Source organism: uncultured Clostridium sp., from assembly GCF_963527835.1.
In the GTDB taxonomy this organism is placed as follows: domain Bacteria; phylum Bacillota; class Clostridia; order Clostridiales; family Clostridiaceae; genus Clostridium.
This window is the reverse complement of record NZ_CAURTC010000005.1, coordinates 1-57,671: the sequence shown is the minus strand read 5'-3', so window position 1 is coordinate 57,671 and position 57,671 is coordinate 1. Positions and strand designations below refer to the sequence as shown.

Here is a 57,671-nt window from a genome sequence, read left to right as displayed (position 1 = left end):
ATTACTCATCTTACTCTCTCTCCTCACTTAAAACTTTTATTGTATCCTCTGCTGTAAATGGTACATGATTAACTTTTGCTCCATGTCCAAGTGCCTGCTCAATAGCTTCTGCATAAGCTCCTGGTGCTCCAACTAAAGGTAACTCTCCTGCCCCCTTAGCCCCATAAGGTCCATAAGGATATTTTTCATCTACATACATATCTACTTTAAGATTAGGTACATCAACTGCTGTTGGTATAATATAATCTGAGAAAGAGTTGTTTCTGATACGACCTTCAGAATCTGCTACCATATATTCTATTGAAGCATATCCTATACCTTGTAAAAATCCACCTTCCATTTGACCAACAGCAATGTTGTAATCCATAGGTGTTCCTATATCAAAGCATCCATATGCTCCTAGTATCTTTGTAAGTCCTGTATAAGTATCAACTTCAACTTCTATTGCATTAACTGCCCATGAATAAGTTGGATAAGCATCTCCTTGGAATTTATCAATATAAAATGGAATCATAAAATCTGGTTCCTTATAATGCTCTTCTATAATTTGTTCTTCTCCTTCTACCCACTGATCACGAAGTTTTATAGCTGCACGACGTAAAAGTTCTCCAACAGTCATTAAACTACGAGAGGCAACTGTAGGACCTGAATCTGGCACTACATCAGTATCTGGATATTCATAAAATACATTTTCTAGAGGAAGGTTTAGCTCTTTTGCTACTATCTTAGGAAAAGTTGTACGAAGTCCTTGTCCTATATCTGTATTTGAAGCAAGTATTTGAATTCTTCCATCAGAGTATTTATGCAATTTAGCAACGGCCTTAATAATATCTCTTTCACCTGAACCTGTAAAACCAGCTCCATGAAAATACATAGATATTCCTATACCTTTTCGATATCTTCCATTTTGATCATTAGAATATTCTCTATGCTTTCTTCTAAAGTCACAAGTTTTATCAATACGTTCAATCATATTTGGAATTGGCACTGGGAAATGATATTTACCAGAAGTTGAAGTGCTATCTCCTTGTTTTACTAAATGCATTTCTTTAAATTCTAAAGAATCTTTCCCTAAATCCTTTGCAATATGATTCATCATCACTTCAGCAGAGAAAAAGGTTTGTGGTGCTCCAAATCCTCTATACGCTCCACTAGGAGTTGTATTAGTTTTTACAGCTCTTCCACGTACTTTAAGATTTGGAATATCATAAATTCCATTTGAACATATGATTCCCCTTTGAAGAACAACAGCTGATAAAGTTGTATAAGCTCCTCCGTTGAATTTTAAATCTATATCCATAGCTGTAACTTTTCCATCCTTTACAGCTACTTTATAGGTATTTAATGAAGGATGTCGCTTTGATGTAAACTCTAAATCTTCTCTTCTATCAAATATACAACGAACTTTTTTCCCAGCCTTTTTTGCAGCTACAGCAACTTGGCATGCTAAGATAGACGGAAATGCCTCTTTTCCTCCAAATCCTCCACCTGTAGCATCTTGTGCTATTCTAACTTTATCTGGACCAAGGTTCATAGCTCTCATCACTGAACCTTTAACATAATATGGACATTGCATAGAACCATGTACGTAAACCTTTCCATTTTCTAGTACTTCAGCCATAAGTCCTTGAGTTTCTAAATAGGTTTGATCTTGATAACCTGTTTCAAATTCTTCATCATATATTTTATCTGCTTCCGAAAATGCTTTTTCAACATCTCCTTTTCCGAAGCTATAATCAAAAAAAACTGTATCAAAGTCTCTTATATTAGTAATAGGTTTTAATTCTTCATAGATAACTTCAATTTCAGATAATATCTTATTTACAGTGTCTTCATTAGGTCCACAAACCATGCCTATAGGTTCCCCAATATATTCTACGGTCTCTTTAGCATAAACAGGTGTATCATCTTTAACTATATTAACATTGTTATCCCCTGGTACATCTGTTTTATCCACATAGTAATATCCATCTAATAGTTCAGGTAACTTTACATCAATAATTTTTGCTTTCGCTTTTGTAGATCTTAGCATCTTACCTATCAAAATGTCATCGTTTTCATAATCTCCCACATAAATAGCTTTCCCTGAAATTTTTGAATTATGGTCTCTTTTAACCACTGACTTACTAATCTTCTCCATATCTCCCTCTCCTTTAACCTTTAATTCCTAACACCCTTGTTAATATATATTAATTATATTGCAATAAAAAAATAGCATCAAATTCTTCTTCAAAAGAACTTGGTACTATTTCACAAAATGTTTATTTAAATTTTCCAAAAATATCATAGAAATGCTTAGAGGCATATTGTCTAATATCATCCTCATACCTTTGATATTTTTTCAAAAAATCTTCTCCCTCTGGAGTTAAATTTGTCTTTCCGCCTCTGCTTCCGCCATGTCGTCTCTCCACAACATTATATCCTAGTGATTTCTCCATTTCATTTAACATATTCCATGCCTTTCCATAAGAAAGTGCCATATGTTTGCATGCTCTTTTTACAGAATGTGTTTCTTGAATTAAAAGTAACAACAGCTTTGCTCTAGCATTGAAAAACAATGACTCTTTTTCAATGCTAATACGTATAAAAGGATGCAATAATTTATCATTGTAATATTGTAAATTTGCATCTAATTTTTCTATTTGATCTGCTTCCAAAATGATACCTTTATCTTCTACTTCTAAATATTCTTTTTTAATTCCTATGCTTTTAATAGCTCCGCGCATTCCCTCTATCCCATTGTATTCAAGAATCTTAGGGATTAAATCACTATTTATAAGTAATGGATGCCCAGCTCTTCCTTTGTAGGATGGAACTATTAGTTGTTTGTCTGCTTTTATAAGTTCACTCAAAGTGCTTGAAGTATACATAGGAATTGTCGCTGATGTAAAAATAACTTGTTCACATTTATCTTTTAAAAAATTTAGTCCTATTTTAGCAGAATCAAATTTCTCAGTAGAGTCATAGTTCTCATTCTTTAAAAATATAACTTCATAATCTGCTAAATGCTGCTCAACCTCTAGTGACTGATATCCTGTAATTACAACAATAGGTGATATTTTTGCTTGTTGAAATGTTAAAATAATTCGTTTTATAATTGATATTGAACCTATTTGAAAAAGTGGGGATATTCGGCCAGTATCATTTATTTTCCCTACTGACACAATGATTCCACCTGTATTATTCATATTCCACCATCTCTTCTTTATATTTTATCTTTTTCAGTGAATAAATTATCTTTCAATTAACCAACCCTAAATTCACTTCATTTTTTTACCATTTTAACATAAAGAAAATGATTTTTTCAAACTTTTATTTAACAAATCTTATTGATAATCTAATTTAATATTTATATAAATTATTATAACACCACTTTACAACTTCTCTTTCATTTATAATTTAATATATATAAAATTATAAATAAGTAAAACCATTAGCTTATTTATAACTAATGGTTTATTTTAAATGAGCATATTACTACCATACATTAGAGAATTTGGACTTAGCTTCCTCATCTTCATTAAGTGTTCAATCCCTATTTTCTAATTAGTTTTACTACATTTTCAATATGTATCGTAGCTAATATCAGAACACAATTTCTCAACCTCGTTATTATAATGTAAACACAATTCATCAGTTCTACGTCTACCTTTAGCATTTTTTCTTTGAGATCTAAATTTATCACTATCTATATTGCTCTTAAACCTTGTTTTATATACAAATGTGATTTGTGCAGTATCTTTGTTTCTGTCTTCATCAATCCCCCTATAATAACTTTTCTACTACACTTTCAAAAACATATCTGTCAAATTCATCTAATACCTCATTTTATTCTAATGTCTTCTTAAGTTCTTTTAATCGGCGTTTTATGTCTTTTTCATTTTCAGAGACTTCAACAAGCTTCTTTCTATCTTCAATAAGGTTTTCTTGAGTTACTACCAAATCAGTATATTTGGCTTCATATGTAGCTTTATCAATTTAATTCTCTAACCTCATGTCAACTAACTTATTTTTCTTTCCCTCTAGTGCATTTATTTCCTTATCTATTTTTGATATTTGTTTGTTAACACTACTACTATTTAAGTTTTCCTCCATTCTCTGCAAAAATTCTTCAAGCAGAATATGTAGACATCCTAAAACTCGAGAAAAAACTTCATAGTCAAGGTATAAAAATCGCCTATTTTAGCCATCCCTTTCTCTAATATATATAAATTATAAAGTATCCAATTATGTTAGAATTAATCTTTTATCGAATGCTTTTAATGATCTCAAGATACCACATAAATTTCAATGTAAATAAATCTAATTACACAAACATCTTTAGTCTTGCATAAAAATTCACCCATCTTGACCAAAAAGTCCCTCAAATCTAAAGTCTGAGGGACATACAACACTCTTCAATATTTAATTAAAAATCTTCGAGATTTTTAAAATAAGACTATCTCTTTACTCAAATGGATATTTTTGAACTAACATCATAATTCATTTTCATAACACAATTGTCCGCAAGCAGCACTAATTTCAGAACCAAATTGTGTTCTAACAGTTACACTAATACCAGCTTTCTTTAGTGTACTGCAAAATTGCTTGATATCACTTGAAGATTGAAATTTTAAAATTGTTTTATCCGTAGAATTATAAGGTATCAAATCAATGTGATATAAATGCTCCCATGAACCACGATTTTTCAATAAACCTACAACTGCCTCTGCATGTTCTTTCGAATCATTAATTCCTTCAAGCATAATATAAGCAATAAACACTCGTCGTCCCGTATGAATGATATGTTCATCTAATGTCTTCATTACCTCATTCAATGGAAATCTTTTATTTATAGGCATTAAATCGCTTCGTTGACTTTCAAATGGTGAATGAAGTGAAAAAGCGAGATTCACTTGTGGAAATTCTTTGGTCAATCTTTGAATTCCTGGTATAATGCCAATTGTTGAAATAGTAATTCTTCGTTGACTTAACCCAAATAAATTTTGATCAGTTAAAATTTTTACTGCATCAAATAACTCCGGATTTGCAAAAGCCTCACCCATTCCCATAAATGAAATACTATTCAATCTATGGTTATTAAAATAGAAATAAAGTAATTGGTCAGTTATCTCATCAGCAGTAAGATTGCGTTTAAATCCAGCACTTCCCGTTGCACAAAAACGACATCCAAAACCACAACCACATTGGGAAGAAATACAAAACGATTCCCACCCCTGTTTATACTTTAGTCCAACAGCTTCTATTCTTTCTCCATCAGTCAATTCGAATAACAATTTTTGAGCTTGTTTAGAATCTTGTGAAAAAACAGGTATTACACTAGATACATTATTTCCAAACTCATTTACTAAAGCCATCCTTAACGCTTTTGGTAGTATATGCATATCATCAAAATTATCTATTCTTTGATGAAAAATAGCTTTTGTAAGCTGTTCGTATCTATAATCAGGTAATTTTAAATCCGATACTATTTGTTTTATTTTTCCATATTTTGTTTTTGTCTGTTTCATGTAGGCTTCCTCCTTACTATTAATAGTTAAGAAGCAAAGCCAGTATAATTAGCAACTTATACTACTCCATGCAAACGTCGCCCAAAACATCTGGCTTTGCATGGAGCCTATTGTGTGTTACTTTTATATTCCCATTAAACATATTAATTACCATTTCTACCTTTACAATTTTATTGTTTTTGTTGCAACATTTTCACAAAATGCACTATCATGCTCAACAAACAAAATTGTAGGTTCATGTTCAATTAACAATTTCTCAATCTGCATACGAGAAATGACATCAATAAAATTCACTGGTTCATCCCAAATATACAAATGTGCCCGTTCACACAAACTTTTGGCAAGCAATACCTTTTTCTTCTGTCCTCCACTAAAATCCTCGATATTCTTTTCAAACTGTTCTCTTGAAAAATCAAGTTTTCTAAGCATCGATTTAAATAAACTCTCGTCAATACAATGTTTATCTGCATACTCAGATAAGTTACCATATAAATCTGAAGTATCTTGTGAAACATACGAAATGATTAACTTATTATTCTTTCTTACAATTCCACTATGGGGGATATCTTCTCCATAAATTAATTTCAATATACTTGATTTTCCGCTGCCATTCTTTCCTTGAATAGCAATTCTTTCGCCTTGCTCTATAGTGAAGCTTACTCCTTCACAGACAACTCTATCATCATATTCAATTGCAACATCTGTAAGTTCTACAAGCTTTTTATCATGGAAAGTAAGCGGTACTATTTTTAAACTTTCATTAGATTCAATATTTTTAAGAAGCTTTGATTTTTCCTCAATCATGTTTTGTTGTCTAGCTTCTATATTTTTAGCACGCTTCATCATTTTTGCAGCTTTATGTCCAACATATCCTTTATCTAATTTGCTCCCAGAATTAGTAGTTCCATACTTGCTGCTTTCAACACTATCTGACCACGTAGATGTACGTTTTGCCGAGCTGGAAAGTCTGTTAATATCCTTTTTCAATTTTTCGTTTTCTGCTATCTCAAAACCATCTTGTAATTCTTTGTTTCTCCACCATGAAGAAAAATTACCTTTTTGTATTTCAATATTAGTTTTATTAATAGACAAGATATGGTCAACACAATTATCCAAAAACGATCTATCATGTGAAATCAGAACAAATCCTTTCTTTTTTTTCAAGTAATTACTTAATTTTTGCCTAGCTTCAGCATCCAAATGATTGGTAGGCTCATCAATAAGTAAGAAGGAGTTCTCCTTCAAAAACATAGCAGCTATTAATGCTTTGGTCTGCTCTCCTTTAGATAGTGTATAAAACTGTCTATATAAAGCATCGCAGTCCATATCTAACAAAGATAATTCTTTTACTATTTCCCAATCCATTGAATTTGGACTAATCTCCCTTATGACATCTATAGTGAAATTGCTTTGCTCCTGCACCTCATAAGGAAAATATTCAAAAGTCACATCAGCTGAAATGTTTCCATTATATTCGTACTTCCTAAGCAAAAGATTTAGAAAAGTAGTCTTTCCTCTTCCGTTTCTTCCAGTAAAGCCTAATTTCCAATCTGTATTAATTTGAAAACTAACATTTTCAAAAATATTATCATAGCTACCTTCATAAGCAAAGGTTAGGTTTGTAACATTTATTAAAGACATATTTTTGTCCTCCTCTGTATTTAATAGTATAAATAACAAAGTCGGAACAATAGGCGACCTTGTTATTACTCCATATAAGTGTCGCCTGCAGTATCCGACTCTATATGGAGATTATCATGTGTTAGCAAAGTATCTTTATTTATCATATTATTATTTATCCTCCTTATTCGAATCATTTATAAAAAAGTAAGAGCCGCAAGAATTAATTATTCTTACAGCTCATAGATATACGTAGTTAAGCTAATCATTATAGCATAATACAAGTGTATATATTAAGAGAAAAAAGAATAACTTTCTTGCATAAGCACAACAAAACAAACAGAACACACCTGTTTATCTTTGTATATAAATGTACTTTAAAAATTAGCAAGAAAATTTAATCATTTTTTCACCTCAAATTTCAAATTTTTTATCATTGTATTATTATATGTCTATACGTCGAAAAAGTCAATAAAGAGTGAATCAAGGAAATCTATTTCTTCTCTGTCTTCACAACACACTCTACATACGATGAGTTGATGTAATTGATGTCTGTTTCTTATAATATTATAGGTAGTTATTGGGAACTTATCAACAGGAAAATCTGTGCATTTTGGAAATTCAGTAGTTCGTGGGCTGACTTATGGGCAGTTATTTTCCATGTATTTTAAAATGAATATTAAAATGTATTTTATGTAAATATAAATAAAATAATTTAATTGGCATATTGAATTTTATATCATAAATTTAAATAAATGGAATCTGTATGCTGTAAAATTACAATTATACATTGTCAATGTAATAAATCTCCTTTTAAGATTCATACAATGTGAATGCTATTTTCAAATAGTATTCACTTCGATTAGAATAGTAGCATCTTTTAAAATATTTATATCCCGACCTGAAAAGACTGTATATTCTAACTTTCTTGCCTTTTAAGTATTTAACTGCATCTAGTAACTTATTTTTCTTATCTTTAGTACATGAAGTTCCTAAAGTTATAATCCAGTAATATACTATAGAAATACATAAATACATCATTCTTATATAGTAAATATCTTGATTCCAAGTATCTTCTAGATTAAAGCCACCACCCTTAAAATCTTTAAACATTTCTTCGATATCAAATCTCTTTTTATATTCTCTTATAGCAATTGGCTTGTTTATATTATTTGCTATATACCAGGTATCATCTGCGTTTACTTCTTTACATACAGCCATATTACAATTATATTTTTTTGAAGTAAGTTTTATATCATAAAGATATTTTGCTCTATTATTTTTATAATCTTTAAGTAGCTTATATGCAAAGAATTCAAACATACTTTCTGGATCAATTAACTCATTGCTAAGAAAATGTTGAAGTCTTTTTATCTTACTTTCTTCAGTTCCTTTGCAATAATGATCCTTTAATTCTTGTGCTATATCAGATAAAATTACCGAACGTGAAACTATAATCCCTATTACTACAGCAATTAAATTATTTAAGCGATTTGATGATAAAATTAACATTTTTTCTAGAACTTTTTTTAATTCTGTAGTAATATATTGTTGATCATTGATCATAATAAACCACATTTCTGTGAAAATTGTGTTTTTGCAAATCAATTTTACACTAAAATAGGTGGTTTTTTATATCTTTTAAAATAAATTTTCTGTTAAAATATACATTTTCAATTATATGGTTATTAGCTGTCCGTAGGTCAGACTATCAAGCAGTTCCTCTATCATTTCGATTGCTTGAATTGCTTCCTTTGGTATTTTCTTCATCGAATTGCACTTCAAATTGTTATCTCCTTTCATCAAAAAATAGGGTATCTTTATGAAATTTTATTTATTACAATTCCATTAACACATCGCTATCTATTTCTGTAATTGAAGCATTATCTGTTTTAAATTTCGTCATTTTATAAAAAGGGGTGTTGGTTAAATAACATTGGATACACATAATTACAGCACTATGCGTTACAATTACAATATCATCACAATTCTCATTAATAATCTTATATATTGAAATCAAAACACGCTGTAACATATCTTGATATGCTTCCCCTTTGGGAGGTTTAGTATATCTTCGATCTATGTACCATTCCTCATATTCTGTTGGATATTTCTCTTTTACTTCTGCCCATGATAATCCTTCCCATTCTCCAAGATTAATTTCCTTTAATCCTTCTATTAATATATATTCCACATTAGTAACCTTACTCAAAATTTCTGCTATTTTAACTGCTCTTCTTTGTGGACTCGAATAAATTTTTGAGAATTTATATTTATCTTCTAATATCTTATTGCTCAATTCTTCTGCTTGTTTGATACCATTATCATTAAGTTCAATATCACAACTTCCTTGTATCTTTCCTTTTATGTTCCAATCTGTTTCTCCATGTCTTATCAAAAATAATTTCATAAATTATCCCCCTCAGATATTTATCTTAATAGTTCGCAATAATTTACTATTGTGTCCGTATCCACACCCTATATCTAAAATAGTTTTGCCCTTTACATAGTGTAATACTTTGTTTATTGCTGACTGTTCAAATAAGTCATTATATCTTTTTTCATTCCTTAATTTCATATGCCCTGCCAATTCTTATTTATCTACATCTATATGTCCAAATCATAGAGAATAATTCAAATACTATTATATTTTCAAAAGCATCTCGTACTGGCCAACAATATATCCAAAACCTAATTTAATCAGAAAATCTTTAGTACATTTAGATTCATCATCTACGTTAAGAACACTGATTTTATGTGATTCCGTATTTTCGATTAAATCAGTAATGATGCTTCTGGCAATTCCTTTGTTTATTTACTGCGATTTGAGGGATATCTCCTGTTCTTTTATCAATAATGCCATATCCAACAATTGTATTATCAAAATGTACAATAGAATATAGAAATTCCTCTGATACAGCATTAATTGAATCAATTGAATTTTGCCACGAGGGTTCAAAATCCCAAAACTCTGTTAATTGTTCCCATGCCATTCTGTCCGTGTGCTCAACTTTATAGGTTTTCAAAGGAACATAACGCTTTTTATCTAATTGAAAGCATGGAAAATTCCTTTTAATCTCGAATCCTTCTTTCTTGTATAGGTGAATTGCGGACGCATTAGATTGAATAGCCTCAAGTAAATACTGCTCTATTTGTTTTTGTTTAAGTATTTCTTTGACATTCAAGAGTATGTTACTTGTGATACCTTGTCTTCTGTAATCAATGATAACGCCTGTCCCAATATCATACACAGTGTTTTTCCGTTCAAACTTCTAAGTCCATTTAGAATAAAACCAACCAACAGATCGTTTTTAAACGCACCTATTGATATCTCTGGAACATATCCTCTTCTTTGAAGTGTTTATTTAAATTTTCCAACAGACAAATCAATTTCAACCTGATAATCAGAAAATGCATTGCGAAATGCTTTGTGAAGTGTTTCTATGCTTGTTTTATTTAAAGTTCTATATTCTAACATTTTTCCTCCTCTATCTAATAGCTTAACAATCTCAACATGGTTTGTTGATGGTAGTTAATCACACCATCAACAAACCATGTGCCTACACGTTGCCCGCTCTTTGCATAGTCAGAAAGAGTATAGAGAATCAACACCTACCCCGCATAAATAGGCATTAATAATCCCATCTGAAACAATCCTGCCTGTCGCAACAAGTTTATTTCCACTGTATACATAAATAGAGTACCAACTTTGCTTCATTGCTATTAATAATTGTTCCGGGGACAGCTTTAAAAAATCATTCCACCCAAGATTCTCATAAAGCGCATATAAATCTTCTTTTGCCGGGAACCTCGTTGTATATGTCAACTTCATAAACTTCTTCCTATTATATAATTTTTATTTCATTACCAAATTCGTCAACTTTTGCAGAAATTCCTTCCTCTTCACCTGAGCTCCTTTAGAAACATCCCCGCAGTGAAACCACTTCGCATTTTTAATTCCAACACCTTTTAATGTAGCATTGATAAATGTTTTCTGAATCATATTACCAGCAAAATATTTTACATACCAACGTGGAGATTGACCTGTTGTTATCACTTTAGCAGATTTAATATGGGTTAATTTCCCCTTTAAACCTGTACTTGATTCTGTATATGAGAAATTTTTCAACATAACTTTATCAATGAAACCTTTAAGGATAGCAGGGGTATCGTACCACCAAAGGGGAAATAGAAAAATAATTTCATCTGTTTTTTTCAACATATTTTGATATTTTGTTACCAAAGGATCCTTATGTTGCCCTTTTGAATACAAAGCCAATTCCCCTTCAGTCATAACAGGGTTAAAGTTATCTTTATTTAAGTCAATTATCTGGTATTTCTTTTTCTTTTTTTCTAAAGCAGTTGTTATCGTATCCAGTATAGCCTTATTAAAACTTCCGTGCCATGGATGAGAGAATATAATTGTTACCATCTTAAATCACCTCTTAATAAATATTATAAATATTTTAAAATGTCTGCTCCCAATGCATAGGCAGCTTTTTTATATTGATCATTTTCATAAACCTGCAATTTATATGTGCTTACATTAAGGTTTTGTATGAACTCCATACCAAGATAATTGGAAAGCATATCGATAGATTCAACGATATTTTGAACTCCTGCATTGACTTCATTGATATCACCATAGGTAGTTAATAATACAATTCTTTTATTTAATAAGATATTATGATTTACTGCATATAACCGATCTAAAAAAGTTTTTAACTGTCCACTCATATTAAAAACATAGACAGGCGTAGCAAGAACCAAAACATCTGCTTTTTCTACACTTCTATAAATATCTTGCATATCATCCTTTAATACACATTGACTTTGACTACTTTTTTGACAGGTATTGCAGCCTGTACAATATTTTATATTTTTTGACTGGAGATAAATTGTTTCTATTTGGGCTGATGGTGCTAAATCTTCTACACCTTTTAAATACTCTTTTAATAAAATAGCTGTATTTCCTTGCTTTCGTGGACTTGCTAAAACAGATAATATATTCATATTTATTCTTTCCTTTCAATTAATTCGGTGAATGAGTACTTTTGTGCGCATATATGCATATTATAGCGTTTTTAAAAAGACATACCTGCCTTTTTAAATTTTACTGCTGTATTAATTTTTTTAAATTGATTGCTGTTAATTCGAATTTTTCAAGAATATATTTATCGTTCAATTCATAAAGAACATTTCTATTTTCTTTTGTTTTATTAACTATTCCATATCTATGCATTAATTCTAAATGTCTTGAAATAACTGAACGATCCTGTGTGAAATTTTCAGAAATATCTTTGATATTCTTAGTGCCGTTAACAGCAAGATATTTCATAATATCACATCGTACCGGATCAAACAAAGTCTTAAAAAATTCAAAATCAATACTTTCTTCTATTTCTTTGGCGCAGTCTAAAATTAAATCATTTTCATTCATATTTATCACCTAATTAAGATTATATATGCACACTCATGCACTTGTCAATAATAATTTATAGGCATTATTATGAGCCATTTATACAATCCAGTTAATTACGATGCATTCGGTATAAAATTTAAATTAGATGATATAGTATTTTTTGTTTTCTTATAGTAGATAAAAAACACTCTTACTCTTATAAATGCAGCAGTAAAATTAATTTAATAAGTTTTTAAAGGCAACAAATCTATAATTCATACTTTACTCATTTTTATTTAAAGGTTGTTGCTGGGTGACACAGTGCAGCATCCCTCCGTACTGATACAAGCTAGTAACATTAATAGGTATAATTTTTCTGTCCTCATATTCGTAATGTGTCTTTTTACGCCAGCCATCAAAGGTAAAGTCGACGATGGTAAGTACATCATTCTCATCATACACGAATATTGGGCCGGTATCCCGTGACCAGACATCATCAGACTTGGCAATGACAAAGTCAATCATTGTCATATTAATACCTTTATCTGTCAACAAATTCGTAATTCTTTGTTTTTCTGTTCCATTGTAAGCAATGATATGAACTTTTTCACCAGTATACAGAGCATCTACCATTTCAAGCCAAATGCCTTCCACATCATCACGATATTTTTTGCCATATGTATAATAATGTGGCCAGCTAAGCCATGTGCCCTCATGTTCCCTTTCCTCTGCTGGAAAATAGTAGTTGCTCATATTACTCACCTCTTTATCAATTTTTATAGCAGATTGTTCCAACTGTGTGTCTTAGCTTTTAAAAGTTGGTGCAACGGTCATCTAAAAGAAAACAATTTTTTCATTTAAAATTTTTCTTTCTCTGCTATAAAAAAGAATACACCTTAACACTGTGTTAATGTCAAGGTGCAATTTTAATGGAGATTTCAGTAATATATTCCGCTATATCTGATGTATTGGTACTATCAACAAAATAACGTTCTATAAAGGGTTCAGTCAAATGCTGCTTTTGCTTCTGTGTATAAAACAGCAGCTTATCATAGGCTCCGTCAATACTACAATAATCGCCATAGTGAAATGTTGTCAGATACCAACCTTCCTGTAAGACGATGCATTGGAAGTTTGTATGGTCGAGCAGCTCCTTTTTGCTACTAAGAAACATTTGTAGCAGCCAGTGCCTATGTGAATTTGTTTCTACACTATCTGAAATTGCTACAAAATTTCCACCATATTTGATAATATAGTTCATTTCACCACCAACTTTCTAAAATAGGGAAGCTTGGACAAGTTATAATATAACTAATCAGCATTCCAAATTACTATTTATTAAACATCTTCAGAATCAATTAATTTATATCCAGCATAAATAAGAGCCTTGGCAAACAGTCCTCGACCATTAATCAATTTTCCTGTAAAGCTCCCATCATAAATTCTATTAACTCCACAAGTCGGACTACGTGACTGAAGAATTACTAAATCAATATCTTCATCTTTTATTTTTTCTAATGCCAATTCAACCCCTTTTCGATATTCCTTATCAACATTTTTACCATTACATTCAGTAACGCATCCATCTACTATTTCAGCAGAAGCTCTTGGGATACTCATACCAGCTAACATTTCTGGACAAATTTCAATCACTTCTTTATCTCTTAAAAAATCTACTACTCTTGAATTTAGGTTATTACCACCATTATATTTACAGTTACCCCCTGTATCGAAGCTACTATCAGAACACAATTTTTCAACCTCATTATTATCATGTGAACACAATTCATTAGTTCTATGTCTGCCTCTTGCATTTTTTCTTTGAGGTTTAAATTTATCTCCATTTAAACTACTCTTAAATCCTGTTTTATAGACAAATGTAATTTGTGCAGGGTCTTTATTTCCCTCTTCATTAATTCCACCTATAATAACTTTTTCTACTACACTTTCAAAAACAAATCTGTCAAATTCCTCTAATACCTCATTTTGTTCTAATGTCGTCTTAAATTCTTTTAAACGATGTTTTATTTCTTTTTCATTTTCAGAAATTTCACCAAGCTTTTTTCTATCTTTAATAAGATTTTCTTGAGTTAATATTAAATCAGCATATTTCGCTTCATATGTGGCTTTATCAATTGAATCCTCTAACCTCATATCAATTAACTTATTTTTCTTTTTCTCTATTGTATTTATTTCCTTATCTATTTTGGATATTTGCTTGTTAACACTACTACTATTTAAATTCTCCTCCATTCTCTTCAAAAATTCTTCAAGCACTTCTTTATTATCAGAGCATAATAGACGATAACTTTCTACAAATGCATCTTCGATAGCTTTTTCTGGTATAGCTTTGCTATCACTGCAAAATTTCTTTCCTTTTTTAGTAGCTGTAACACACTGCCAAACAACTTTACTGTGGTCTGTTCCACTATGCCAGTTTCGTCTAGTTAATGTACCACTGCAAAAACCACATTCAAGCAGACAACTAAAAGCATATTGTCTACTGAATTTTTCTCTTTTAATATTTCCGCCACTAATTTTAACCCTGTTTTGATTCCTTCTTTCTAAAATTGCCTGTGCCTTTTCAAAAGTTTCTTCATTAATAATAGCTTCGTGATGGTCTCTAATATAAAATTTATCTTCTTCACCAAAGTTATCTAGCCTTCTCTTTGAAATTGGATCAACAGTAAAAGTCTTTCCCATAAGCAAATCGCCTTTATATTTCTCGTTTTTAATTATTCCAATTACGGTTGATTGAGCCCATGAACTGCTTCCATACCTTGTTTTATATCCAAGATTCTCTAATTCTTTACCAATTACTGAACCTCCAGCTCCCTCAATATATCGATTGAAAATATATTGTACAATTTTAGCTTCTTCTTGATTTACAGTTATTGTTTTATCCTCTGGATGATAGTCATAACCTAAGCATCCTTGAAATCCAACCAATTCGCCGCGTTTCATTTTCATTTTAAGTCCCTTTTTTACATTTGCAGATATATTTTCAACTTCTTGTTGAGCTACAGAGCTAAGAACTACAAGAAGTAATTCACCATCCATTGTAAGAGTATTAATCTTTTCATCCTCAAAATGAACAGCAATATTCTTTTCTTTTAGCATACGAACATATTTTAATGTGTCTAAGGTGTTTCTTGCAAAACGTGAAATAGATTTTGTAATCACCATATCAATTTCATCATTCATACATTCATTAATCATTCTTTGAAAATCTTCTCGTTTTGTCACCTGTGTTCCTGTAATTGCTTCGTCTGCAAAAATTCCAGCCATAGCCCATTCTTTATTTTTCTTGATTAATTCTGTATAATAGGCTACCTGAGATTTATAACTATTTAATTGGTCTTCACTATCAGTACTCACTCTACAATAAGCAGCTACGCGTAATCGTTCAATTGTTTTTCCATTATTTCGACCTGTAGTTGTACCTTTAGCTTTTATTATTTCAACTTCTTTCACATAAACCACCCTTTCGTATTCTCTTTGTTGTGTTAATTATACAACAAAAGCAGCTACTATTCAAGCAGTTATATCTGATACTATCTTATAATCTTTCATAAGTCCTTTTTTTACTTTTGCATATTCTTCTTCTGAAATAAGCTTACGAACAAGTAATTTTTTTAACATTGCAAGTTGCATACTGTAACTAATTAAATCCTTGTTCATATAATCCCCCTTTCTACTAATCTTGTTATTTATTAAACAAATCGAATAGCTGTGGCACAGCTCACGGGAATCCAACCCCTGCATGGTTCTCATGCAGCCGTATCCATTGTCTGCGACGGTTTTATCACGCTCGGACTAAAGCTATACGGGAGTATCATTATTACAATAAGAAGTCATGGCAGTAATCTTGCCAAAGATTACTTACAGAGCACTGACAATAATCGCTTGCTTTACGGTCATGGCGTGTCAGTCTGTCGGCTATCTTCTTATTAAAACGTATTCGATTGTTTTATTCAGTTTTCAAAGAACAATAAAAACTTTTAGATTTCAGTCAATAATTATTTCACTAACTTTTATATGATATTAGGTAAAGCATTTTGGGAAGAGAATAAAATATATACTTCACATTAAATCTCTAAACTACTATAATCTCAAAATTGAAAATCATATTCATTACAGCAGTTTGTATTCTACCATTTAATTCACTGTCTACAACCATATAAACATTCCCATAATCATCATACATTTTGCGTAAACTTAATTTTGATATATAACCATCATAGAAGTTTAAAACTCTTTTAATTGATTCCTTATCTCCATCCACAGCAGCTACAATAATATCAAATGATAGGTGTTTATTCTTCTTCATATTCTGATTCCTCCTTGTACATTTTTTTAATTTTTTTTAGTGCGCTTGTCCTATGTCGATAAATTGTGCTGCGTACAAGATTCATAAGTTTTCCAATTTCTAAATCTGACATATCCATAAAGTATGACAGTAAGATAATATTTCTTTTCTTCTCTGGTAGTTCTTTTAGAACTTTACTTAACTGCTCATCCGTTATTTGTACTTTCATTCCAAGAACATTAAATGCTGTGTATTCACTAGGATATTTGTCTATGTTATAAAAATCCTCCAATTTTACTTCCAATAAATCAGAAAATGAAATTTCATTTCTCCAATGTCTGGAAATATCTCTATAATACTTACTTCTCTCATGCTTAATGATTTTCTTTGTAAGACAATCAAATTGAGCCTCAATTGCCTTTTCAAAAGAAGATGATTGTATAAATTCACCCCATTTCTGTCACGAAGTGGTTGAGGGCTTCCCTCTTTCCCCTTTCCGCAACGTAACTTCCAAAAGAGGTGACTTTTGTTGCATTCCCTTAAAAATTTTTTAATTAAAATTTTAAAAATCCAAAAAAGCACATAATCAGACTGTTTAATCTGTTTATGTGCTTTTGATTTAATTATGTTTTCAATATGTTGCCAAAATCCAATTTTGCAATATTTCCCACTTACCGCTGTATAATGAATTTTTTTATTATAGAACCTAAAGTATAATTTTATTATGCAATTATATATTTTAATAGCAGCTCCCCCCTATTAGCCGCCGTTTATAAAATTGACATTAGTTATTAGTTGTTCCTTCCGAATTTCAAGAAAAAAATACGACGGCTTTGATTATTCAAAACCGCCGTATAACTATATTTAAATGAGAGCAATAAAAATGTACTGCTGCAATAGCGGTTTTTTTTATTTACCGTACAACAGTATATTTTTTCAAACAATGCATAACCAGAATTATAAAACCTAATAATACGTTTTTCTATACCTACTCTACACTTATTATGAACTGTAAAATATACTAAGGTGATTAATATCCATAACAAAGATGGAAAATATAATTTTACGACTTTTGTATTTGCCATTAAAAAAGTCCAAATGAAAGAAGATATGTCTAGTAATCTAGTAGGAAATATCATTGGTATTAACACTCATTTTTCAACAAACATTAAAAATAATGGTTAATATCTAAGCTAAGTTCGCAAGTATTTTATGATTTAGTAACACTACTAAATATTTCAGTAGATAAATATTTCTATTATGATAGCACTCTTATAAAAAATAATAAACGCAGGCAAATAGAAACTCAAATGGATAGTTTTAATGACAAAGAGTTAATGCTTATAGAATCATTAGCCAAAGGGATTATTCGCTCTAAGAAAATTCAGTAGTAATAATACCTTCTATTTTTAAGTTTGTCCAATCATTTGTAATTTTCTACAATATACATATTCATATTTATTTAACTTTAATAATTTACCTAAAAGTTGCTTACCTTTCTTTGAAAATTTTAAACACTTCTATAGATTTAGAAGTGACCAAATTATTAAATTCAATTTAGTCACTATTAAATCCATTAAATGGTTCTTTCCAAATTATATAACTTGTTTTAAACCAATTACAATCAACATTACTCCAGCTGCTATAATTGCTTTATTTCCTAAATTAAACTTATTAAAGAAAGCCGTAATATAGTTTCCTATCCATAGTACCAAAAAGCTTATTAATGCTGAAAAAAATGCAATCAAGAATGAATTTAATCCCAACATCCCTGAACTTAAGCACCCACCAATATTGTTAATTGAGAGAGCTATTCCAAGCAACGTAGCTTCTTTATAATCTATATTTTTATAATTATTAATATTTACTTTTTCTGATTGGTTTACAATCTTAAAGAAATTATTCTTACCTATAGTGTCAGTTCCATATTGAAAAGTAACTTCTTTATTAAAGTATAATCCAGTTATGGTCAATATGCCTATTGAAACAAGTAGTAGCATGCTTATTATAGATGAAATATGTTGATTTAAAAATCCTGATATAACTTTTCAAAAAAAGCCTGAAAGAAAAGAGACAGAAAAAGTAATAATAGCAATCCATAAATTTTTCAAAGTTGATATTTTTACTCCCCTAATGGAATAGGATATTCGAACACTTATATTATCGATATTATTCGCCATTGCAATTAATATTAAGTATGTACAATCCATTGCGCTATTTCCTTTCATTTAATAAATTATTTAGTTTATTTTAATTTAATGCTCTTGATTTAAACAACAGGTTCATTGAATTGTGCTCACAAGTAATTGCGCAGTTTTAGTTGCGCTTTTAGATGATACTTCCATTTACTTGTTATAAAACTCAACTTTGGGATTTAAACAAAAATCTTCATCTAATCCTTAATTAACTGAGAACCCAAGTAAAGCTATTGCCGTCATAGTTACACTAACAACTGTTATTTTTCCGGTACCAAAGTAATTGATTATCCTATCACTAAATAGACTTGAAATAATTGTTCCACCTGAAATAATCATTGAAATAATTCCAGCATCGGACATTGGTATTGACAAATCAGTATGCATTGCGGGCCATGATGAACCCAATAAAGAATCTGGTAGTCCAAGTCCAATAAAAACTAAATAAATATTACTAAAAACAGTGTTAACATTCTACTTTCCTTTCTAATTGTAATATAAAAATTATCTAGAAAGCTCTCCAAAATTTACTTTCCATAATTAAGAAGCATCTAGTATAAAAAGTATCTATTTATACTGGATACTTTTTAAGTTATATTTTTTCACCTCTGTTTCTATGCGCTGAGTTTGAACTGATAATTCCTGAGTAGATACAGCTAGTTCTTCTGCTGTTGCTGAATTTGTTTGAATCACTTGAGATATTTGATTAACTCCAGTAGTCATTTGTGCAATAGCTTCAGCTTGATTCTCAGATGCAACAGTTATTGCATTAATTAAGTTTGCTGTATGATCTACATTTCTAACTATAATTCCCAATGAAGTTGCAGTTTCCTTAACTAAACTTTCTCCATTACTTACTAACAATAAGGAATTTCCTACAATTTTTGTAACATTATTTACTGCTTCAGCAGATTTTTCTGCAAGCTGCCGAACTTCTTCTGCAACGACTGCAAAACCTTTCCCAAACTCACCAGCTCTCGCTGCTTCAATCGCCGCATTTAAAGCTAAAAGATTAGTTTGAGATGCAATTTCCTCTATTGTATTTATAATTTCAGCTATTTTCTTTGAAGCACTACTTATTTCATACATTGATTTCACTAATTTTAGCATTTTATCATTTCCTTCTTTTACAATTATCTTTGTATCATTTGAAAATTCATTAACCTTTTCAGCATTTTCAGTATTCTTTTTGACTTGATCTAATATTTCGTTAAAACTAGCAAAAAGTTCCTGAACTGCTCCAGCTTGATTTGTAGATCCTTCAGAGAGCATTTTAGTAACTAAAGATAACTGTTCTGATCTGTTAGAAATCGTAGAGATCGATTGTTTCATGTTAAAAAAAATAGTATCTAATGAATTGATAATATTATTAAGAGACTTTTGTATGGGAGAAAAATCGCCAATGTATTCAATTGATGAATCCAAATGTATATCTAAAACTCCACTTGATATTTTTTCTAGCGTATATGTTATATCACTAATATAAGTTACCAATCTTTCAATAGCATCGGTTAAATCTCTAGACATTTCTCCCATCTCATCTGCTGAATTATACGTAGTATCTATTTTAAGCTTTCCAGACGATAAGTTTTTTGCTATTTCCTTAATATGATTAATTCCTTCAATTAAAACACTTTCTAATGTTTTAATTAATAGAAACGATACTAGCATTAGAATAATCATTATAAGAACGATAAATCCAATAGACATGTTTCTATACATATTAGAACTATTCACAAATAATTTAGCATTATTTTCGGATATATCAAATATCTTTATTATTGAATTCTGAGTCTTTAAAGTTAGTACTGAATATGTATCTTGACTTACCTTCATAACTGAAATGCTGACATTAGATTTTAATAAATCACTTAATTTTTTTCTATTATCTTCAGTGCTTTTCAAGCTTGATATAAATTCATTCAATAATATTGGATCTTCATTAAATTTTAATTTTAGTATCTCTACATTATTCATCAACTTTTCGTTTTCTTTATCTGCTAAATCTAAATAAATACTTCTACTTTTTGGCTCTGTCTCTGCTATTGCCCTATACATATTCATATTTATTGTTTGCAGGTTAATCCTAATATCTGAGATAGTTTGGGTAATTTTATATGGTTTTTCATATAATGAATTTGTTCTAGAAGATATAAATAATACAACAGATATCACTATTATCATAAGAAAAAAATTAAGTACAAAAATCATTTCAAGCGTCATCTTCAACTTATCGTGAATAGAATGATTTTTGATAAGGTGTTTTAAATTATTATACACACCAATTCCTCCTCTGAAAAACTATCCCTTTATAAAAGAACTCACATTTTAATAAAAGAAATGCTTAAAATCTAAGATATTAATTTAACATCTTAGATTTTAAATTATTTTACTTTATAAATTATTAAAGCTCTAATTTTCTATTAATTTTAATATTTCATATTTTTCGGGCATAGATTTAATAGCACCTTTTTTAGTAGTTATTAATGATGCTGCTGCATTTGCAAAAATAAGCATTTCTTCTAAATTCTCTTGTGATAGCCTTTCCAAATCATTCTCTAAAATGTAATTTAAGATAGACCCACAAAATGTATCTCCTGCACCTGTTGTATCTACTGTATTTCTTTGTAGAAATCCTTTCTTTTCTGCAACAATTTCTTTATAATATGCTTTACTACCATTCTTGCCCATCGTAACTAGAACTAACTTTATATTATATTTATTTCTAAGGTATTTTACGCCTTCATCTATATCTTTTAATCTAGTTACAAATTCTAATTCTTCATCTGCTATTTTTAAAATATCACAATATTCCAAACCATACATTATTTGTTCTTTAGCTTCATCAAGTGATTTCCATAATGGTGGTCTTAAATTGGGGTCAAAAGAAATTAATAAATTATTTTCTTTTGCAAATTTCAAAGCTTTTTTAGTTGCATTTCTTACTCCTTCATTTGTCATCGACAAAGTTCCAAAATGAAATATTTTTGATTTTTTAAATATATCTTCTTTTATTTCATCTTCTCTAAGCATCATATCTGCACCTTTTTCTCTATAAAATGAGAAACTTCTATCTCCATCTTCTGCAGTATGAACAAATGCGAGAGTTGTATTTACTTCCTCATCAAGTACCAAATTATCAGTATTTATTCCAACTTGCTTTATGGTGTCATTTAATAATAATCCAAATTGGTCTTTACCTACTTTACCTATAAAGGAAGTTTTCTTTCCTAGCTTATTTAGAATTGTTAGCACATTACATGGAGCACCACCTGGATTTGCTTCAAATAAAATGTTTCCTTGATTACTTAATCCATTTGATGTAAAATCAATAAGCAACTCTCCTAAAGCTACAACGTCAAATTCTTTGCTTGTACACATTTTCCCAGCTCCTTTCATATTTAATTATTTCATAGAAGTTTTCATTCCCCAAGTAATTAATGAATTGATAGACAATTCACCATTTTTACTTACAATATAATTTTTATTTTGCTCATTTCCAGCAAATACATTACAAGAATGAATTATTTGATAATTACAAGTGAAAATTTCGATAGAACTTTGATCTGAATAAATGTGTATATCTAATGTATCCTTATTTTTATGCTTAATTATGCTTCTTGAAATTCCTTTGCTCCAACCGTCTGAATTATTTCTGTCAAATGTTAATTCTGATTTTTTTAGATTAAAATTAATCACTGTTTCCTTATTTTCAGAACACCTTAAAAGTAATGAAAAACTTTCTGCAGTTGTCTTTCTCAAATCAATTTCCATTTTTATTTCGTAAGCAACACCATCTCCAGCTGTTACTTCATACTTGTTATTACCTATCTCAACATTTTCAATTTTTTTCTCATCGAAGCGAAGTAATTGAAACTCTTCAACTGGTATAAATTGTAGAGTATTATCATCGCATAATTTTACTTCTCTTGGAATTCCAAATGAACCACACCAATTTTCCTTAAATGTTGGACCCCAATCTTTCCACCAAGGCATCCAATCCCAGGCATTTGCCCATCCAACAATTAATCTTCTACCTTTATGATCTAAGAATGATTGCGGTGCATAATAATCAAATCCCCAATCTATTTCGCCTGTAGTATGATAATCAAATTTTCCTGTCTCATAATTCATATCTCCTACCAAATATACAGTGGTACGCTCATGTAATCCCATTGGTGAAAACATTAAAACATGTTTATCTCCTAATGAATAGAAATCTGGACACTCCCACATGTATCCTAATTCTCCACGACTTTCAGCTAATACATTAACAAATTCCCATTCTTTTAAATTACTAGATTTATATAGTAACGCTTTTGCTAAATTATCTTTTTTCGCTCCGCAAATTAAGTAGAAATGATCTCCATGTTTCCACACTTTAGGATCTCTAAAATTAGCCTGTTCATATCCTTCTGGTGCTGTTATTATTGGGTTTTTTTCATACTTTTCAAAGTGTACTCCATCTTCACTATATGCTAAACATTGAGTTTGTATAAATCCATTACCATAATTTGTTGTCCCCGTATATAATACATATAATACACCTTCATGCTCAATTGAACTTCCTGAAAAACATCCCCCTTCCTTGTGATGATCATAGTGCTCACTTGGTGCCAATGCTATTGGCAAGTACTCCCAATTAACCATGTCATCACTTATAGCATGTCCCCAATGCATTTCTCCCCAATAAGAGTTAAATGGATTGTATTGGTAAAAATAATGATATTTATCTTTAAAATATATAAGACCATTAGGATCATTAATCCACCCTTCTTCTGCCATAAAGTGATATCGCTGTCTCAGTTTTGCGTTTTCTATGAGTTTCTTTTTTTCATTAATTTCTGCCTGAGCTTTTTCAATATTTTCGTTGAATAGTTCTACTGACATTGATTCTACCTCCTAAAAAAAATCGTCAATCACATATATAAGTAGTGTGCCTTGACGATTTTCAAATTATTATTTTTTATAAATTATCTGTTATTATTTATAATCATCTCTTAGCTTCTTAGCAAATTCAGTATTTAATTTTGATTCTTTTCTAGCTTTATTTTCTTTAATTCTAAATTGTTCTTCTCTAGCTGGTTCATATTCTGTCCAACGTTTGTTATAGCTTTCATGAGCTGCTTTCATTTCTTCATTTAGTTCAACTGGAACTCTTTCTGGAATAACTAATTTAGGAACAACTGGCAATCTATCTTCTACTGGTAAAATAGTTAATGGTTTTGAAGTTGGTAATGTTTGATACCAATAAGCTGTTGAACTCCAATCATCTGCTAAATGATTAGCATGACCATGTTCAATTGTTACTTTTAGACTCTTTTCAAAACGTACGGGGTCTGTTAAATGGAATCTATATGATACTTGGAATCCATCTGTATCCCCTTCATGTACTATTGTTCCAAAGAATGGGAAAGCATTTCTTTGCATACCCCATGCATGGTTAAAATAATCTTCTGTTCCTGTTCCATTTAAACTTGGATATTCTTCTCCATCAATGAAAAGCATATCATTTCCTTCACCCCACCAGCTTCCTTGGAAATGCTTAACTGTTAAATTACATCCTACATAATGTCCTGTTCCTTCTGTTTCTAAAACAACATAGTTGCCCTCTCCTTTTAGATTAGATACTCCATTAACTTCTGGTGAGTTTACTTGTATATCTGGTCCCCATCCGTCACATGGATTTTCTCTTCTCCAAGATGCATGAAAATAAGCTGTATCTTCATCTAAAGGTTCTTTATACATTTCATAATCAATGTTAAAATATAAAATAAATGGAATCTCATTTTCATTTACAATTTCAATCTTTGCTTTTTTATTGAATGGCATTGGAAAGTAACATGATACTGAACAAGGTGCTCCATATCTTCCTGCTTCTTCTGGTTTTAATGAAACATTAAATGGTAATGATGAAAAATTACCTGGATAAGAGTTTCCAATACAGAAGAAATCTCCAAATGGAACTAATACACTAGGGGTATCTTGATCATCCCATGTGATCTTAATTAATGCCTTTCTATAATAAAATGGATCATAGTCATCCCAAATGACTCCTAATGCTGGATGTATTTCCATAACTGGAGCCGCTGTTGCATTTAACTTAGGATCTAAAATACTTGGAGCTTTAACCTTACGACATGAAGACGTCATCCATATATGAGTAATGCACCCTGGTCCCTCTATTTCCCCCAATGTTATACTTTCCCCAGCTGGAATTTCCCAATAATCTTGATTTCTGCCACTCTGATCCCAACTTGTCAATCTGCCATTTCTAGCCTTTTTTACTTTTGTTAAATCCTTAAATAATCCTGAAATGTTACTCATTTTTTACTTCTCCTTTTATTTTGAAATTTTATTATATATATTATTAAAATATAATTTTATCTATGTTATTATCCTTTTACAGCTCCTGCTGTCATACCATCAACTATATTCTTTTGGAATATTCCGTAGAATACTAATTGAGGAATTATCATCATAATGCTGGAAGCAATTATTCCTGCATAGTCAATGTTATACTTTCCTTTAAAGAATGATGCACCTAATGATAATGTATAATTATTTGGATCTTTTAAGATTATTGATGCAAAAGGGAATTCATTCCAAATGTATAGAACATTAAAAATTACAACTGTAGCTATTACAGGCTTTGCCATTGGTATGATTATTTTAGTAATTAATTGCCATAAATTACATCCATCTATTACAGCTGCCTCATCAATTTCGCTTGGAAGCTGCTTTAAATAACCTACAAATAATAAAGTATTAAATGATATAGAACTGGCTACATAAGGTAATATTAATCCTGCTTGTTCTTTTAGGTTTAAAATAGTATTAATTTTATATACAGGAAACAATAAAATGAATGGTGAAATTGTTAATCCTATAATCAAAAAGCTATATATTAAAGTTTTTAACTTGTTATTCTTAAATATCATTCTTGATAATACAAATGAACTTGCAAAAGTAATACTTAATTCAATAGTCATAGTTACAAATACAATAAAGAATGTATTTTTATAAAGCTGAACAAAGTTCAATGTCTCTAGTGCTCTTTTATAATTGTCAAAATTTAAACTTTTAGGAATACTGAGTGCACTTCCGAAGATTTCAGCATTAGATTTAAATGATAATAATAACATCCACAAGAATGGTATTATAACTAACAAGGTTACAATTATTAATAATGAATAGTCAATTATCTTAGTTTGTGATTTTGTTCTTATTTTTACCTTTTCTTCCATACATTTTTCACCCCTGTTTCTTCTCTCTAGATAGTACCGAATAGATTCCTGTAATAATTAATGATATAATAAACGTAACTGTTGCCATTGACATACCATACCCATATTCCCCATTTGAAAATGTTGTTGAATAACTATATGTAACTAGTGTTTCAGACATATGATTTGGTCCACCATTAGTTAATTGTTGTACGACTTCAAATATCTTAAATGTCCCTGTTATAATTAAGATTGCAACAGTTGACATTGTAGTTTTCATCATAGGAATTGTTACATATATTAATCGTTGCCATGACTTTGCGCCATCAACATGTGCGGCTTCAAAAATTTCTTCTGGAATCATCTTTAAGCCTGCAACAAATATAGTAGCTAAGTACCCGAGTTGTTGCCAAAAATAAATGAATGCTACAGAATATGGAGTTAATGTATCACCACCAATCCAAGTTTGTTTAAAAATTTCTAATCCTAGCATATCCAATAATGAATTAATCAAACCTATCTTTGGATCAAAGATAAATACCCATATTATACCTACTATAATAGGTGCAATAATTGCTGGTGAAAAAATGAATGCTTTTGCTGTTCCGTTGAAACGCAATTTTTTATTTATTAGTAAAGCTACTAGAAACGAGCCGACCATTAGTAATATGAATACTACTACAAATATAATAAATGTGTTTTTCAAAGAGATTATAAATGTTGAATCATTAAATAATCTTGTATAATTATTTAAACCTACAAATTTAGCTTTTCCGATTCCTGTATACTTTGTAAAACTGTATCCAACTGCTATTGCTATAGGTGCTACCATATAAACAATATAAATTACCAGTGTTGGTATAAGCATTAATAACATATATCTTTTCTTACTGAGCCAGTACATTTCGTATCCCCCTTTTTATTTTATGTCTACGTTATTTTATATAATTCAAAATCTATTAAATTATTTTTATATTAAAGAGAATTATAAGAGAGTGAATTATATTTAAATCCTTATTAAGAAACTCTATATAACTTAAAGTCTTATTGATGTTTTAAAACGTCATCGATTTTATTTAGAGCTTCTTCTGGGGTATAATTTCCACTCATTGTTCCATACATAGAATCATATAATTGTGCTTGCACTGCTTCATTTAATACTAAATCTGGTTGTGCTTTAGGACTTGTCCACGAATCGTCTTCTAAAGCTTTCATTATTGCTGCAAAGGCTGGCTTTTTACTCATATCAACATCAACTTTATAATTTGTACACGGAACAACAGAACCTTCATATGAGATCTTTGCTGCATCTTTACCATAATAGAATGCTAAGAATTTATAAACTGCATCTTTTTTAACTTTATCGTCTTCGACTTTCTTACTTACACAAATTGGTGCTGAAGAAACTTTCATTTTAACTGTCTGTTTAGAAGTAGTATCACTAAACGTAGGTCCCCACCAAAAACCTGCATTTTCTCCGAGAGCAGTATCTATCTCTGCTGCATCCCACATACCAGAATCAAACATTGCTGCTTTTTGACCATCAAATTGTTCTTTTGCTTGGAAGTAAGTCATAGTTGACATATTACTTGGAAATGTTCCATTCTTACCTAATTCTTGTAGCTTACTGAAGTACTTAACAAATTCAGCATTATTGAATTTTTCTTTCCCTGCTAAAATATTATCAATCTTATCGAAATATCCATATCTTTCAAATCCAATTAAGAATGCCCAAACACTGTATGGATCTTTTGCTCCTTTTGCAATAGGTATTATACCGTTTTCATTAAACTTCTTAGCATCTGCTAATAATTCTTCATAAGTTGTTCCATTCTTAGGAACGTTTACACCATACTGATTAAAAATAGCCTTATTATACCAAATACCTGTAACTAAAGATTGATAAGGTAAACCATATTGAACATTATTAACTTTTGATGCTTCCTTCATATTATCTGGAATTGCTTTTGATACATCTGGATTTGCATTTAGAAACTCATTTAAATCTAATAATAGCCCTGCTTCATTTAGTTGTGGCGCCACACTAGAATCCATCCAGAAAACATCTGGTAATTCACCTGATTGTGCTAACATTTTCATCTTTTTCACATGTTCGTCTTTGTCGCTTCCCTGTATATTGATTTTAACATTTGGATTTTGCTTCATAAATTCTTGTATAATTGAATAAGTTACTGGTTCTTGTTTTTCTACATTGGCTACATGCATACCTAATGTAATTGTTACCTCCTTATTGCTTGATGAATCAGTTTTACCTGAATTTGAGCTGCTGCCACATCCTACTAAGAAAGACATTGTAGTTGATAGCACCGCTACTACTGATAATAATTTTTTGACTCTTTTCATAAATACTCCCCTTTCATGGAACGCGTTCCACATAATCTAAAATTCATGTAGATTCATTTCAGAAATGAATCTACATGATATGAGACCCGTTTCATATGATTTAAATAAAAAATCTTTTATACATAGATTTTATGGAACCTGTTTCCTAGCTTTAATATCGTTTTCATCTTTATTATACTACATAACTTTAATAAGTCAATACTTTAAAGTTGTTTCTCCTTCGTATAGTTGTACATCTAAAACAACCCTTTTATTTTTGTATAACTTTCCATTAGCTAGCTTTAAGATTAATCTAACACTTTCTTTTGCAAGCTTGTCAATTGGTTGCACTATTGCTGTAATGCTAGGATTCATTAATTTTGTTACATATGTTCCGTCATATGCTATTATTTTAATATCTTCTGGTACTTTCTTATTATGTTTTAATGCTTCTTTTAGATAAAAAATCGCTAATAAATCTGCTCCGAACATCCCATCAACATCAGGATATTTTTCAAAAATATCATGAACTACTTTTTCAAAATATATATTGTCAAATATATTCCATTTCAATTCATATGAGTGAACTAAAATATTATTTTCTTGTAATATTCTCGCAAATTCCTCATGTCTTTCATGTGAAGGTGTTTTTACTGCACGTGAACCTTGAAATTGAACCACTTCTTTACAACCACATGAAATCAATTTTTCAGCTGCTAATGCTCCACCCTTTTTGTGATCAACGCCAATCACTGGTATAGATTCTCCAAGATACCTATCTAATGCAACTATTGGTTTTTCTATTTTTAAATACTCTTCTACCGATAATGAGTGTACACCAGTAATGATTCCATCTACAATATGTCTTTTCAACATATCAAGATATTCCACTTCATAGTTCTGTTCCTTTACCGTGTCACAGATCATGGTTTTATACCCATATTCATATAATTCAGCTTCTACATGTTTTACAAACTCTGAAAAAAATGGATGTGCAATATCTGGGACTAATACTGCAATAATCTTTGTTTTTTTATGAAATAGATTTCTTGCTAATTCATTTGGAGTATAATCCAGCTCAATCATGGCCTTAATTATTTTAGACTTAGCCTCCTCCGAAACATATCCACTTCCATTCAATGCTCTAGAAACACTAGCTGGACTTACATTTGCTCTTTTCGCTACATCTCTTATACTAGCCATTCCATAATCTCCTTCTATTTTCTAATACTAAAATTCCTTAAATCCTCCTTTCTATCTATATACAACTTAGGCGTTTGCGAAACGCCGCAACCCGCATAAATGCGGGATATTTTTTTGCAAAATAAAATAACTCTTCACTGATTTATGGTAAAATTGAATTGTTCAAGTAACAAAATCACCATATACATATGATAACATATAAACAGCTTTCTTTGGCAGATACTTTTTCTGATTGCAAAGAAAAATTTGAAAACGACAAATACCAGTTTCTTTCTTTACTCCAAAATACTATTGATCTTGATGATTTAGTTCCTGCTTCTTTCATTAACCATTTTTACGCTTCCACGGGAAGGCCGCGAAAATATCAGCTTTATGCTATGATTAGTGCTTTAATTTTACAACGTATTGTTTCCATTCCTACAGATGCTCTTTTAATTATTTTTCTTAAATATTCACAAGAACTAAGAGACTTCTGTGGCTTTTTAAAAGTTCCTGATTCCTCTAAGTTTACTCGTTTTAAACAAGACTTCCTTTTGGACTTACAATCTATGTTCGACAATCTTGTTGATATGACTGAACCGATATGCCAACAAATTGATGCTAATCTTGCTTCTATGACTATTTTTGATACTTCAGGCATTGAAGCTTTTGTCACTGAAAATAATCCTAAATATGCTAATCGTATTATCAAACAGCTTAAAAATTTTAAGAAGGCATGCGGTTTAGATGATTCCTATGATCCTTATAAAGCTGCCTATGGTTCTATGCCTTCGCATGCTTTTGCAAATCCGGCCATCCAACAAATGATTAGCATCACTATCTTCATTTTCAATCCATATTTTAAAATATGGAATAATAAGCTTTAATTGGCTTTTCAAACCTAAACAAACTTCTTCTTGAGTGTGGACTAGCTCAAATTCATTTTGTCTCAATAATTTTACTTTAAAGTACTTTAATAATTTTTCTAGGTTAGGATTTTGTCTGTTTTCAGCACTAATCATTATAAAACAATACTGATCTTGAAAAATAACTTCGTTGACCATCTAAGAAATATTTGAGAGTATTGCATTCTGTAAATTTATTTTTCGTATTTAACAAAAATCCAGTATCTGCCCATTCTTCAACTTTTGAAATTTCATCAGTACTCCAATTAGCACATTGAGCTAATAACGCGGAGTAAATAGATTGAATTTTTTTGTACGTGTCATTCTTTATGATTCCTTTGTCGTCGATATCTAATGATATTTTACTGAATAATTCTAAGTAGTCTGGCAATTCTAAGCTTGTTCGAAAATTAAAGAAAGCTTTCCAATCTGGAGATAATTCAGGGCCATTGAATACAGGTAAATACTTCCCAGCAACAGCTTTTATTTCTTCTGTGTTAATAAGTACAGAGGCTACAGTTTCACATTTTCCTGAAAGAGTAGGAATACATTGTATGTTTTTAACAAACCATGGAACAAAGTTTTCGACTTCATTACCGTTTGTCCGTCCAGGTCTATTCTCATGCCCCCAATATGCAATTGCTGGTGCTTTAATAATACTTGGCGAATAGTTTTCAATATAATCAGCCCAAAATTTAAAAGCAAACTTAGGGCTATTTTCTGTAAGTTGAATATAATTCATAGTTGTTATATCTCTGAAAAAATCCGCTGTAAAAGTAGTTTGAAAAGGAGTAAACTTTTTATCCTTAGTTTCAAAATATTCGCATTTAAATTCAGCATTGATCAATTCCAATTTAGAATATTTATTTTGGTATGATAATGCTGAAATTCCTTGATTAACTCCAAGCATCTTAAAAAAGCGTTTCCATTCATCCTTCTCAAGGGTGTCTACACAATAAGTTTCACTTACAAAAATATCTTCCTCTATTATTTTTTCAATTTCTAGCCTTGGTTTATAATAATCTGAAAGAAAACAATCTTTGGCTGGACACAAGGATCCTTTTTTAGTAAGAAGTTTTATTCTAGATAGCTGTTTTATCAAATCTTCTTTAAGATTTCCCTTTCTATACAAACTAAACAAATCCCGAATTGTTTGTATAGCATTATGGTTTGTTATATAACTATCGATATTGGGTATAATAGTCTGGGTTATATAGGTTATATCTGTTTTTTCTTTTACTCCTAAACTTTCTAACCAATGTCTACTTTCTGGATCTTCGAGAAGCCAACTCTGTAATTCTTTATGCACAAAAGATAAGTCACTATTAGGATTATCCCAATTTTCATCATCTGCTGTAGGAAAACATATCTGATAAGGGTAATTAATACAATTCTTATGATCCCAAATAAATGGGAACTCCCTAAGTACTTTTTCAGAAATATCTTTAACCTTATCTGATTCACAGAGTCTCTTAAAATATTTTATAAGCTCAATATTATAAGCTATCGTATGTGAATAAGTAAAATGTGTTGAAGATAGAAATGATTTTATATGTTTCCACTCAAAGCATGAGGAACCTAGTTCCTTAAGTTTATGGAAAAAATTAGAATCCTTGGCAAATTGCTTAGAACAACCAAACTCTTTTGCCCTATCCCTATCAATAAATTTCTTAATAGGATCTTCACCTATGAATTTTTTCTCAGATAAATACGTAAAATCAACTATTGTGTCTTCAATTTTAATTGAAAGTCCTTCTCTAGAAATAACAAATGGAATATTTTTTAGTGCATCTCTAATTCCCTCATTAAATTTTCGCCCTAACTCGTCAGAAATGGTTTCCTTAGGTATTAATTGATATGCTTGAAAATTAAACTCAGTTTTCACTAGTTCTGAGATCCACTTAAAAATTTCAATGGCAATTATTTTAAAAAGCCATTGGTTCCATTTTGAATCAGCATGAAGTGATTCACGATTAGCGGCAGTTAAAAAGCTTGTATTAACAAGTACTGGCAAAGAATACTTTGTTTCATCAGTTGGTAAATATGAGTATAGGAGTTTTTCTTGATTAGAAAGCTCTGTAATCCCATCACTCCCAACTTTAGCAGCTAAAGACAACTCTATAGAATCAGCATTGAGTAACTTCTCTGGAATATTTCTTTCATCTTGCAGTACAGCCCTTACATCTTTAGGGACTGTTAAATTAATTGTTTTTATTAACCAGTCAACTTTTGAGCTGCTGCCTTTCTGTAAAGTAATTCTATCCTTTCTTGTTCGATCTATTTTAACAGTGACTGCTTCTGTTATATCAAAATTAATTTCACAGATATTTTTAAGAAATAAAAACATATTTAAGTTTTGAGATAAAATTTGAGCAGCCTGACTCGTCTCATTCACATTCTTCATTTGAATTATTGTCGCAACATTTGCGTTATTTTTTCTAAGAAATTGATCAATAGCCTCCAAAACTTCTTCTACTTCTATATATATGGGTATTATCTGCCAAGGAAATTGGAATTTTCGGTCGTTATTTTCCTCCCAAACTACCTTTGTTTCTTCCTTCCATTTCCATTCAAATGGATATGAATCATCAAATTCTTTTTCTAATGCTTCAAGCATTACTGGGTTTTCTAAAATTTTTTCTAAGTGCTCATTGCTGTTCATCTAATACCACCTTTAGTTTTTGATTTTCCCCCTTACTTACTAGCACTGAAAAAAATTGATTTTGGCTGAGAAATTGAAGCTTTTTTAGAAAGAAACATTTTTATCACTAGTTGCCACTTTTAAAACACCCGTACCAATCACGCTTTGAGGTGCTAAAAATAAGAAAAGCCCCCTATCTACGATTGATAGGGGGCTTTAGGTCGAGAAAATATATCTATTTAATTTTTTTCTTATATTTCGATGTTACATTCGAAAAATATAAAATGTAATAATCTAAAATTAAAGAAAGCCAGAAACAGGAGCACACTCCATTTTCTGGCTATATTTTTTCTTTGAACGGTCATGAATAATTCGGGATTATTTATGCTCCTGGCGTTGGAGTGGCTCTGAATGCATTTACAGTCTTATCCATAACAACCTGTGCATCACTTCCCGAATCAAGAATCGTATTTTTAAGCGATTCTTTTTCTGCCAATACTGTTGTTACAGTAAGCGGCTTTGATGCTTCGGTACTCAACAAAGCATCGACTTGCGCAGAGAAACAAGAATCACTCATCTCGGCATGAACTTCCGTGGCAACAACATGATTATTAGAAATATAATTTTCATTACCCGAAACAATACGGATGATAACAGGTGTTGCTCCTACTGGCTTAATACTCTCAGTATTAATAACTTCAGAAAAGTGATTCCCAATAACAGAGTTATGATTACCATTAATATGAAGGAGACCATATAGATCATCTAACCCATTGTCTATTCCTAGGAAAGGAGTCCAAGGTTCATGATCGCGTAAGAAATGATTAGAAGCGACCAAGTTTTCCGAACAATTTCCTTTGAATACTACCATTCCTGGATAAAAGGCATGAAGTCTATTATTTGCGATACTCGAACGGGTCACATCCTCAAAACAAATACTGCTCTCACCTCGTGGGAAAATATTATTCGATGTGATTAAAAGTCCTCCAAAGTTTTGAGCGTAAATTGAATATCCTTTGAAACCGGCCCCTATTAAATTATCGGTTATTTTTGAAGCCTGTCCCCAACCTCGTAATTCTATACAGTTACCACATTCAGCGATGAAATTATCATGTATCGTCAGTGCATCTGCATGATAAATCGTCATTCCGTGCTCTAAGTACACAAACCCCATCTCTGAAATCCTAAATGAGTCACAAGCACTTGCCACATAAATCCCTGTTTTCCCATTAACGTATGTATTTTCCGGATTTGTTTTATCTGAACCATCTTCAACAAAATGTAACCCATCGATACAAAAGTTAGAAAACTCCACCGAACTTATTCGAGGATTTCCACTTCGCTCGACATAAAAGGCAGCTCTTTTATATTGGGCGTCATTTCGTTCTAAAGGAATATCGACAAGAATGCGACTTCCTCCCGGCCACAATTCATGCAAATCCGCCCATTCATTCTCAGGAACATTAAAGCGAATACTCGAAGATGTAAACCCGTGTCCAGACCCCATAATTTTAAGAAAACTGATGTCGATAACGACTTGACTGACTAGGCGATAATCACCAGGTGGAATATAGATAACCGCACCCGGCTTCCCGCCTTTATTCACATCACTGTCCGCTTGTCTTTTTTTAATGTCTGCAATCATGCTATTGATGACCTCTCCGATATCCTCATACGGATTACCGATAGGCCACTCTGTTACGTCATAATAATTTTTACTAGCCATAAATAAATTCCCCTATCTGTTTAGTGTATTTGTTCATAAAGCTTTAGTACCGCACTAAATTTTTATCTTAATGAACCATTAATTCCATATCCCTTTTAAATCATAAATTTCAAATGAATGAATCTTTGTTTCACCCCCATGATATGAGAAGGCTACTTTGTTTATTTTATCTTTTGGAAAAACTAAATACGTCAAAGATTTTTCTCCCTCATTGACAAGCACCTCAACCGTTGAGATATCTACAAAGATTCTTAAGTTAAGCGTATGGCTCCTACTTTCCAATTGAACTTCATCTTTCCCTGGAAAAGCGGGGCTAAAATCATGCTCTCCCGAATGAGATCGATCCACAAACACACTATTCTTTTCCCCATTATAACCAATACGTGTATAGTGTTCGTTCCCTTCTTCCGCTAAGTTTAAATAAAATTCACTTTCATTATCTACCTCAAGTGAAACCAAGATTTCTACTGAATCCGTTTCCAAATGCTTCTCAAACGTTTTATCTGGTTCAATCACTACATTTTTCCATTCATGATGTTTTTCTCTTAGTTTCTCTATTTCCTTAATCGGTTGTTGCTTGATTCGCACCCCTTCTTCTGTAGAAATAAGCGTTAACTCCCGTGGCAAAGTCATCGCACCTCTCCAGTTCTCAGTCGGTACAACGTTGGCATAGCACCAATTGTTCATCCATGCAATGTAGATTCGTCTATTATCTTCTTCAGGCATATCAGACCACGTTACACCTGCATAGTTATCACGTCCATAATCCAACCAAAGAACCGTTTCTTCACTATTATCATTAACAAATGTCTTACCATCAAATTCACCAATAAAATATTGTGTTCGAGAACCTTCTTCCCAATTCGGATCGATACCCAGACTAAGAATTAGAACCCACTTCAACTCACCCGTTCCCTCTACAGGTAGTTGGAATAAATCAGGACATTCCCATACCCCTTGATGTGACATCTCTTTTTTAAACTCACTCATGAATTCCCAGTCCTTCAAGTTCGCTGAAGCGTAAAAATGAAGAGACTTTCCACAAGCCAACGTCATAATCCATTTCTTCGATTCCTCATGCCAAAATACTTTTGGATCACGAAAATCTGGATAATTTTCATTAGATAAGACAGGATTACCTTCATACTTTTCCCAAGTTCGCCCTTTATCTTTACTATAAGCAAGGCTTTGAGTCTGGACTACGCGCTTCATATCTGGACATTCATCATGATGAGTGAAAATAGCGACTAAACCATGACCTCTATCAAAGAATCCTGTCGTATCATTCAAATCTACGACTGCACTTCCTGAAAAAATAGTTCCATGTTCATCAGGTTTTAATGCGATAGGCATTTGTTTCCAGCTCACTAAATCTTCACTGATAACATGTCCCCAATGCATAGGTCCCCATACTGTACTTCCTGGATGATATTGATAAAATAAGTGATATTCACCTTCATAATAAACCATTCCATTTGGATCATTCATCCATTTTTCACTCGGTGTAAAATGATATTGTGGTCGATATTGTTCTTCATATAGCTTCATTTTTTCCCCCTTCATTTAAATAAATTTTTCAACTTGTTCCCGAGTCGGCAAAGCACCGATTGCACCTCTACCCGAAGTCGTTAAAGCACCACCTGCATTGGAAAAAGAAAGCACATCATGCGCATTTTCATGAATGAATGAAATAAGCTGTTCTTTCGTTACCTTATGACTAATCAATTTATATAAGAAACTTCCTATAAATGCATCACCTGCCCCTGTTGTATCTTCAACCTCTACACGATAGCCGGGATGTTGAAAACTTTTTTCTTTCGTAAGAACCATTGCACCATTTGCTCCTTTTGTATACACGACGATTTTAACATCTCCGACAAAAAGACTTTCTAATGCTTTCTCTTCACTTTCTTCACCTGTAATAAACGTTAACTCTTCATCAGAAATCTTAACAATATCTGCAAAAGGTAAAAATTCTTGAATCGCTTCTTTACAAGCATTTGGATCATCCCATAAAGATAAACGAACATTAGGATCAAAACTAATCAATCCATTTTTCTCCTTCACATAACGAATAGTTTGTTTATGAGCTTCTTTCATTGGACTTTCCACTAAATCAACTGAGCAAAAATGTAAATAGTCCCCTCTTTCAAACCAGTCTTTTTTGATATCAGTTGGTTTTAATAATAAATCCGCTGACGGGTTACGAAAGAAGGAAAAATCCCTTTCGCCATTCGCTTGAACAGAAACAAATGCTAATCCAGTATTCGCTTCAGTTGTTCGCTTAATGTACGAAGTATTTACACCGTTGGAAGCTAATGTCTCGATTAAGAAGTCGCCAAATGCATCTTCTCCTACCTGTGTAATCATAGAAGCATCACCACCATACCTAGCAACCGCTATCGCAACATTTGCTGGCGCTCCTCCGAATGCTTTTTCAAACATTGCTACATCTTTTAACTTACACTGTTTCTGATTAGAAATAAAATCAATTAAAACTTCACCAATTGCATATAATTTTGCCATCCTCACACCTCTGAAATTTTCTTTTCATAAATCTTTAACACATGATTTCTTCTCGTATTGCTCGCTCATTCAGTTGCGAATTTTCTATTTTTATTTCATCCTCACTCCTTCAAATTAGATTACGTTCTAATCATACCACTTGAAAAAAATAATGTCAAACGTTTTCAATCATTTTTTTCATTTTTTTGTCACCGTTTACAAAAAGCGAAAAAAATCTTCATAAGACTCATCTCATGAAGTGATAACTCATCAGACCCGCCGCCTGTAGAGGCGGCGGGTCATTTTCAGTGCTATTTACTTATTCGTCTCTTCTTTTGGAACTCCAAATAAAAGCGTTAAGATAAGTGAGATGATAAATGCCACTCCTAACGATGCGACAAACCCAATGAATGAACGATTTAGGCCTTCACTCGAAATAAACAATGGAATACCAAATACCCCACCTTGGGCAAGACCACCAAACATTTTTGCTCCAGATGATCCTGCTATGGCCCCACCAAATGCTGCTCCAATTAATCCCATTATGAACGGCTTTTTTAACGGCAATGTTACACCATAGATAATAGGCTCAGTGATTCCTAAAAACCCAGAAATAGTCGCAGAATACGCTAGCGTTTTCATCTTTGGCGATTTTGTTTTTAATGCAACGGCCAACGATGCTCCAGTTTGGGCAAAAATTGTACAGTAAACGATGGCATTAATAGGGTCAAAGCCTTGAATCGCAATATTATTAAGAAAGATTGGAATAAACGCCCAGTGGAGTCCAAAAAGAACAAGACATTGCCAAAGACCTGCTAGGACAAATCCACTTACTAAAGGACTAATGTTATGTAACGCCATCATCGCGTCTGCTACCCCTTGACTTGCATAAGTAGAAATTGGTCCTACAACAATTAAAGTTAACGGAACGATGATGACTAAAGACAGTAATGGAACAAAAAACATCTCAATCGTACTCGGAATAATTTTCTTTAATTGCTTTTCTACGTTAGAAAGTATCCATACGGCAATAACAATTGGAATAAGAGACGATGTGTAATTCATGAGTTCGACTGTAATTCGCAAAAATGTTAAACTAGTACCGACATCATATGCTGAAACAATTGATGGATAAACAAGGGTTGCTCCTATGGTTGCAGCCAGATACGGATTCGCCTTAAATACTTTCCCCGCTGAGAAACCTAACATAATAGGTAAAAAGTAAAACATGGCATCTGCCGCAGCAGATAAGATTTCATAAGTCCCATCACTCGCAGATAAAATCCCATTTGTTGTTGCTATCACTAGTAAACCTTTTAACATTCCAGAGGCAGCTAAAACGCCGAGAATGGGCATAAACAAGCTGGATAATAGAGAAACAAATCGGGAGAAGAGAGATTCATACTCTTCAACTTGAGTCATCTCTAATTCCTCTAATATTGCCTCATAAACAGGTTTAACGTTGTCTTCTCCAACGACAACTTGATATTGACCTCCACTTTGAATAACTGTCATAACTCCCTCAAGGTTTTTAATAACATCTGTATTTGCTAACTCTTCGTCTTTTAACTTAAATCGAAGTCGGGTCACACAATGCACAACACTTATGACATTTTCTTTTCCGCCGATATACTTACTTATTTTCTTTACAAGTTTACTATAATCCATACTTTTTTCCTCCTTATTTACGTTTTTAATAATACCATTCGAAAAAAATATTGTCAAACGTTTTCATTCATTTTTTACATTTTCTTGTTAGCGTTTTAAAAAAGAGAAACAAAATCCTTATGGGACTTATATAACACAATTCCTTGCGAAAAAACTTTTATTTCAAAGCAAAACGATTTAAAAATCCTTTATAAAAGCAAAACCACTTCATAAAAAGATTATGGTTTAAAAATAAATGAAATTAAATTGAAATTTTTTTTTGCAAATATGAAACTAAATGAATATTGCAGCGAAAGTGAGCCGCCTTCACGTGGTAAATTGAGCCACTTTCTCGCTAACCAATTAAAAGCTGTTACCGAGTCAAACTTTAGTTTTTTTGATGTCAAATGTTCAGTTAATAACCTGATGCATCATCATACTATTGACAATTTCATTGAGTTTTGATTACATTGGCAATTACATCCTATTGTGTTTGTCTAAACATAATAGGAAATGCCGATTTTTCACAAGAAAAGTATTGTTTTTGCCTATCAGATAAAAAATATCGGTATAAGGTCAATTGAGGTTTTTTTCAAGATATGCAAACAACATCTTCATTTGACAAAATATCAAGGCCTTTCATATGGCGGAATTACAGTAATGGTCAGTTATATGATTCTCTCAGTCCAACACATCATGAGGAAACAGATAAGCGAACGATCGGAGAATTATTTTATCTGATGGTTTCAGAATTAAACGACCTAACATTTGCCGAAGCAATCGCTTACTTAGTAAATATTTTTAAAGGTGCTTTTGAAAAAAAGGTATGATTGACGAGAATCTAATTGAAAAAATTTTAGTCCAATTTATCGAGAAATTGCCGAGTACCTATAAAAATAGATTCTTAGGCACAGCGTAAAGGCAGTTGAAAGCTCATATTGTCGCTAAAGACGCTTTTTTTCAGGTATTTCTTGTACTTCAAGTTTTAGTTTAAAAGTGTTTTAGCAACAAAAATATGTTATAATTTTAATAAAAGAAATGAGTGTGAAAAAAGATGAGTAAAATTAAAACTGAAGATATCGCGGAAAAAAGTGGTTGCTCTTTAGCTACAGTTTCAAGATATTTTAATAAGCCAGAACTACTCTCAGATCGTACTAAAGAGAAAATAGAAACTGTTATCAAAGAATTAAACTACAATCAAAATAATCTAGCTAGAATGCTTAAAACAGGAAAATCGGAATTTGTCGGTATTATTTTCCCACATCTCCAACTAGGATTTTATTCCGAACTACTTAATCAATTAATCGAGCAAGGAAAATCATTAGGTTATAAATTTATTGTGTATACTTCTAATGATTCTAAAGATTCTGAATTGCAATTAATTAATGATTTAATTTCTTATAATATCAAGGGATTAATCCTTTTAAGTCATTTATTAGATAGTAGCGAGATTGAAGAATTGTCTATTCCTGTCATTACCATTGAACGTGCTGGGGGAAATTTTATGCAAATTGAGAGCGATAATTTTACAGGAGGAAAATTAGCTGGAGAACTTTTAATAAAAAAAACTTGTGATGTATTTATTCATATTAACAATGATTATCTTGAAGAGTTACCATCATTTAATCGTATTCTAGGTTTTGAGTTCATTGTTAAAAATTACCCTTATGAACTTATTATTGAAAAGAAACTCTCATTACCTCATAGTATAGAGGCTGAAAAAGCCATGAATTTATTGCTTACTAATCTCTTAGAAAAATACCCCGATAAAAAGATTGGTATTTTCTGCTCCAACGATGATATTGCGAATTTAGTCCTAAAATATTCAATAAAAAATAGTATTGCTATTCCCGAAAGAATTGAAATAATAGGTTATGACAACTCCCCAGTTTCGGATTATGCCCCTTTTCCTATCACTTCCATCGAACAGAATATCCCACTTATGGCACAAATTGCTTTGGAATCTTTAGATAATTACAAAGCCTACAAAAGCATTGTTCCAGCTAAACTAATCGAAAAAGAAACCACATCTTAGAATTTTCCATTAATTTTGACAACCAAAATAGCCCTATTCGATTTTCTACGAATAGGGCTATTTTATTTGATAAAAGGGCGTTATTTATTAACACCCTAACAAAAAGGGATACAGTGAATACATCTCGAGAACAGACAGAAAAAATGATTGATAATCTTCATGAACACTTATTATCTTAACTCCTTTGTACTGCTCTATGCCTAACACTATACGCCACCCGAATAACCTAAGATGCCAGAGCGGGAAACAAAGTAGTGCTTGTTTCACACTCTTTTATTAATGTCAAGATTTTTTTGAACAATTATGCCAATATTTTTATGTACAAATCTACTAATTATTTTTGTCAGAAATCCTTGAGAGAGCAGTTGCCGTCCTATAAGAATTTCCTAATATATTCACAATATTAGAATGGTGGACTAATCTGTCTAGAATAGCACTAGCTAACATATTATCAACAAATATTTGATTCCAGTCGGATAGATTTATGTTACTTGTAACTATAGTGCTTTTCTTTTCATATCGTTTATCGATTAGTTGAAAAAACATTTTAGCCTCATGTTCTCCGATAGGCAAATAGCCTATCTCATCAATTATTAACAGCTTATATTTGCTAAAATGTTTTATCCTACTATCTAATTTATTTTCTAAATAAGCTTTTTTTAATTGCTCCATAAGATCTTGGCATTTTATAAAATATGTGCTTACTCTTTTTTTAGCAGCCGCAATGCCAATGGATGTTGCTAAATGAGTTTTCCCAACACCACTATTTCCAATTAGAATTATATTACTATTACTTTCTAAAAATCTTAAACTTTGAAAATCTAAAAATTGTTGTTTATTTATTTTAGGTTGAAATTCAAAATCAAAGTCTTTCATTTCCTTCAAATGTGGAAATCCAGCTACTTTTACCATGGCATTAGTTGCATTAAAGTTTTTTACTTCTAATTCCTTTGTAGTAAGCTCATATAAGGCATCTACGATACTTATCTTTTCTTCATTTACTTTCGCTATATAATCATCAATTTTCAAGCTTATTTGTGTTAATTTTAAATCATGTAGATTTTGTTGTAACTGTTGATAATTGTTCATTAAATTTCTCCAATTCCTTAAAATGCTTATCAGCATATTCTTTAACATCATCTTTATTCTTAAAAGTTAATCCAAGCATTTCTAAATGATGCGTATTTTTATAATTTATTTTAGTATCAGAAATATTATGTATTGTAACTAATTTTTTGTTATAATACACATTGAGGTTAGTTTCGATAATCTCAGCAGTAATATTTTTACCAATTAAATCAGGTGGAACAGAATACATATTGCCTTTATAGTTAAATAAGCCATTTGTATTCACTTTCGCATGAACAGTAATATTTTTGTAAGAAGATCATACTTTGGCATGTGGTAGTGGTAAAAGATGCTCTTTTTCTTTATTAAAAACTAATATAGGTGGTAATCCGGTAGCCTGACATACCCTTGAATTTGCTTCGTTGGTTATAATACTCATCTTTTCGTATAATTCTTCAATATTTTCTAGCATGCCGTTATAAATCATAATTTCATCAATAACTCTCATTGGATTTTCAACTTTTGCTTTAGTATTTGGCCTCGCTCTAACACATGGAACTATTTTAAATCCAAAATCATCAGCTAATTGCTGAAATTTAGTGTTTATTTTACCGTCAGAACGTTCAGTTCTAGCTTTATCCATCATGGTTGATGCATTATCAATTAAAATTTCATTTGGAACTCCTCCTAACGTTTCGAATGCGTTAGCCAAGAAATCAAATAAATGGCTCTGATTGGTAGATGGACAAATTGTCCATACCTTAAACCTAGATGCAGATAATACTAGACTTCCTACATTAAACAGTATTTCACTATTATCCTTGAAAGTAAATTTCAATTTTTCTTTCCAATCAAACTGTGCTTGCTACCCAAATGGTGTTTCTGATTTTATGGCATCTCTTTTAGCTTTAGGTTTAAAATAATCTGCAAATTCACTATTTTTTAGAATAAAATAGTTGAAATTACTTCTAGAACATTCTAGATTATGTTCTCTAACTAAATATCTATATAGATGTGATTTGTAATAGAATATTTGTTTATTTTCTGCTGAAAGCAGGGACGAAATTAGATTATAGTAATCATCTAGTTTAGATTTTTTCTGTTTTCTTGATTTTTCTATGTTTCCTTCATAATATTTTTTTACTGTTCTTCTATCAATTCCTAATTGCCTTGCTAATTCACTAAAATTAGGCTTATCCAAATTATTGACCTCCACAAGTACCTTCAATTTATTTAAGTCTTTTACTGATTCTAATTTTATTTCAGTATTAATATTTACTTTAAAAATCATATTCATCACCAATTAATACTTTATAAAATTTTATCAATATTGTACATTAAAATATTAGCAACTTAGTACATTTTTATCTTAGCATTAATACAGTTAATTGATTATACGGTAATGAACTATATGTAGTATCTTAAATGGAACATATATATATAAAACAAAATCCCAACTAGATAAATTTCTAATTAGGATTTCTATTACTGCATTTAATGCTTATTTTTTTATTAATTTTACTACATTTTCAACATGAGAAGTTTGAGGGAACATATCTACTGGTTGAATTTCAACAACTGAATATCCTTTTTCATTTAAAATCTTTAAGTCTCTAGCTAATGTACTTGGATCGCATGAAACATAAACTACTTTTTTAGGCTTTACTTCTCCAATAGCTTCTAATAACTTAATATCGCAACCTTTTCTTGGAGGATCTACAACTACTACATCAGCTTTTATTCCATCATTTATAAGAGTTGGTATTACTTCTTCAGATTTACCCACAAAAAATTCTACATTATCCACATTATTAAGCTTAGCATTTTCTTTAGCGTTAATAATTGCTGGCTCTATTATCTCAACACCGTACACTTTTTTTGCTTTTTGAGATAAAAATAAAGTTATTGTTCCAGTTCCACAATACGCATCAAAAACAGTTTCATTTCCTGTTAACTCTGCATATTCTAATGCTTTATTATACAATATCTCAGTTTGAATTGGATTAACCTGAAAAAATGATAATGGAGATATATTAAATTTAAATTCCCCTATGTAATCTTTAATAGCATCTTCTCCATATAATGTTATACATTCATCACCTAAAATAACATTTGTATTTTTAGGGTTTATATTTAATACTATACTTTTTATTCCTTTTATATTTTCTAATATAATATGTTTAAATTCATCTAATTGAGGAATATTTGAAGTGGTAGCAACAAGAACAACCATTACTTCATCTGTTTCAAATCCTCTTCTTATCATTAAATGTTTCAGAATTCCATTAGGATTAAACTGTCCGTCTAATGTTGCTGGTTCAATATTATTTCTTTTTATCCATTGTTTTGTAAGATTTGCTACATCATCTGCAACTTTATCTTGAATTAAACAATAATCTAAATCTATTATGTCATGACTTCTTGGTGCATAAAATCCAATGACAACCTCATCATTCACTTTTCCAATTGGAAGTTGAACTTTATTTCTATATCTATATGGATTAGAATCCATTCCTAATGGATAATTAACTAAATCCTTTGATAATCCACCAATTTTTTCTATACAATCTTTTACTCTTTCCCATTTAAAATCTAATTGTTTTTTATAATTCATATGTTGAATTGAACATCCACCACATCTTTTATAATTTGAACACTTAGGCTCTTCTCTATATTCTGATGCGTTAATTATTTCTTCAATCTTACCATATGCATAGTTCTTTTTAACTTTTATAATTTTAGTTTTAATTCTTTCACCTTGTAAAGCACCTTGAATAAATACAGGATACCCCTCTATTTTAGCTACTCCTTCGCCTTCATATCCTTGTGATAATATATCTAAAATGTATTCTTTATTTTTTTCTATCAACTTAAAATCCACCTTTATTTAATTATAACTTCTCTAAATTATATCACATTATAAGTTTTATATAATAGCTTAATTAACAAACCTTTGAGTTTTCTAAACTTAATAAGTATATATTTATTTAATCATTAATAATAAATATGTATTAGAATAAAATCTCTAAGGCTAACATGTAGTAGTAGATTTTTTATGCTTCTAATTTTAAATATGTATGAAAAAATTCTAGCAAAAAATATTATTTTACAAAAGTCTCACACATAACTTTAAACTGATCATTTTTATCAACAGAAATAGCTACATTTCTTGATTCACATCTTCCAGAAGAATTAAAAAAACAATTTACTGCCTGACAATTAATTTGGGGATTCATCTTTACTTCATCTATAGAAGAAAATAACTGCATTACTTCTCCAACATAATTAGTATTAGCAATGGCCTTTACTTGGTTTATAAATTTATTTGGCTTATAACTTGAACAACTTGTTTCTGCTGTTGTTGTTGAGCCCTTTCCTTCAATTAATATATATCCCGCTTGGCACATTTCAGCTTCATTATGTACGCAACTCATAGCTGCACAATTTAATATAGTCATAATTATCACTCTTTCTTATATTTTCCTTATGACTTATTTTGCTCCATTATAATAAAACTTATTCTTTACTCAGTCCACTTTACTTATTCACATATCAACGCACTAAAAAGACATAAAAAAAGGCACCCCTAAGGGTGCAAATAGAGAATCAGTTGCCAATTAATTCCTTATTATCATTATGGTCTAATACAGTAAATAATATACATTCTATCATAACATAACATAATTATTTTGTAAATTATTTGTAAATAATTTTTATATTTAATTATTAAACTTAATAATTAATAAAAAGAATAAAAAAGCTCTCGAATAAAATCGAAAGCTTTTTTATTATAAATTTATTATTCGCCTACTACGCTAACTTTTAATAGGTTAGTTGTTCCTGTTTTATCAACTGGAACTCCAGCAGCTAAAACTACTGTATCACCATTTATAACATAGTTATGTTCTTTTGCTATTTCAACTGATTTTGTCATCATTTCGTCAGTTGAAGACATTTTATCAGCAACTATTGCATAAACTCCCCATGAGAATGCTAATTGTTTTGCTACTACTTCATCTGGAGTAACAGCTATGATTGTACAATCTGGTCTAGACTTAGATATTCTCTTAGCAGTAGCTCCTGTTTGAGTTGAAGAAATTATAGCAGTTGCTTCTAATTCATTAGCTGCATTACATGCTGCTCTTGAAATTACTTCTGACATTGATGATTTATCATTTGAGTAAGCAACTTTATGAGCTAATTGCTTTTCAGTTTCTTCAGCAATTTTAGCCATAGTTCTAACAGCTTCTACTGGGTAAGTTCCGTTAGCACTTTCTCCTGATAACATTATTGCATCAGTACCATCTAAAATAGCGTTAGCTACGTCTGAAACTTCAGCTCTTGTTGGTCTTGGATTTCTAATCATAGAATCTAACATTTGAGTTGCAGTAATAACTGGTTTTCCAGCTGCATTACATTTTTGAATGATCATTTTTTGAACTGCTGGTACTTGTTCTATTGGAATTTCAACACCTAAATCTCCTCTAGCTACCATTACAGCATCTGAGATTTCTAATATTGAATCGATGTTATCAACACCTTCTTGGTTTTCGATTTTAGGGCAGATTAAGATGTTCTTTCCACCATTTTCATCAAGAACTTTTCTTATAGCTACTACGTCAGCTGCTTTTCTTACGAATGAAGCTGCTATCATAGTAACTCCCATTTCACAACCAAATATTAAATCTGATTTATCTTTTTCTGTAAGAGCTGGTAATTGGATTGAAACTCCTGGTACATTAACACCCTTATGAGTTCCAACTAATCCAGTATTTTGAACTTCACAGATAACTGCGTTTCCTTCTACTGATTTAACTGTTAATCCTACTAAACCGTCATCTATTAAGATTGTATTTCCTGGTTTAACATCATTAGCTAATCCTTCGTAAGTAACTGCACACTTTGTAGTGTCTCCAACTACTGACATATCTCCTGCATATACTGTGAATTCTGTACCCTTAACTAATTCAACTTTGTTTGGTTCGAATTTTCCAGTTCTTATTTCTGGTCCTTTTGTATCAAGGATGATAGCTATTTCTTTATCAAGTTTCTTTGATAATTCTTTAACTTTTTCTATTCTTCCTTTATGTTCTTCGTGATCACCATGTGAAAAGTTATGTCTTGAAGCATTCATTCCTGCTAACATTACTTGTTCTAATATTTCTCTGTCTTCACTTGCTGGTCCAATAGTACAAATCATTTTAGTCTTTCTCATGTAAGTACACTCCTCTTTATTCTAATTAGTTTATAAAAATTTATATAAATAAAAATTTATTAGCGTGATAATACTTCTGCTACATTATATAGATCTAAATCAAATTTACTTTCCATAGCTAATGCTTCATCTATATCTTGGTCTATAATTTCATTGTCTCTAATTCCTATTACTCTTGAAGTTTCTCCTTGTAGAAGAACTTCTACTGCTCTAGATCCTAATCTTGAAGCTAAAACTCTATCTGAAGCCGATGGTGCTCCACCTCTTTGAATATGACCTAATATTGTAGCTCTTGCTTCTACTCCTGTTAACTCTTCAACATATTTTGATAGTTCTTCTGCTCCACCAATTCCTTCTGCAAGAATAACTATGCTATGAGTTTTTCCATGGTTTTTACCTTCTAATATAGTTCTGCAAAGCGCATCTCTATCAAATTCACCCATTTCTGGAACTATTATAGCTTCTGCTCCACTTGAGATACCAGCATGAAGAGCTAAATCTCCACAATCTCTTCCCATAACTTCAATTATTGAAACTCTTTCATGAGAAGTTGATGTATCTCTTATTTTATTTATTGCATCAACAATAGTATTTAATGCTGTATCAAATCCTATTGTGAAATCAGTATAAGCTAAATCATTATCTATTGTTCCTGGTAATCCTATAGTTTTAATTCCTAGTTTTGATAGTAACTTGGCTCCCATAAAAGATCCATCTCCACCAATAACAACTAAAGCATCTACACCATAAGCATTTAATATTTTAACTGCTCTTTTTCTTACCTCTTCATCTTTGAACTCTGGGCATCTAGCAGTTCTTAGGATTGTTCCACCTCTTTGAATAATATCAGATACTGATGTTCTATTCATTGCAAATAGTTCACCATTAAGTAATCCACTGTAGCCTCTTTGAACTCCCATAACTTCAAGTCCCTTATCAATGGCTGTTCTTACTACTGCTCTTATAGCTGCGTTCATTCCTGGGGCATCTCCACCACTTGTTAAAATAGCTATTTTCTTCATAATATATTCCTCCTTAAACAACAACTAGGACACCCAAAGTCCTACCTGCGCATAGTTTATGCATGTCTTATTAACCACTAATAATTGTACATAAAAATGTAATATTTATCAATCATATTTAGATAAGTTTTGATATTAATATATTTTTATCTAAAAAATCTACTATATATTCAGTGATTTTTTAGACAATATTCTATATAATTCTTTATTTATCATGATAATTATTGCGTAAAGTAGTGTTAACATATTAGATTATATACTAATTTCATATATTTTTAAATAACACTCAACTTATATTATAACCAAGTAGTATTAAAATCATATCATATTATAATTTTTTTCTTGATTTTTAGAACAAAAATAGTCTATGCCAACCTTTTTAGTTTAAAGTAAAGAGATGACAGTTGAAAGTTTTGGTTGAAAGTCTTTTTGACTCTACAATTTCCGCTCTCAATTCTCAACAAATGTTTACTTATCCATAGATTTTATCAACTACTTTTATATTTCATATGATTAATATATAGTCACAATAACTATAATTCTATCACTTTTACATTTTCTTCTCCAACAAACTTTCTTAGCAAACCTAAAGATTCTTCATTCATATCTATCCATCTATCTCTTGGAACTCTAAACTGTTGTCTTTGCTCATCTGCGAAAATATAGATAGGTGTATCACCTTTATGCTCTTTTATTAAGTCTTTTAAATTTAAACTTAATTCTTTTGCTTTAATAGTATTTTGTACTCTTAAATATATTTTAGAAGAATTTATTTTTTCCAAAGGTTCTATACTTTCACATATTAATTTAGGTAATTCATCTGTTTTTAAACTTACTCTACCTTTAATTATTACCAAATCATCCTCATTGCATAGTTCTCTAACTCTATCTAAAACCTTTGGGAAAACTATAACCTCTATTGTTCCAGTCAAATCTTCTAACTGCAAAAATGCCATAATTGTGTTATTTCTTGTAACTTTTTTATTCACTTGTGTTAATATTCCACCAAGAATCACTCTATCATTGTCATTAATTCCAGATTCATTATTATTAATAATAACATCATCTAGCATTGGAATTTCTAAAGTATCATCTAATAACTCATGATGTGAAAATATTTTTCCTATTTCATTTGAAGTTTGAAATTTTAAACTTTGTGCATAATCATCTAATGGATGACCTGATATATATAATCCCGTCATCTCTTTTTCCATTGTTAATAATGAACGTTTATCAAATTCATTTATATTTGGATATTCTATTTCTGGTACATAAATATCATTTGATGCAAACAAACTTATTTGCCCATCTATATTTCTTTTTCTATCACTTGAAATACTATCAACCATTTTTTCATATACAGCCAATAATTTTGATCTATATATCTTAAAGCTATCAAATGTCCCTGATTTTATTAAACTTTCAATAGTTCTTTTATTTATAGCAGATAAATCTATTTTACTAATAAAATCAAATAACGAATCAAATTTACCTTTATTTTCTCTTGTTTTCACAACACTATTTATTAAATTCATACCAACATTTTTTATAGCTGCCAAACCAAATCTGATAGTTTCTCCTTTAACAGTAAATTTAGCAAAACTTTCATTTATATCTGGCGGAAGTACTTGTATACCCAATTCTTCAGCTTTCGAAATATAATATACTACTTTTTCACTACTTCCCATAAATGAATTTAACATAGCTGCTATCATTTCTACAGGATAATATTTCATTAAATATGCAGTTTGATATCCAACTACTGCATATGCTGCCGCATGGGATTTATTAAATGCATACGAAGCAAAATCCATCATATTATCAAAGATCTTATTTGCCGCGTCTTCACTAATTCCATTTCTAATGCATCCTGGAACTACTACTTCACCATCTTCGATAATTCCATGAATGAAATTCTTTCTTTCTTCTTCCATAACTTTATGTTTCTTCTTTGACATGGCTCTTCTAACCATGTCACTTCGTCCCATAGAATATCCTGCTAGCTTTCTAACTATCTCCATAACTTGCTCTTGATATACCATTACTCCATAGGTTACATCTAGTATTTCTTCTAGTTCTGGTGCATCATATTTGACTTTCTCAGGATTTCTCTTACATTCTATATATCTTGGTATTTCAGCCATCGGACCTGGTCTATATAATGAAATTCCGGCAATTATATCCTCTAAAGAATCAGGCTTTAATTCTTTCATAAAGGATACCATTCCAGGAGACTCTAATTGGAATACTCCCGCAGTCTTCCCTTCCCCTATCATCTTATAAACTTCTTTATCATCAAAATCAATTTTATCTAAATCTATCTCTATATTTCTATTTTCTTTTATAATCTTAAGTGCCTCATTCATTACAGTTAACGTCCTAAGACCTAAGAAATCCATTTTTAGCAATCCTAGTTCTTCTAACGTAGTCATCCCAAATTGAGTTACTATCATTTCATCATTTTTTTGCAGAGGCACATATTGAACTAATGGAGTTGATGCAATAACTACGCCAGCTGCATGAGTTGACGAATGTCTTGGAAGTCCTTCTAAGTCCTTTGACATATCTATTAATGACTTAACTCTTTCGTCTTTATCATATATCTCTTTAAGCTCTGGATTAAAATCAAGTGCCTTTTCTATAGTTATACCAAGCATTGTAGGTATCATTTTGCATATTTTATCTACTTCACTATAACTATAATTCATAGCCCTACCAACGTCTCTAATACATGCTCTAGCTGCCATTGTTCCAAAAGTTATAATTTGCGATACGTTATCTTCTCCGTACTTTTCTACTACATAATCTATTACTTCTTGTCTTCTTTCATAGCAAAAATCGCTATCAATATCAGGCATAGATACTCTTTCAGGATTTAAGAATCTTTCGAATATCAGACTATACTTTATCGGATCTATCTTAGTTATTCCTAAGGTATATGCAATTATTGAACCCGCTGCGCTCCCACGCCCTGGACCTGTTGGTATTCCATTATCATTGGCAAATTTAATAAAATCCCAAACAATTAAGAAATAATCAATATATCCCATTTGCTTTATTATTTGAAGCTCATATTCAAGTCTATCTATAAGATCTTTTGCAAAATCATTTTTGGATTTTAAATCCTCTAACTTATCATAATCTAAATCCTTACCCCTAAAATCTTCAAATTCCTCATATCTCTCTATTAATCCCATATAACAAGTATTTTTCAAATAATTATATGGTTCTTCACCTTCTGGCAATGGAAATTTAGGTAACTTAGATTCATGAAATTTATATTCATAATTACACTGCTTAGAAATTTTCACAGTATTTTCTAACGCTTCAGGTATGTAAGAAAACATTTCCCACATTTCTTCAGGAGATTTTAAATAGAACTGGTCTGAAGGATATCTTCTTCTATTAACATCATCCACAGTTTTTCCTGTTTGAATGCACATTAATATGTCATGTGATTTATAACCATCTTTTTTTATGTAATGAACATCATTAGTTGCTACTAATGGTATTCCTAATTCTTTAGATAACTTTATATTTTCTTCATTTACTTTTCTTTGTTCATCCATCCCATGATTTTGAATTTCTAAATAGAAATCCTCTTTAAATATGTCCTTATATAAAAGTGCTGTTTCTTTAGCTTTTTCATAATTTCCTTTTAACTCATAAGATTGAACTTCTCCGCCTAAACAAGCACTAAGAGCTATTATCCCTTCACTATGTGCCTTTAAATACTCATGATCCACTCTAGGCTTATAATAGAACCCTTCTATTGATGCTGTAGATACTATCTTCATTAAGTTTCTATAACCAATCTCATTTTTTACTAATAAAACTAAATGATATGTTGAATTCTCTTTGTCAGGCTGCTTTATTTTCATAGACTTTCCTGCAACATATACTTCACATCCAAGTATTGGTTTAATTCCATATTCAATGGCTGCTTTATAAAAATCTACAAGTCCATACAAAACTCCATGGTCAGTTATAGCTATACTATCCATTCCAAGTTCTTTGGTTTTGGCCATGATTTCTTTTATTTTTCCCGATCCATCTAATAAGCTATATCCAGTGTGAAGATGAAGATGAACAAAGTCTTTTTTCTTATTCTGAATTGTATCTCTTTTTATATTATTATCATTTTTAGTTAACATAATAAAATATGCGCCTCCTTTCATAAGATGCAAAATGCCTAATTATTTTTGCTATTATCCTTATATTTTAATATCACGTGCTCTTTACTTTCCTCTAAAAATATTTCTAAGTAAGCTAATTTTTGAAATTTATTATTACTATCTACTGCAATCCTTGCAAATTTACTTTCAAATTCTTTAAATAATATAAATGTAAGATGAATTTTATCATAATTATAGTATTCACTTGCTAACTTTGTAAGTTCATCTTCAATATCTAATGTATCTAGAAAACTAACTTTTTGTTTTACAATCACAGCTAAATCAATATCACTTCTATCCTTTATCCAATATTCTGTTCCGTAGCTTTCAAATTCAACTATGCACACAACAATATTAATTTCATTAAGCCTATTTAAAAATCCAACCTTTTCAAAAAAGCAATCACCACCTATATATCTATCTATAATTATAGACTAATAATAATATTTCTTAAACCTAAACACTAATATTAATGCAATTCTTTCATCATACAATACACGTAAAATAAGTATATTGTATGATTAAATTAATAGGTGTTAAATATGCGTAAATTTATTTCTATTATTATTATAGCCATACTAATAATTTCATATATCAATTACAATCAAGTTGATAGGTCCTCAGAATATCTATTTAAAATTAAAGTTAAAGATGGGTAAAGCTACGTTAGATACAAAGCATCTAACGTAGCTTTTATTAAATTAATCCTAGAAATCTAATGACTTACTACATTCCACATAAGGTCCAATAACCTTTTTAACTTTTTCAACATGATATTCATTAACATCATAAGCTAAACAGTCTTCCTTAGAGTCGAATCTAGTTATAATTCCAACATCAAAGCTTCTTTCACTTCTTATAACATCAACACCAACCTCTAGTTCCTTAAGCTCTTCAATATTTCCATTCATACTTAATAAAGCTTCCTCAACAAACTTTACATTTTCCTTAGTTGGGTCCTTTAATTTAAAAAATACTATGTGTGTAAACATAAATTAATCCTCCCTTTTAATAATATAATTATTTTTATTTTAGCTATGTTTTAAGTGAATTTGATATTTTAGTATAATGGCGTAGTGGCATTGGAATTTGCTTTTTAGAACTCTTAATAGATATTTGTTGAATTAATTGCTTGTCAAAAGTGAGCGTCCAAATTTTATATTTGGTTCCACGAACTTTCACACAGTACAATTTTACATTGGGAGCATGCATTAATTGGACTAGTATCTATTTTAGAGTTCTTAAAGTAAATTCCTCAGTCCACGAGCTTTATACTAAAATATCAACACACCTTTAAATCATAGCATTCTTTTAGTTTCCAGTTCTTAATTCTTCTGCTATTTTTTCAATTTTTCTTAGCCTATGATTTATTCCAGACTTTCCAACTGGAGGATCAAGCATTTGTCCTAATTCCTTTAATGACTCATCTGGATAATTTAATCTTAGTTCTGCCACTTCTCTAAGATTTTGTGGTAATCTTTGTAATCCTATTTCATTTTGAATTAATCTAATACTTTCAACTTGCCTAACTGCCGCGTTAACTGTTTTAGACAAATTAGCAGTTTCACAATTAACAAGTCTATTTACATTATTTCTCATTTCCTTCATTATACGTATATTTTCAAGTTCTAATAAAGATGCATGAGCACCAATTATATTAAGTAAGTCTACAATTTGTTCTCCCTCTTTAATGTAAATTATATGACTACTTTTTCTTTGAATAACTTTAGAATTTAATCCAAAAGTATTTATAATATCCTTTAAATCTATAGCATATTCTTCACTATGAGTAACAAATTCTAAATGATATGTTCTTTCTGGATTACTTATACTTCCACCACCAATGAAAGCACCCCTTATATAGGCTCTTTTATTTTCTTCTGTTTCAATCATGCTCTTATTAATTCGGTAATTTAAGTTCATTATACCATCTATATCTTGCAGTATTCCTGTCTCGTATAATAGCTCTCTAACACCCATATCTTCTGAAATAACAACCATATAAATATTATTCTTTTTCAAAGAATTACTTTTCTTAACCATAAGTTTTGAGTGTATATTAAAATGTTCTTTTAAGAGAGTAAATATTAGTCTTGCACTTGCTGGGTTTTCTGTGGTCATTTTGAAGCTTAAACCACTTCCACTAAAAGCTATGGTTCCACTCACTTTCATTATTGCAGATATTTCTGCTAATGCATCTTCTTTACACATATCCACATATCTACATATTTCGCCTTTAACTTTAGATGAAAATGACATCCTATTTCCCCTTATCTATAATTTTTTTAGAATTGATTTAGTTTTCTCTTCTTTTACTCTTTCTTTAATACGCTGAGATAAATACATATATTCTATTATCTTTTTCTTATCATATAACAATTTCTTTTCCATGATAGTATCAACTAAAACTTGAGCTAATTTATCAGCATCATGCTTTATAAATCCCTTACTTACTTTCACTAAATTGTCACCAATTATTTTTATTCCTAAGTTATTTACAGCTTCACTATCTAGTTTAACTAACTCAGCATCTTCTAATTTATACTTTTCTTTTAATTCATTTTCCACTTCACCAACATTAGCAATAACATAATTTACTATATCTTTACCACCATACTTTTGTAAAACCTTTAAGTGATCTGATACTTTAAACTTTGTAGTTTCACCTGGTTGTGTCATTATATTAGATATATAAAACTTTAATGCATCGCTTTTTCTTACTTCTTTTGCTATATCTTTTACTAATAAATTAGGTATTATACTTGTATAAAGGCTTCCTGGTCCCATAACTATGGCATCAGCTTCTCTTATAGCTTCTATAGCTTCTTTTAATGGCTTTGCATCTTCAGGTATAATCCTAAAACTTCTTATTTTTGAATTTTGTTTTATAGCTTCTTCCGGTATTTGAGATTCTCCCCTAATTACTTTTCCATTTTTAAGGGTTGCTTCAAGTTCCATATTATCTAAAGTTACCGGAACAACTTTTCCTGTAACTGCTAATACAGAACTCATTTTTTGTACCGCTTCTTCAAAATTATCAGATATACCATCCATTGCTGCTAAAAATAAATTACCAAAGCTTTGGTTTTTCAGTTTTCCTTCTTTAAATCTATATTGAAGTAAATTTTCCATTATAGGCTCTGTATCTGCTAAAGCTAATATACAGTTTCTTATATCTCCTGGTGGAAGCATTCCTAAGTCTTCTCTTAAATCTCCAGATCCTCCACCATCATCAGCAACTGTTACTATTGCAGTTATATTAGATGTATAGTACTTAAGTCCCCTAAGCATAGTAGAAAGGCCTGTTCCGCCTCCTATAACTACTATCTTAGGCCCCTTTATTAATAATCTCTTTTCTTCTATGAAACTTTCTATCTTTTTGCTATCAAAAGATACCTTTATATATCCTCTATTTACTAATGCTATTATTGATTTCATAGTCTCACTTACTGAAATATATATAACAAAAATTCCTGTAATATTTAAAAGTACGTAAAATATTCTATAATATAAGTCATATACCCTATGAGTCACCAATTCCGTAAATCCAAATGCAATTAATAATATCCCAAATATACCAAAGAAAAGCCACCTCTTAACTTTGATTCCTGGTTTAATTAATTCCTTTATCCTCATAGTTTCTTTTCTCCTCTATGAAGATCTTCACCAACATCTCTATGCTCTATCTTTGCTTTGTAATTTCCTTTATTTAATCTTTCATAAATCTCATTAGCAATTGCTACAGAACGATGTCTTCCTCCTGTACATCCTATTGAAATTATAAGTTGTCTTTTTCCCTCTTTTATATAATTAGGTACCAAATATTCAAGCATATCCTGTAACTTTTCTACGAAAGTAATAGTTTCTTCTTGCTTTAATACATAATCTTTTACTGATTTATCATTACCTGAATATTGTTTAAGTTCAGGTATATAAAATGGATTTGGTATAAACCTTACATCAAATACTAAATCCGAATCCACTGGTATACCATATTTAAATCCAAAGCTTAATACAGTAATTGATAATTGCTTTTCTGATTCAATATTTTCACCATAATACTCATTCATCTTTTCTCTTAAATCTCTTATAGCATATTTTGATGTATCAATTATTATATCTGCTCTGTCTTTAATCTCTCTTAACTTACTTCTTTCTTGGATTATTCCATTTAAAACTCTACCATCTGGTGATAATGGATGACTTCTTCTTGATTCTTTAAATCTCTTTATAAGAACTTCATCTGAGGCATCTAAAAATAATATTTCATATTTAAATTCATTTTCCTTTAAGTAATTTAAAGTTTCAAATAAATCGTCAAAGAAGACTCCTCCTCTTATATCAATTACTAATGCAACTTTATCAATTTTCCCATCACTTTGAGAACATAACTCTGCAAATTTATTTATTAATTTAGGTGGTAAGTTATCTACACAAAAGTATCCTAAGTCCTCTAAACTTCTAGTTGCCTGTGTTTTACCTGCACCTGATAATCCTGTAACTATTACAAATCTCATATAATAAGACCTCCTTATCTATAAACGATAATGTATTTAATAACTATCATCTTAAAATTATAACATATTATAGAGTATACATTGTAATAAAAAAAGTTCTATAACTGTTTTTAATTAAATGTTTTATTAATATTATAAGAACAAAGTGGCTGCGCCACGCTTTTTAGTTTAAAATAGAAAGATAAGAATTAAAAGTTATGGATTAAAACTTCAAGTTTTCTAAAATATATATATTTTGAAATTCCAGCATGGAATTTCTTCCTTCACTTTGCACTTTCGACTATCAATTTTCAACTAAATATTTTAAACTTAACTTTTATCAATTTTTCAATCTTTAAAAATTCTACACTTTCCTATATATTAAAAATAGATCCTAAAATCGAGTAGGAGCTAAATAATTATTTTATTTAGCGTCCTCTCACACCACCG

General features: G+C 30.7%; 48 protein-coding genes and 2 pseudogenes (1 of these 50 running past the window's edge). 3 read left to right on the top strand and 47 right to left on the bottom strand.

The window, feature by feature from the left end:
- The 18 genes and pseudogenes from RYM86_RS04625 to RYM86_RS04535 all read right to left on the bottom strand — a co-directional run.
- Positions 1–9, bottom strand: partial view of a 2Fe-2S iron-sulfur cluster-binding protein gene (locus RYM86_RS04625; protein WP_315078179.1) — the 5' end (the start) only. The gene continues 468 nt to the left of window position 1, outside the view; 9 of the gene's 477 nt are visible here — the first part of the coding sequence; it begins with the start codon at positions 7–9; the stop codon falls past the left edge of the window.
- 1 nt (position 10) lies between these two features.
- Positions 11–2,140, bottom strand: a complete 2,130-nt coding sequence (locus RYM86_RS04620) for a xanthine dehydrogenase family protein molybdopterin-binding subunit (RefSeq protein WP_315078178.1) — start codon at positions 2,138–2,140, stop codon at positions 11–13.
- A gap of 121 nt (positions 2,141–2,261) precedes the next feature.
- Positions 2,262–3,188 (bottom strand): NTP transferase domain-containing protein, encoded by a 927-nt coding sequence (locus tag RYM86_RS04615; RefSeq protein WP_315078176.1) that lies wholly within the window; start codon positions 3,186–3,188, stop codon positions 2,262–2,264.
- Positions 3,189–4,475: 1,287 nt separating this feature from the next.
- Entirely contained in the window at positions 4,476–5,510 is a 1,035-nt protein-coding gene (locus tag RYM86_RS04610) for a Cfr family 23S rRNA (adenine(2503)-C(8))-methyltransferase (protein ID WP_315078174.1), read from the bottom strand.
- Between the two features lie 162 nt (positions 5,511–5,672).
- Positions 5,673–7,151, bottom strand: a complete 1,479-nt coding sequence (locus RYM86_RS04605; RefSeq protein WP_315078172.1) for an Lsa family ABC-F type ribosomal protection protein — start codon at positions 7,149–7,151, stop codon at positions 5,673–5,675.
- Positions 7,152–7,943: 792 nt separating this feature from the next.
- Positions 7,944–8,696, bottom strand: coding sequence for a hypothetical protein (locus RYM86_RS04600; RefSeq protein ID WP_315078169.1), 753 nt, complete (start codon positions 8,694–8,696; stop codon positions 7,944–7,946).
- Positions 8,697–8,967: 271 nt separating this feature from the next.
- Entirely contained in the window at positions 8,968–9,540 is a 573-nt protein-coding gene (cobC, locus tag RYM86_RS04595; RefSeq protein WP_315078167.1) for an alpha-ribazole phosphatase, read from the bottom strand.
- Between the two features lie 234 nt (positions 9,541–9,774).
- A pseudogene (locus RYM86_RS04590) lies at positions 9,775–10,608 on the bottom strand (GNAT family N-acetyltransferase).
- A 108-nt stretch (positions 10,609–10,716) separates the two neighbouring features.
- Positions 10,717–10,962: a GNAT family acetyltransferase gene (locus RYM86_RS04585; RefSeq protein ID WP_315078165.1), complete on the bottom strand. Its 246-nt coding sequence runs from the start codon at positions 10,960–10,962 to the stop codon at positions 10,717–10,719.
- Between the two features lie 24 nt (positions 10,963–10,986).
- Entirely contained in the window at positions 10,987–11,562 is a 576-nt protein-coding gene (locus RYM86_RS04580) for an NAD(P)H-dependent oxidoreductase (RefSeq protein WP_315078164.1), read from the bottom strand.
- A 23-nt stretch (positions 11,563–11,585) separates the two neighbouring features.
- Entirely contained in the window at positions 11,586–12,143 is a 558-nt protein-coding gene (locus tag RYM86_RS04575; protein ID WP_315078163.1) for a flavodoxin family protein, read from the bottom strand.
- Between the two features lie 100 nt (positions 12,144–12,243).
- Positions 12,244–12,570 carry a winged helix-turn-helix domain-containing protein gene (locus RYM86_RS04570; RefSeq protein ID WP_315078329.1) on the bottom strand — a complete coding sequence of 109 codons (327 nt, stop codon included), beginning with the start codon at positions 12,568–12,570 and terminating at the stop codon, positions 12,244–12,246.
- 243 nt (positions 12,571–12,813) lie between these two features.
- Complete coding sequence (locus RYM86_RS04565; protein ID WP_315078161.1) at positions 12,814–13,284, bottom strand: agmatine deiminase family protein; 471 nt, start codon at positions 13,282–13,284, stop codon at positions 12,814–12,816.
- Between the two features lie 160 nt (positions 13,285–13,444).
- Positions 13,445–13,792, bottom strand: a complete 348-nt coding sequence (locus RYM86_RS04560; RefSeq protein ID WP_315078160.1) for a hypothetical protein — start codon at positions 13,790–13,792, stop codon at positions 13,445–13,447.
- Between the two features lie 77 nt (positions 13,793–13,869).
- Positions 13,870–16,005, bottom strand: a complete 2,136-nt coding sequence (locus RYM86_RS04550) for a 2-thiouracil desulfurase family protein (RefSeq protein WP_399547247.1) — start codon at positions 16,003–16,005, stop codon at positions 13,870–13,872.
- 60 nt (positions 16,006–16,065) lie between these two features.
- Positions 16,066–16,212, bottom strand: a complete 147-nt coding sequence (locus RYM86_RS04545) for an SHOCT domain-containing protein (protein WP_315078158.1) — start codon at positions 16,210–16,212, stop codon at positions 16,066–16,068.
- A 415-nt stretch (positions 16,213–16,627) separates the two neighbouring features.
- Complete coding sequence (locus tag RYM86_RS04540; RefSeq protein WP_315078155.1) at positions 16,628–16,861, bottom strand: helix-turn-helix domain-containing protein; 234 nt, start codon at positions 16,859–16,861, stop codon at positions 16,628–16,630.
- Positions 16,848–17,144, bottom strand: a complete 297-nt coding sequence (locus RYM86_RS04535; RefSeq protein WP_315078153.1) for a sigma-70 family RNA polymerase sigma factor — start codon at positions 17,142–17,144, stop codon at positions 16,848–16,850. The genes RYM86_RS04540 and RYM86_RS04535 overlap by 14 nt, the downstream gene beginning before the upstream one ends.
- An 880-nt stretch (positions 17,145–18,024) precedes the next feature.
- Here RYM86_RS04535 and RYM86_RS18490 point away from each other — a divergent pair.
- Entirely contained in the window at positions 18,025–18,231 is a 207-nt protein-coding gene (locus RYM86_RS18490; protein WP_399547284.1) for a hypothetical protein, read from the top strand.
- 204 nt (positions 18,232–18,435) lie between these two features.
- On the opposite strand, the gene RYM86_RS04530 is transcribed toward RYM86_RS18490, so the two are convergent.
- The 10 genes from RYM86_RS04530 to RYM86_RS04485 form a co-directional block, all read right to left on the bottom strand.
- Positions 18,436–18,840, bottom strand: a complete 405-nt coding sequence (locus RYM86_RS04530) for a manganese efflux pump (RefSeq protein ID WP_399547244.1) — start codon at positions 18,838–18,840, stop codon at positions 18,436–18,438.
- Between the two features lie 399 nt (positions 18,841–19,239).
- On the bottom strand, positions 19,240–19,422 hold the full coding sequence (locus RYM86_RS04525; protein WP_399547242.1) for a hypothetical protein: 183 nt from the start codon (positions 19,420–19,422) through the stop codon (positions 19,240–19,242).
- A gap of 180 nt (positions 19,423–19,602) precedes the next feature.
- Positions 19,603–21,315: a methyl-accepting chemotaxis protein gene (locus RYM86_RS04520; RefSeq protein WP_315078152.1), complete on the bottom strand. Its 1,713-nt coding sequence runs from the start codon at positions 21,313–21,315 to the stop codon at positions 19,603–19,605.
- Positions 21,316–21,447: 132 nt separating this feature from the next.
- Positions 21,448–22,416 carry a carbohydrate kinase gene (locus RYM86_RS04515; RefSeq protein ID WP_315078151.1) on the bottom strand — a complete coding sequence of 323 codons (969 nt, stop codon included), beginning with the start codon at positions 22,414–22,416 and terminating at the stop codon, positions 21,448–21,450.
- A 24-nt stretch (positions 22,417–22,440) separates the two neighbouring features.
- On the bottom strand, positions 22,441–23,925 hold the full coding sequence (locus tag RYM86_RS04510; protein ID WP_315078149.1) for a glycoside hydrolase family 32 protein: 1,485 nt from the start codon (positions 23,923–23,925) through the stop codon (positions 22,441–22,443).
- Positions 23,926–24,018: 93 nt separating this feature from the next.
- Positions 24,019–25,362 (bottom strand): glycoside hydrolase family 172 protein, encoded by a 1,344-nt coding sequence (locus RYM86_RS04505; protein WP_315078148.1) that lies wholly within the window; start codon positions 25,360–25,362, stop codon positions 24,019–24,021.
- Positions 25,363–25,430: 68 nt separating this feature from the next.
- Positions 25,431–26,282, bottom strand: a complete 852-nt coding sequence (locus RYM86_RS04500; RefSeq protein WP_315078147.1) for a carbohydrate ABC transporter permease — start codon at positions 26,280–26,282, stop codon at positions 25,431–25,433.
- A 7-nt stretch (positions 26,283–26,289) separates the two neighbouring features.
- Positions 26,290–27,165 (bottom strand): sugar ABC transporter permease, encoded by an 876-nt coding sequence (locus RYM86_RS04495; RefSeq protein ID WP_315078146.1) that lies wholly within the window; start codon positions 27,163–27,165, stop codon positions 26,290–26,292.
- Between the two features lie 140 nt (positions 27,166–27,305).
- Positions 27,306–28,625: an ABC transporter substrate-binding protein gene (locus tag RYM86_RS04490; protein ID WP_315078144.1), complete on the bottom strand. Its 1,320-nt coding sequence runs from the start codon at positions 28,623–28,625 to the stop codon at positions 27,306–27,308.
- A 195-nt stretch (positions 28,626–28,820) separates the two neighbouring features.
- Positions 28,821–29,807, bottom strand: a complete 987-nt coding sequence (locus RYM86_RS04485) for a LacI family DNA-binding transcriptional regulator (protein WP_315078143.1) — start codon at positions 29,805–29,807, stop codon at positions 28,821–28,823.
- A 188-nt stretch (positions 29,808–29,995) separates the two neighbouring features.
- Between RYM86_RS04485 and RYM86_RS04480 the strand changes: the two are divergent.
- Positions 29,996–30,670, top strand: a pseudogene (locus tag RYM86_RS04480) (transposase); the annotation flags it as partial.
- Between the two features lie 130 nt (positions 30,671–30,800).
- On the opposite strand, the gene RYM86_RS04475 reads toward RYM86_RS04480, so the two are convergent.
- From RYM86_RS04475 to RYM86_RS04455, 5 genes are all read right to left on the bottom strand, one after another.
- Positions 30,801–33,353: a hypothetical protein gene (locus RYM86_RS04475; RefSeq protein ID WP_315078142.1), complete on the bottom strand. Its 2,553-nt coding sequence runs from the start codon at positions 33,351–33,353 to the stop codon at positions 30,801–30,803.
- A gap of 361 nt (positions 33,354–33,714) precedes the next feature.
- Entirely contained in the window at positions 33,715–35,058 is a 1,344-nt protein-coding gene (locus RYM86_RS04470; RefSeq protein WP_315078141.1) for a NosD domain-containing protein, read from the bottom strand.
- 78 nt (positions 35,059–35,136) lie between these two features.
- A complete protein-coding gene (locus tag RYM86_RS04465) occupies positions 35,137–36,606 on the bottom strand; it encodes a glycoside hydrolase family 32 protein (protein WP_315078140.1) in 1,470 nt (489 codons plus the stop codon).
- Positions 36,607–36,621: 15 nt separating this feature from the next.
- The gene (locus tag RYM86_RS04460; protein WP_315078138.1) at positions 36,622–37,584 is read right to left on the bottom strand and encodes a carbohydrate kinase; all 963 of its coding nucleotides are present in this window, start codon (positions 37,582–37,584) and stop codon (positions 36,622–36,624) included.
- 294 nt (positions 37,585–37,878) lie between these two features.
- Entirely contained in the window at positions 37,879–39,231 is a 1,353-nt protein-coding gene (locus tag RYM86_RS04455; protein WP_315078135.1) for a PTS transporter subunit EIIC, read from the bottom strand.
- 1,033 nt (positions 39,232–40,264) lie between these two features.
- Between RYM86_RS04455 and RYM86_RS04450 the strand changes: the two genes are divergently transcribed.
- Positions 40,265–41,245 carry a LacI family DNA-binding transcriptional regulator gene (locus RYM86_RS04450; protein WP_315078132.1) on the top strand — a complete coding sequence of 327 codons (981 nt, stop codon included), beginning with the start codon at positions 40,265–40,267 and terminating at the stop codon, positions 41,243–41,245.
- A 330-nt stretch (positions 41,246–41,575) separates the two neighbouring features.
- Here RYM86_RS04450 and istB read toward each other — a convergent pair whose 3' ends face one another.
- From istB to rapZ, 14 genes are all read right to left on the bottom strand, one after another.
- Entirely contained in the window at positions 41,576–42,334 is a 759-nt protein-coding gene (istB, locus tag RYM86_RS04445; protein WP_315078131.1) for an IS21-like element helper ATPase IstB, read from the bottom strand.
- Entirely contained in the window at positions 42,297–42,617 is a 321-nt protein-coding gene (locus tag RYM86_RS04440) for a Mu transposase domain-containing protein (RefSeq protein WP_399547282.1), read from the bottom strand. The genes istB and RYM86_RS04440 overlap by 38 nt, the downstream gene beginning before the upstream one ends.
- A 15-nt stretch (positions 42,618–42,632) precedes the next feature.
- On the bottom strand, positions 42,633–43,151 hold the full coding sequence (locus RYM86_RS04435; protein ID WP_315078129.1) for a DDE-type integrase/transposase/recombinase: 519 nt from the start codon (positions 43,149–43,151) through the stop codon (positions 42,633–42,635).
- A gap of 27 nt (positions 43,152–43,178) precedes the next feature.
- Positions 43,179–43,604: a hypothetical protein gene (locus tag RYM86_RS04430; protein WP_315078127.1), complete on the bottom strand. Its 426-nt coding sequence runs from the start codon at positions 43,602–43,604 to the stop codon at positions 43,179–43,181.
- Between the two features lie 210 nt (positions 43,605–43,814).
- Entirely contained in the window at positions 43,815–45,182 is a 1,368-nt protein-coding gene (gene rlmD / locus RYM86_RS04425) for a 23S rRNA (uracil(1939)-C(5))-methyltransferase RlmD (protein WP_315078124.1), read from the bottom strand.
- A 232-nt stretch (positions 45,183–45,414) separates the two neighbouring features.
- Positions 45,415–45,771 carry a DUF1540 domain-containing protein gene (locus RYM86_RS04420; RefSeq protein WP_315078123.1) on the bottom strand — a complete coding sequence of 119 codons (357 nt, stop codon included), beginning with the start codon at positions 45,769–45,771 and terminating at the stop codon, positions 45,415–45,417.
- A 341-nt stretch (positions 45,772–46,112) separates the two neighbouring features.
- Positions 46,113–47,528, bottom strand: coding sequence for a pyruvate kinase (gene pyk / locus RYM86_RS04415; protein ID WP_315078121.1), 1,416 nt, complete (start codon positions 47,526–47,528; stop codon positions 46,113–46,115).
- A 59-nt stretch (positions 47,529–47,587) separates the two neighbouring features.
- Positions 47,588–48,550: a 6-phosphofructokinase gene (gene pfkA, locus RYM86_RS04410; protein WP_315078119.1), complete on the bottom strand. Its 963-nt coding sequence runs from the start codon at positions 48,548–48,550 to the stop codon at positions 47,588–47,590.
- Positions 48,551–49,083: 533 nt separating this feature from the next.
- Positions 49,084–52,704: a DNA polymerase III subunit alpha gene (locus RYM86_RS04405; RefSeq protein WP_315078118.1), complete on the bottom strand. Its 3,621-nt coding sequence runs from the start codon at positions 52,702–52,704 to the stop codon at positions 49,084–49,086.
- Between the two features lie 38 nt (positions 52,705–52,742).
- A complete protein-coding gene (locus RYM86_RS04400; RefSeq protein WP_315078117.1) occupies positions 52,743–53,072 on the bottom strand; it encodes a hypothetical protein in 330 nt (109 codons plus the stop codon).
- Positions 53,073–53,432: 360 nt separating this feature from the next.
- Positions 53,433–53,717 carry a Dabb family protein gene (locus RYM86_RS04395; protein ID WP_315078116.1) on the bottom strand — a complete coding sequence of 95 codons (285 nt, stop codon included), beginning with the start codon at positions 53,715–53,717 and terminating at the stop codon, positions 53,433–53,435.
- 319 nt (positions 53,718–54,036) lie between these two features.
- Positions 54,037–54,984 carry a DNA-binding protein WhiA gene (gene whiA, locus RYM86_RS04390; protein WP_315078115.1) on the bottom strand — a complete coding sequence of 316 codons (948 nt, stop codon included), beginning with the start codon at positions 54,982–54,984 and terminating at the stop codon, positions 54,037–54,039.
- A 15-nt stretch (positions 54,985–54,999) separates the two neighbouring features.
- The gene (locus RYM86_RS04385; RefSeq protein ID WP_315078114.1) at positions 55,000–56,361 is read right to left on the bottom strand and encodes a YvcK family protein; all 1,362 of its coding nucleotides are present in this window, start codon (positions 56,359–56,361) and stop codon (positions 55,000–55,002) included.
- Entirely contained in the window at positions 56,358–57,242 is an 885-nt protein-coding gene (gene rapZ / locus RYM86_RS04380) for an RNase adapter RapZ (protein ID WP_315078113.1), read from the bottom strand. The genes RYM86_RS04385 and rapZ overlap by 4 nt, the downstream gene beginning before the upstream one ends.
- Positions 57,243–57,671 lie beyond the last annotated feature (429 nt).

Coding starts and splice junctions, on each gene's coding strand:
- RYM86_RS04500 (WP_315078147.1), bottom strand. CDS start 26,282: ATGGAAGAAAAGGTAAAAATAAGAACAAAATCACAAACTAAGATAATT.
- RYM86_RS04575 (WP_315078163.1), bottom strand. CDS start 12,143: ATGAATATATTATCTGTTTTAGCAAGTCCACGAAAGCAAGGAAATACA.
- RYM86_RS04405 (WP_315078118.1), bottom strand. CDS start 52,704: ATGTTAACTAAAAATGATAATAATATAAAAAGAGATACAATTCAGAAT.
- RYM86_RS04465 (WP_315078140.1), bottom strand. CDS start 36,606: ATGAAGCTATATGAAGAACAATATCGACCACAATATCATTTTACACCG.
- RYM86_RS04585 (WP_315078165.1), bottom strand. CDS start 10,962: ATGAAGTTGACATATACAACGAGGTTCCCGGCAAAAGAAGATTTATAT.
- RYM86_RS04610 (WP_315078174.1), bottom strand. CDS start 5,510: ATGAAACAGACAAAAACAAAATATGGAAAAATAAAACAAATAGTATCG.
- RYM86_RS04510 (WP_315078149.1), bottom strand. CDS start 23,925: ATGTCAGTAGAACTATTCAACGAAAATATTGAAAAAGCTCAGGCAGAA.
- RYM86_RS04485 (WP_315078143.1), bottom strand. CDS start 29,807: ATGGCTAGTATAAGAGATGTAGCGAAAAGAGCAAATGTAAGTCCAGCT.
- RYM86_RS04525 (WP_399547242.1), bottom strand. CDS start 19,422: ATGCATACTGATTTGTCAATACCAATGTCCGATGCTGGAATTATTTCA.
- RYM86_RS04490 (WP_315078144.1), bottom strand. CDS start 28,625: ATGAAAAGAGTCAAAAAATTATTATCAGTAGTAGCGGTGCTATCAACT.
- RYM86_RS04430 (WP_315078127.1), bottom strand. CDS start 43,604: ATGATTTTTAAAGTAAATATTAATACTGAAATAAAATTAGAATCAGTA.
- RYM86_RS04450 (WP_315078132.1), top strand. CDS start 40,265: ATGAGTAAAATTAAAACTGAAGATATCGCGGAAAAAAGTGGTTGCTCT.
- RYM86_RS04420 (WP_315078123.1), bottom strand. CDS start 45,771: ATGACTATATTAAATTGTGCAGCTATGAGTTGCGTACATAATGAAGCT.
- RYM86_RS04565 (WP_315078161.1), bottom strand. CDS start 13,284: ATGAGCAACTACTATTTTCCAGCAGAGGAAAGGGAACATGAGGGCACA.
- RYM86_RS04580 (WP_315078164.1), bottom strand. CDS start 11,562: ATGGTAACAATTATATTCTCTCATCCATGGCACGGAAGTTTTAATAAG.
- whiA (WP_315078115.1), bottom strand. CDS start 54,984: ATGTCATTTTCATCTAAAGTTAAAGGCGAAATATGTAGATATGTGGAT.
- RYM86_RS04385 (WP_315078114.1), bottom strand. CDS start 56,361: ATGAGGATAAAGGAATTAATTAAACCAGGAATCAAAGTTAAGAGGTGG.
- RYM86_RS04600 (WP_315078169.1), bottom strand. CDS start 8,696: ATGATCAATGATCAACAATATATTACTACAGAATTAAAAAAAGTTCTA.
- RYM86_RS04470 (WP_315078141.1), bottom strand. CDS start 35,058: ATGGCTAGTAAAAATTATTATGACGTAACAGAGTGGCCTATCGGTAAT.
- RYM86_RS04540 (WP_315078155.1), bottom strand. CDS start 16,861: ATGAAGAAGAATAAACACCTATCATTTGATATTATTGTAGCTGCTGTG.
- RYM86_RS04605 (WP_315078172.1), bottom strand. CDS start 7,151: ATGTCTTTAATAAATGTTACAAACCTAACCTTTGCTTATGAAGGTAGC.
- RYM86_RS04475 (WP_315078142.1), bottom strand. CDS start 33,353: ATGAACAGCAATGAGCACTTAGAAAAAATTTTAGAAAACCCAGTAATG.
- RYM86_RS04545 (WP_315078158.1), bottom strand. CDS start 16,212: ATGAACAAGGATTTAATTAGTTACAGTATGCAACTTGCAATGTTAAAA.
- pfkA (WP_315078119.1), bottom strand. CDS start 48,550: ATGAAGAAAATAGCTATTTTAACAAGTGGTGGAGATGCCCCAGGAATG.
- istB (WP_315078131.1), bottom strand. CDS start 42,334: ATGAACAATTATCAACAGTTACAACAAAATCTACATGATTTAAAATTA.
- RYM86_RS04530 (WP_399547244.1), bottom strand. CDS start 18,840: ATGCTACTACTTGTTTCAATAGGCATATTGACCATAACTGGATTATAC.
- cobC (WP_315078167.1), bottom strand. CDS start 9,540: ATGAAATTATTTTTGATAAGACATGGAGAAACAGATTGGAACATAAAA.
- RYM86_RS04560 (WP_315078160.1), bottom strand. CDS start 13,792: ATGAACTATATTATCAAATATGGTGGAAATTTTGTAGCAATTTCAGAT.
- RYM86_RS04460 (WP_315078138.1), bottom strand. CDS start 37,584: ATGGCAAAATTATATGCAATTGGTGAAGTTTTAATTGATTTTATTTCT.
- RYM86_RS04615 (WP_315078176.1), bottom strand. CDS start 3,188: ATGAATAATACAGGTGGAATCATTGTGTCAGTAGGGAAAATAAATGAT.
- RYM86_RS04455 (WP_315078135.1), bottom strand. CDS start 39,231: ATGGATTATAGTAAACTTGTAAAGAAAATAAGTAAGTATATCGGCGGA.
- RYM86_RS04495 (WP_315078146.1), bottom strand. CDS start 27,165: ATGTACTGGCTCAGTAAGAAAAGATATATGTTATTAATGCTTATACCA.
- RYM86_RS04515 (WP_315078151.1), bottom strand. CDS start 22,416: ATGTGTACAAGCAAAGAATTTGACGTTGTAGCTTTAGGAGAGTTGCTT.
- rapZ (WP_315078113.1), bottom strand. CDS start 57,242: ATGAGATTTGTAATAGTTACAGGATTATCAGGTGCAGGTAAAACACAG.
- RYM86_RS04620 (WP_315078178.1), bottom strand. CDS start 2,140: ATGGAGAAGATTAGTAAGTCAGTGGTTAAAAGAGACCATAATTCAAAA.
- RYM86_RS04395 (WP_315078116.1), bottom strand. CDS start 53,717: ATGTTTACACACATAGTATTTTTTAAATTAAAGGACCCAACTAAGGAA.
- RYM86_RS04505 (WP_315078148.1), bottom strand. CDS start 25,362: ATGAGTAACATTTCAGGATTATTTAAGGATTTAACAAAAGTAAAAAAG.
- RYM86_RS04570 (WP_315078329.1), bottom strand. CDS start 12,570: ATGAATGAAAATGATTTAATTTTAGACTGCGCCAAAGAAATAGAAGAA.
- pyk (WP_315078121.1), bottom strand. CDS start 47,528: ATGAGAAAGACTAAAATGATTTGTACTATTGGACCAGCAAGTGAAGAC.